The organism is Candidatus Hamiltonella defensa 5AT (Acyrthosiphon pisum) (assembly GCF_000021705.1).
Classification (GTDB): domain Bacteria; phylum Pseudomonadota; class Gammaproteobacteria; order Enterobacterales; family Enterobacteriaceae; genus Hamiltonella; species Hamiltonella defendens.
In genome coordinates this window covers 288,357-346,027 of record NC_012751.1, presented here as the reverse complement: position 1 = coordinate 346,027, position 57,671 = coordinate 288,357, and the positions used below count along the sequence as shown (strand labels likewise).

The 57,671-nt window shown below is 38.6% G+C and carries 50 protein-coding genes and 3 pseudogenes (2 of these 53 cut by a window edge); 38 read left to right on the top strand and 15 right to left on the bottom strand.

Annotated elements, in window-relative coordinates:
- The 12 genes from rimP to crr form a co-directional block, all read left to right on the top strand.
- Nucleotides 1-96, top strand: the final stretch of a protein-coding gene (gene rimP, locus HDEF_RS01720; protein ID WP_016856908.1) for a ribosome maturation factor RimP. It extends 357 nt beyond the left edge of the window; the window shows 96 of its 453 coding nt (coding positions 358-453); its start codon lies off the left edge, out of view; it ends in the stop codon at nt 94-96.
- Nucleotides 97-119: 23 nt separating this feature from the next.
- On the top strand, nt 120-1,604 hold the full coding sequence (nusA, locus tag HDEF_RS01715; RefSeq protein ID WP_012738055.1) for a transcription termination factor NusA: 1,485 nt from the start codon (nt 120-122) through the stop codon (nt 1,602-1,604).
- A gap of 109 nt (nt 1,605-1,713) precedes the next feature.
- Complete coding sequence (gene infB / locus HDEF_RS01710; RefSeq protein WP_012738054.1) at nt 1,714-4,362, top strand: translation initiation factor IF-2; 2,649 nt, start codon at nt 1,714-1,716, stop codon at nt 4,360-4,362.
- A gap of 67 nt (nt 4,363-4,429) precedes the next feature.
- Complete coding sequence (gene rbfA, locus HDEF_RS01705; protein ID WP_044612440.1) at nt 4,430-4,846, top strand: 30S ribosome-binding factor RbfA; 417 nt, start codon at nt 4,430-4,432, stop codon at nt 4,844-4,846.
- Nucleotides 4,836-5,777 carry a tRNA pseudouridine(55) synthase TruB gene (gene truB, locus HDEF_RS01700; RefSeq protein WP_012738052.1) on the top strand — a complete coding sequence of 314 codons (942 nt, stop codon included), beginning with the start codon at nt 4,836-4,838 and terminating at the stop codon, nt 5,775-5,777. The genes rbfA and truB overlap by 11 nt, the downstream gene beginning before the upstream one ends.
- Before the next feature lie 249 nt (nt 5,778-6,026).
- Nucleotides 6,027-6,296 carry a 30S ribosomal protein S15 gene (gene rpsO / locus HDEF_RS01695; RefSeq protein ID WP_012738051.1) on the top strand — a complete coding sequence of 90 codons (270 nt, stop codon included), beginning with the start codon at nt 6,027-6,029 and terminating at the stop codon, nt 6,294-6,296.
- Between the two features lie 157 nt (nt 6,297-6,453).
- Nucleotides 6,454-8,604, top strand: a complete 2,151-nt coding sequence (gene pnp, locus HDEF_RS01690) for a polyribonucleotide nucleotidyltransferase (protein WP_012738050.1) — start codon at nt 6,454-6,456, stop codon at nt 8,602-8,604.
- Nucleotides 8,605-9,037: 433 nt separating this feature from the next.
- A complete protein-coding gene (gene yrbN, locus HDEF_RS13690; RefSeq protein ID WP_100096765.1) occupies nt 9,038-9,118 on the top strand; it encodes a protein YrbN in 81 nt (26 codons plus the stop codon).
- On the top strand, nt 9,108-10,904 hold the full coding sequence (locus HDEF_RS01685; RefSeq protein WP_012738048.1) for a DEAD/DEAH family ATP-dependent RNA helicase: 1,797 nt from the start codon (nt 9,108-9,110) through the stop codon (nt 10,902-10,904). Before yrbN ends, HDEF_RS01685 begins: the two co-directional genes overlap by 11 nt.
- Before the next feature lie 171 nt (nt 10,905-11,075).
- Nucleotides 11,076-11,333, top strand: a complete 258-nt coding sequence (gene ptsH / locus HDEF_RS01680) for a phosphocarrier protein Hpr (protein WP_012738047.1) — start codon at nt 11,076-11,078, stop codon at nt 11,331-11,333.
- A 51-nt stretch (nt 11,334-11,384) separates the two neighbouring features.
- Complete coding sequence (gene ptsI / locus HDEF_RS01675; protein WP_012738046.1) at nt 11,385-13,109, top strand: phosphoenolpyruvate-protein phosphotransferase PtsI; 1,725 nt, start codon at nt 11,385-11,387, stop codon at nt 13,107-13,109.
- A 136-nt stretch (nt 13,110-13,245) separates the two neighbouring features.
- A complete protein-coding gene (crr, locus tag HDEF_RS01670; protein WP_012738045.1) occupies nt 13,246-13,758 on the top strand; it encodes a PTS glucose transporter subunit IIA in 513 nt (170 codons plus the stop codon).
- 116 nt (nt 13,759-13,874) lie between these two features.
- Here the strand turns inward: crr and tolC are convergent, their stop codons facing one another.
- Nucleotides 13,875-15,254 carry an outer membrane channel protein TolC gene (tolC, locus tag HDEF_RS01665; RefSeq protein ID WP_012738044.1) on the bottom strand — a complete coding sequence of 460 codons (1,380 nt, stop codon included), beginning with the start codon at nt 15,252-15,254 and terminating at the stop codon, nt 13,875-13,877.
- 486 nt (nt 15,255-15,740) lie between these two features.
- Between tolC and HDEF_RS01660 the strand changes: the two genes are divergently transcribed.
- From HDEF_RS01660 to tyrP, 16 genes and pseudogenes are all read left to right on the top strand, one after another.
- Entirely contained in the window at nt 15,741-15,980 is a 240-nt protein-coding gene (locus tag HDEF_RS01660; protein ID WP_044612241.1) for a Flp family type IVb pilin, read from the top strand.
- Nucleotides 15,981-16,363: 383 nt separating this feature from the next.
- The gene (locus HDEF_RS13960) at nt 16,364-16,588 is read left to right on the top strand and encodes a prepilin peptidase (RefSeq protein ID WP_487249504.1); all 225 of its coding nucleotides are present in this window, start codon (nt 16,364-16,366) and stop codon (nt 16,586-16,588) included.
- A 52-nt stretch (nt 16,589-16,640) separates the two neighbouring features.
- Entirely contained in the window at nt 16,641-17,468 is an 828-nt protein-coding gene (locus HDEF_RS01650; protein WP_012738041.1) for a hypothetical protein, read from the top strand.
- 113 nt (nt 17,469-17,581) lie between these two features.
- Nucleotides 17,582-18,853, top strand: coding sequence for a type II and III secretion system protein family protein (locus HDEF_RS01645; RefSeq protein ID WP_086935028.1), 1,272 nt, complete (start codon nt 17,582-17,584; stop codon nt 18,851-18,853).
- Entirely contained in the window at nt 18,850-19,302 is a 453-nt protein-coding gene (locus HDEF_RS01640; protein WP_012738039.1) for a hypothetical protein, read from the top strand. The genes HDEF_RS01645 and HDEF_RS01640 overlap by 4 nt, the downstream gene beginning before the upstream one ends.
- A 70-nt stretch (nt 19,303-19,372) precedes the next feature.
- Nucleotides 19,373-20,440 (top strand): CpaE/TadZ family protein, encoded by a 1,068-nt coding sequence (locus HDEF_RS01635; RefSeq protein WP_425475044.1) that lies wholly within the window; start codon nt 19,373-19,375, stop codon nt 20,438-20,440.
- A gap of 11 nt (nt 20,441-20,451) precedes the next feature.
- Nucleotides 20,452-21,745, top strand: a pseudogene (locus tag HDEF_RS01630) (TadA family conjugal transfer-associated ATPase).
- A gap of 268 nt (nt 21,746-22,013) precedes the next feature.
- Nucleotides 22,014-22,628 carry a type II secretion system F family protein gene (locus tag HDEF_RS01625; RefSeq protein WP_148206994.1) on the top strand — a complete coding sequence of 205 codons (615 nt, stop codon included), beginning with the start codon at nt 22,014-22,016 and terminating at the stop codon, nt 22,626-22,628.
- A gap of 1 nt (nt 22,629) precedes the next feature.
- Entirely contained in the window at nt 22,630-23,457 is an 828-nt protein-coding gene (locus HDEF_RS12925; protein ID WP_012738036.1) for a type II secretion system F family protein, read from the top strand.
- Nucleotides 23,454-24,218, top strand: coding sequence for a tetratricopeptide repeat protein (locus HDEF_RS01615; protein WP_012738035.1), 765 nt, complete (start codon nt 23,454-23,456; stop codon nt 24,216-24,218). The genes HDEF_RS12925 and HDEF_RS01615 overlap by 4 nt, the downstream gene beginning before the upstream one ends.
- On the top strand, nt 24,215-24,679 hold the full coding sequence (locus tag HDEF_RS01610; RefSeq protein ID WP_012738034.1) for a TadE/TadG family type IV pilus assembly protein: 465 nt from the start codon (nt 24,215-24,217) through the stop codon (nt 24,677-24,679). The genes HDEF_RS01615 and HDEF_RS01610 overlap by 4 nt, the downstream gene beginning before the upstream one ends.
- The gene (gene tadF / locus HDEF_RS01605; RefSeq protein WP_044612240.1) at nt 24,666-25,301 is read left to right on the top strand and encodes a tight adherence pilus pseudopilin TadF; all 636 of its coding nucleotides are present in this window, start codon (nt 24,666-24,668) and stop codon (nt 25,299-25,301) included. Before HDEF_RS01610 ends, tadF begins: the two co-directional genes overlap by 14 nt.
- 147 nt (nt 25,302-25,448) lie before the next feature.
- On the top strand, nt 25,449-26,687 hold the full coding sequence (locus HDEF_RS01600) for a tight adherance operon protein G (RefSeq protein WP_238526174.1): 1,239 nt from the start codon (nt 25,449-25,451) through the stop codon (nt 26,685-26,687).
- A 308-nt stretch (nt 26,688-26,995) separates the two neighbouring features.
- Nucleotides 26,996-29,284, top strand: coding sequence for a class 1a ribonucleoside-diphosphate reductase subunit alpha (gene nrdA, locus HDEF_RS01595; RefSeq protein ID WP_012738031.1), 2,289 nt, complete (start codon nt 26,996-26,998; stop codon nt 29,282-29,284).
- 35 nt (nt 29,285-29,319) lie between these two features.
- Nucleotides 29,320-30,450 (top strand): class Ia ribonucleoside-diphosphate reductase subunit beta, encoded by a 1,131-nt coding sequence (nrdB, locus tag HDEF_RS01590; protein ID WP_012738030.1) that lies wholly within the window; start codon nt 29,320-29,322, stop codon nt 30,448-30,450.
- Nucleotides 30,451-30,548: 98 nt separating this feature from the next.
- Nucleotides 30,549-31,679 (top strand): tyrosine transporter TyrP, encoded by a 1,131-nt coding sequence (tyrP, locus tag HDEF_RS01585; RefSeq protein WP_234809425.1) that lies wholly within the window; start codon nt 30,549-30,551, stop codon nt 31,677-31,679.
- Between the two features lie 167 nt (nt 31,680-31,846).
- Here the strand turns inward: tyrP and HDEF_RS01580 are convergent, their stop codons facing one another.
- The 3 genes and pseudogenes from HDEF_RS01580 to HDEF_RS01575 all read right to left on the bottom strand — a co-directional run bounded on the left by HDEF_RS01580 (nt 31,847) and on the right by HDEF_RS01575 (nt 34,978).
- Nucleotides 31,847-33,673: an ArnT family glycosyltransferase gene (locus HDEF_RS01580; RefSeq protein WP_234809424.1), complete on the bottom strand. Its 1,827-nt coding sequence runs from the start codon at nt 33,671-33,673 to the stop codon at nt 31,847-31,849.
- Between the two features lie 256 nt (nt 33,674-33,929).
- A pseudogene (locus HDEF_RS12920) lies at nt 33,930-34,034 on the bottom strand (ATP-dependent 6-phosphofructokinase); the annotation flags it as partial.
- 320 nt (nt 34,035-34,354) lie between these two features.
- The gene (locus HDEF_RS01575) at nt 34,355-34,978 is read right to left on the bottom strand and encodes a TIGR04211 family SH3 domain-containing protein (protein WP_012738027.1); all 624 of its coding nucleotides are present in this window, start codon (nt 34,976-34,978) and stop codon (nt 34,355-34,357) included.
- Nucleotides 34,979-35,235: 257 nt separating this feature from the next.
- Between HDEF_RS01575 and HDEF_RS01570 the strand changes: the two genes are divergently transcribed.
- The 4 genes from HDEF_RS01570 (at nt 35,236) to mepK (ending at nt 40,326) form a co-directional block, all read left to right on the top strand.
- The gene (locus tag HDEF_RS01570; protein ID WP_012738026.1) at nt 35,236-36,546 is read left to right on the top strand and encodes an adenylosuccinate synthase; all 1,311 of its coding nucleotides are present in this window, start codon (nt 35,236-35,238) and stop codon (nt 36,544-36,546) included.
- 77 nt (nt 36,547-36,623) lie between these two features.
- Nucleotides 36,624-38,972 carry a ribonuclease R gene (gene rnr, locus HDEF_RS01565; RefSeq protein WP_012738025.1) on the top strand — a complete coding sequence of 783 codons (2,349 nt, stop codon included), beginning with the start codon at nt 36,624-36,626 and terminating at the stop codon, nt 38,970-38,972.
- Nucleotides 38,965-39,708: a 23S rRNA (guanosine(2251)-2'-O)-methyltransferase RlmB gene (gene rlmB, locus HDEF_RS01560; protein WP_012738024.1), complete on the top strand. Its 744-nt coding sequence runs from the start codon at nt 38,965-38,967 to the stop codon at nt 39,706-39,708. Before rnr ends, rlmB begins: the two co-directional genes overlap by 8 nt.
- A 60-nt stretch (nt 39,709-39,768) precedes the next feature.
- The gene (mepK, locus tag HDEF_RS01555; RefSeq protein ID WP_012738023.1) at nt 39,769-40,326 is read left to right on the top strand and encodes a peptidoglycan L,D-endopeptidase MepK; all 558 of its coding nucleotides are present in this window, start codon (nt 39,769-39,771) and stop codon (nt 40,324-40,326) included.
- A gap of 234 nt (nt 40,327-40,560) precedes the next feature.
- Here the strand turns inward: mepK and HDEF_RS01550 are convergent, their stop codons facing one another.
- The 7 genes from HDEF_RS01550 to purE all read right to left on the bottom strand — a co-directional run bounded on the left by HDEF_RS01550 (nt 40,561) and on the right by purE (nt 46,754).
- Nucleotides 40,561-41,223, bottom strand: coding sequence for a hypothetical protein (locus HDEF_RS01550; protein ID WP_012738022.1), 663 nt, complete (start codon nt 41,221-41,223; stop codon nt 40,561-40,563).
- 42 nt (nt 41,224-41,265) lie between these two features.
- Nucleotides 41,266-41,601, bottom strand: coding sequence for a hypothetical protein (locus HDEF_RS01545; RefSeq protein ID WP_044612239.1), 336 nt, complete (start codon nt 41,599-41,601; stop codon nt 41,266-41,268).
- A gap of 216 nt (nt 41,602-41,817) precedes the next feature.
- Nucleotides 41,818-42,090 carry a type III secretion system chaperone gene (locus tag HDEF_RS13680; protein ID WP_234809507.1) on the bottom strand — a complete coding sequence of 91 codons (273 nt, stop codon included), beginning with the start codon at nt 42,088-42,090 and terminating at the stop codon, nt 41,818-41,820.
- Nucleotides 42,091-42,108: 18 nt separating this feature from the next.
- Nucleotides 42,109-43,791: a group II intron reverse transcriptase/maturase gene (gene ltrA, locus HDEF_RS01535; RefSeq protein ID WP_012738021.1), complete on the bottom strand. Its 1,683-nt coding sequence runs from the start codon at nt 43,789-43,791 to the stop codon at nt 42,109-42,111.
- A gap of 616 nt (nt 43,792-44,407) precedes the next feature.
- The gene (gene coaE, locus HDEF_RS01530) at nt 44,408-45,028 is read right to left on the bottom strand and encodes a dephospho-CoA kinase (RefSeq protein ID WP_012738020.1); all 621 of its coding nucleotides are present in this window, start codon (nt 45,026-45,028) and stop codon (nt 44,408-44,410) included.
- Nucleotides 45,029-45,132: 104 nt separating this feature from the next.
- Entirely contained in the window at nt 45,133-46,233 is a 1,101-nt protein-coding gene (gene purK, locus HDEF_RS01525; RefSeq protein WP_012738019.1) for a 5-(carboxyamino)imidazole ribonucleotide synthase, read from the bottom strand.
- Entirely contained in the window at nt 46,230-46,754 is a 525-nt protein-coding gene (gene purE, locus HDEF_RS01520) for a 5-(carboxyamino)imidazole ribonucleotide mutase (RefSeq protein WP_012738018.1), read from the bottom strand. Before purE ends, purK begins: the two co-directional genes overlap by 4 nt.
- 376 nt (nt 46,755-47,130) lie before the next feature.
- Between purE and HDEF_RS01515 the strand changes: the two genes are divergently transcribed.
- Nucleotides 47,131-47,829, top strand: coding sequence for a hypothetical protein (locus HDEF_RS01515; protein ID WP_044612236.1), 699 nt, complete (start codon nt 47,131-47,133; stop codon nt 47,827-47,829).
- Nucleotides 47,741-48,739 (top strand): hypothetical protein, encoded by a 999-nt coding sequence (locus tag HDEF_RS01510; RefSeq protein ID WP_012738017.1) that lies wholly within the window; start codon nt 47,741-47,743, stop codon nt 48,737-48,739. Before HDEF_RS01515 ends, HDEF_RS01510 begins: the two co-directional genes overlap by 89 nt.
- 85 nt (nt 48,740-48,824) lie before the next feature.
- Here the strand turns inward: HDEF_RS01510 and rhlE are convergent, their stop codons facing one another.
- From rhlE to HDEF_RS01490, 4 genes and pseudogenes are all read right to left on the bottom strand, one after another.
- Nucleotides 48,825-50,069, bottom strand: a complete 1,245-nt coding sequence (rhlE, locus tag HDEF_RS01505) for an ATP-dependent RNA helicase RhlE (protein WP_012738016.1) — start codon at nt 50,067-50,069, stop codon at nt 48,825-48,827.
- 99 nt (nt 50,070-50,168) lie between these two features.
- Nucleotides 50,169-51,485: pseudogene (gene gltP, locus HDEF_RS01500) on the bottom strand (glutamate/aspartate:proton symporter GltP).
- Between the two features lie 69 nt (nt 51,486-51,554).
- On the bottom strand, nt 51,555-52,661 hold the full coding sequence (serC, locus tag HDEF_RS01495) for a 3-phosphoserine/phosphohydroxythreonine transaminase (RefSeq protein WP_012738015.1): 1,107 nt from the start codon (nt 52,659-52,661) through the stop codon (nt 51,555-51,557).
- Between the two features lie 76 nt (nt 52,662-52,737).
- Nucleotides 52,738-53,625, bottom strand: coding sequence for a DMT family transporter (locus HDEF_RS01490; protein ID WP_012738014.1), 888 nt, complete (start codon nt 53,623-53,625; stop codon nt 52,738-52,740).
- A 260-nt stretch (nt 53,626-53,885) separates the two neighbouring features.
- Between HDEF_RS01490 and HDEF_RS01485 the strand changes: the two genes are divergently transcribed.
- The 4 genes from HDEF_RS01485 to HDEF_RS01475 form a co-directional block, all read left to right on the top strand.
- A complete protein-coding gene (locus tag HDEF_RS01485; RefSeq protein WP_100096298.1) occupies nt 53,886-54,644 on the top strand; it encodes a hypothetical protein in 759 nt (252 codons plus the stop codon).
- 96 nt (nt 54,645-54,740) lie between these two features.
- Complete coding sequence (locus tag HDEF_RS01480) at nt 54,741-55,259, top strand: CS1 type fimbrial major subunit (RefSeq protein ID WP_100103869.1); 519 nt, start codon at nt 54,741-54,743, stop codon at nt 55,257-55,259.
- 88 nt (nt 55,260-55,347) lie between these two features.
- The gene (locus HDEF_RS12915; protein WP_234809423.1) at nt 55,348-56,088 is read left to right on the top strand and encodes a hypothetical protein; all 741 of its coding nucleotides are present in this window, start codon (nt 55,348-55,350) and stop codon (nt 56,086-56,088) included.
- Nucleotides 56,089-56,103: 15 nt separating this feature from the next.
- Nucleotides 56,104-57,671, top strand: partial view of a TcfC E-set like domain-containing protein gene (locus HDEF_RS01475; RefSeq protein ID WP_234809422.1) — the 5' portion only. It continues 112 nt past the right edge of the window; only the first 1,568 of its 1,680 coding nucleotides appear in the window; its start codon is at nt 56,104-56,106; its stop codon lies off the right edge, out of view.

The following is a 57,671-nucleotide window of genomic DNA, read 5'->3' as shown; positions in this document are numbered from 1 at the left end:
GTTGATGGTGAATCAATCATTGTTGCTGTTAATCAAAAAGATGAAGTGTTCGCACTAAGCAACATTCAGAAAGCAAATTTGGTACCCCACTTCTAAGGGCTTGGATGAGGCAACTAGTTATGAATAAAGAAATTTTAGCTGTTGTAGAAGCCGTCTCAAACGAAAAATCTCTTCCTCGCGAAAAAATTTTTGAGGCATTAGAAAGCGCACTGGCGACAGCAACAAAAAAAAAATATGATCAAGACGTTGAAGTTCGTATCAAAATTAATCGTAAAACCGGTGATTTTGATACTTTTCGTCGTTGGCTCGCCGTTGATATTGTGACATCACCCACACGAGAAATCACTTTAGAAGCGGCTCAGTTTCAAGATTCTCAAATTCAGCTCGGTGATTATGTTGAAGATCAAATTGAATCTGTCATTTTTGATCGAATTACAACACAAACAGCCAAACAGGTCATAGTACAAAAAGTCAGGGAGGCTGAGAGAGCGATGCTCGTTGAGCAGTTTCGTCAACATCAGGGGAAAATTGTCACCGGCGTAGTAAAAAAAGCGACTCGTGAAAATATTTATCTTGATCTGGGCAATAATACCGAAGGCATTATTGGTCGTGAAGACATGTTGCCAAGAGAAAATATTCGTACAGGTGATCGTATTCGTGGTGTTTTGTATGATGTTCGTCCTGAGGCAAGAGGGGCTCAATTGTTTATCAGTCGTTCACGCCCAGAAATGCTGATAGAGTTATTTCGTATTGAAGTCCCTGAAATTGGCGAAGAATTGATTGAAATCAAAGCCGCTGCGAGAGATCCTGCTTCTAGAGCGAAAATTGCAGTAAAAAGTAATGATAAACGTATTGACCCTGTGGGCGCTTGTGTAGGAATGAGAGGGGCTCGTGTGCAAGCTGTTTCCACTGAATTGGGCGGTGAACGTATCGATATTATTTTATGGGATGATAATCCTGTTCAGTTTGTCATTAACGCAATGGCACCTGCAGAGGTGGTTAGTGTCACCATAGATGAAGATAAGCATACAATGGATATTGCTGTTGAAGCTACTCACTTGGCTCAAGCGATTGGACGTAATGGGCAAAATGTGCGTTTGGCTTCACGACTCAGTGGTTGGGAATTAAATGTGATGACGGCAGAAGAACTGCAGTCAAAAAATCAAGCTGAAGTCGACTCTATTGTACATACTTTTATTCAACACCTTAATATTGATAAAGAATTTGCTGAAGTTTTAATTGAAGAAGGTTTGTCTTCTTTAGAAGAATTGGTTTGTGTCCCTATTGAGGAGCTATTAGAGATAGAAGGGCTTGACGAAGAAACGGTTAATGCATTGCGTGATCGAGCCAAAAAAACATTAACCACCCTTGCCTTGGCAGAAAATTTTAGTGGTAACTCCCCCTCTGATGATTTATTAAATTTACCCAATATGGATTCTAAAATTGCCTTTAGATTATCTGCATCTGGCATATCCACACTGGAAGATCTGGCTGAGCAGTCTATTGACGATTTGGCTGATATTGAGGGTCTGAGTAATGATAAGGCCGGTGAGCTGATTATGGCTGCCCGTGGAATTTGTTGGTTTAGCGATGATAATACCTAAACATTTATCCAGAATTTTTAAATTTTCACGCAACATCAACGGAAATGACTTGATTTTAATGAGCTTAAAAAATAATACGCAATAAACTTGTAGTTTAGGAAGGAATAGCATGACAGATGTAACCGTAAAATCGCTGGCAGAAGAAATTAAAACTTCCGTTGATCGTTTAGTGCAACAATTTTTTGATGCAGGGATCAAAAAATCTCAAACGGATACTGTAACCCAGCAAGAAAAAGAAAAATTACTGGCGCACCTTAATCGTCAACAGGGCACCGTGGATAATCAGCTTACTTTGCAACGAAAAACCCGTAGTGTTTTAAATATTCAAGTCACTGGCGGAAAAAGTAAAACTGTGCATATTGAGGTACGTAAAAAACGTACTTATGTTAATCCATCTGTCACAAAGCCAGAAGCGCCGCTTCCAGAAGAGGAAAACGCTCAAATACCCAAAATAACAAAAAACACATTTTCTCAAGAATCACTCAATAAAACGTCTCCTCAAAAATCGCTTAAAACTAAAGCCATTGAAAAAGCAAAAATTGAATCCCCCAAAAAAGAACGCCATTCTCTTAAAGAAAAACAGAAAAAAGAAGCTCAATCTGAAAAAGCGCGGCGTGAAGCAGAAGCCTCATCGCTGAAGCGTTTTGCCGAAGAAGAAGTCAGGCGTAAAGTCGAAGAGGAAGCAAAGCGTGTTGCCGAACAAGCTCGAAAAATGGCCATTGAAAATGAAGCCAAGTGGTCAGAGCTGGTGGCAGATCAAATTGATTCGGTGGATTACCATGTAACAACTTCAGAACACGCTCGTGCTGCAGAAGACGAAAATGACGCTAAAGTTGAAGGGGATCGACGTAGTCGTCATCGTGGGACTAAAACAACAAAACAGAAAAAGACCAATAAACTCTCAGAGTCCAAAACGGATCGTGAAGAAGCCAGAGCAGTCGTTCGAAAAAGCAAACGTAAGCCAAGTGCCCTACAACAGAGCTTTAATAAGCCTGTGGTCGCTCTTAATCGTGATGTCGTGATTGGTGAAACCATCAGTGTTGCTGAATTAGCCAATAAAATGGCCGTTAAAGGTTCTCAAGTCATTAAGGCCATGATGAAATTGGGCGCTATGGCAACAATTAATCAAGTCATAGATCAAGAAACCGCACAATTGGTAGCAGAAGAAATGGGTCATAAAGTGATCCTGAGACGGGAAAATGAGCTAGAAGAAGCTTTAATGAGTGATAGAGATACCGGTGTTTTAACAGTACATCGTGCACCTGTTGTGACTATTATGGGTCATGTTGATCACGGGAAAACCTCATTACTCGATTATATTCGCTCAACGAAGGTAGCCACAGGAGAAGCGGGCGGAATTACGCAACATATTGGGGCTTATCACGTTGAAACAGAAAATGGCATGATCACTTTTTTAGATACTCCAGGACATGCTGCTTTTACGTCTATGAGAGCTCGAGGTGCCCAGGCAACGGATATCGTTGTATTAGTGGTCGCGGCCGATGATGGGGTTATGCCTCAAACTATTGAAGCGATTCAGCATGCTAAAGCTGCCAAAGTTCCGGTGGTAGTCGCGGTCAATAAAATAGATAAAGCAGAAGCGGACCCCGATCGTGTTAAAAAAGAGCTGATACAACATGGTATTCAGCCTGAAGAATGGGGTGGAGATTCTCAATTCATTCATGTATCTGCAAAAGTAGGAACAGGTATTGACGATCTTCTCAACGCTATCTTATTACAAGCAGAAGTCCTTGAGCTAAAAGCCGTAAAAAGCGGTATGGCCAATGGAGTGGTTATAGAGTCTTTCTTAGACAAAGGCCGTGGTCCAGTGGCAACAGTATTAGTACAAGAAGGTACTCTAAATAAGGGAGATATTGTTTTATGTGGCTTTCAATACGGCAGAGTGCGTGCAATGCGTAATGAATTAGGCCGTGAAGTGATTTCTGCTGGCCCCTCTATCCCAGTAGAAATTCTTGGGTTGTCCAGTGTTTCTTCTGCAGGAGATGCTGTGACTGTTGTTCGTGATGAGAAAAAAGCGCGTGAAGTTGCTTTGTATCGACAGGGTAAATTTCGTGAAATCAAGCTGGCTCGCCAACAGAAATCAAAACTTGAGAATATGTTTGATAGCCTGAGGGAAGGTGAAATTTCAGAATTAAATATTGTATTAAAGTCTGATGTACAGGGTTCTTGTGAAGCCATCAGAGAGGCATTACAAAAATTGTCGACAGATGAAGTGAAAATTAAAATCATTGGTTCAGGTGTGGGAGGTATTACAGAAACAGATGCGACTTTAGCAGCAGCATCCAACGCGATTATTCTGGGCTTTAATGTTCGCGCTGATGCGGCAACGCGTCGTTTAGTAGAAGCAGAAAACTTAAATTTACGTTACTACTCTGTCATTTATGATTTGCTTGATGAAGTTAAACAAGCCATGAGTGGCATGCTTTCACCCAAATATGAACAAAAAATTATTGGTCTTGCAGAGGTTCGTGACGTATTTAAATCTCCGAAATTTGGGGCCATTGCTGGTTGTATGGTTGTTGAAGGCCTGATTAAACGCAGCAGTCCTATTCGTGTACTCCGTAATAATGTGGTCATCTATGAGGGTGAACTAGAATCTTTACGTCGTTTCAAAGATGACGTGAACGAAGTACGTAATGGAATAGAATGTGGTATTGGAGTGAAAAATTATGATGTGCAAGTGAACGATACGATTGAAGTTTTTGAAATAATTGAAATTAAAAGAACTATTTCTTAAAAAAATACAACATGAGCAATATCTCTCTCAATGAGCTTGTTAAACCTCAATTTATTTGGAGACGAATATCATGAAAGAATTTAGTCGTGCTCAACGTGTTTCTCACGAGATACAAAAAGAAATTGCCCTCATCCTTCAACGTGAAATTAAAGATCCAAGAGTTGGAATGGTCACCGTTTCCAGCGTTAAAATGTCTCGTGACTTAGCCTATGCAAAAATTTTTGTGACGTTTCTCAATGATTTAACAGAAAATATGGCTCCTGATCATCATCATGCAGATGGGATTAAGGCTCTTCAGGAAGCTTCTGGCTATATCCGAGTATTATTGGGGAAAGCAATGTGCCTACGAATCGTGCCACACCTGACTTTTATTTATGATGACTCGTTAATCGAAGGCATACGTATGTATAACTTAGCCACTCATGCTACCAAGTCGGATCAAAAACATCAAAAAACTGACAGTAACATCAAAAATGAAATCTAAACGCCGACACTCCGGTCGTGATGTTAATGGGATTTTATTATTAGATAAGCCCAAAAATTTTTCCTCAAATCAAGTTTTACAAAAAGTGAAATCTCTCTTTGCTGCCCGTCGTGCAGGGCATACAGGTGCATTAGACCCTTTAGCAACAGGCATGTTGCCGATTTGCCTCGGTGAGGCCACTAAATTTTCGCCATTTTTGCTTAATGCGGATAAACGCTATCGAGTGACTGCTTATCTGGGTCATAAAACAGAAACCTCTGATGCTGAAGGCAGCGTTATTAACAAACGAGAAATCACATTTACGCAACCTCAGTTAGAAGAAGCCCTGGAAAAATTTAGGGGGCCTATTTTACAAATACCTTCTATGTATTCTGCATTAAAACATCAAGGAAGACCTCTATATGAATATGCACGTCAAGGAGTGACATTAGATCGTGAAGCTCGGCGCATTACCGTATTTGATTTACAATGTCTTCGTTGGGAGGGGCATGAACTAGAACTTGAAATTCACTGTTCCAAGGGCACCTATATTAGAACAATAGTAGATGATTTAGGCGAAGTATTGGGCTGCGGTGCTTATGTCAGCGATCTTCGTCGTTTACAGGTAGCAGATTACACGCATGACTCCATGGTGACATTAGAAAAACTCGAAGAACTGACATTGAAAAATAATACTTTAGGCTCTGCAATAGATTTATTGCTATTGCCGATTGAGAGCACTGCTTTACACCTTCCAGAAGTTAACTTAGAATCTGGCGCTGCTGCTTGTATTAAACAAGGTCAGCCTGTTTCATTTTTTGACAATCCTACCGACACCATGGTACGCCTCACTGAAGGTGGTGAGCGTCATTTTATTGGTATTGGTATTATTGATGCTCATGGCCGAATCGCGCCAAAACGTTTATTAAGAAATGTTTCAGATGCTTTATAACACGTCATAAAATCACGTTATTTTTGACATTCAATAACAAGATGCTCAATAAAAGCCACCATGGTTGTTCGTCTTACAATCAATGATTTTGATCAATCAAAATGCATTTGGCTATGATGTATCAGAAATGCCCTACTGCTTTAAGAAGGGAGAATATCAACACAAAATAGAATGGCACAAAGCTTGATGTAGTCAATTTCTGAATTAGAGATCGGGTCCATTCTATTACATTTTTTGAGGTTAAAAATTATGTCTCTAAATGCTGAACAAAAAGCCAAAGTAGTGCTTGAGCATGGTAGTTCTGCTCATGATACAGGTTCTACTGAAGTTCAAGTTGCTCTGTTGACACTAAGAATTAATGATTTGCAAAAACATTTTTTAGAACATAAAAAAGATCATCATAGCCGCAGGGGTCTCTTGCGCATGGTCTCTCAGCGTCGTAAGTTGCTTGATTATTTAAAAAAACGAAATATATCCAAATATACAGATCTGATACAATCCTTAGGTCTACGTAAATAATGCAGAAAATAATCACATTAAAGGGGGCCAATCGGCCCCTTTTTCTACAGTTTATTAATATATCAATTTTATCGTTTATCGCTTTCTGATACTGATTTAGAAATAAGCATCATAAAAAAATTTTACACCGCCTATTATATAAGAAAAGGATACTATTTTGTTCACTCCGACTATCTGTAGATTTGATTACGGGCAGCTCAAAGTCACCATAGAAACGGGCATGATGGCCCGCCAGGCTACGGCCGCTGTAATGGTAATCATTGAAGGTACTGCCGTTTTGGTTACTGTCGTCGCCCAAAAAGAGGCCAAACCTGGACAAACATTTTTCCCTTTAAGCGTACATTATCAAGAACGTAGCTATGCTGTTGGCCGTATTCCCAGTAATTTTTTTCGACGTGAAACTCGCCCAAACGAAGGGGAAACTTTAACTTCTCGTTTAATTGATCGCCCTATCAGACCTCTATTTCCTAAAGATTTTTTAAATGAAGTACAGGTCATAGCGACTGTCGTTTCTGTGAATCCGAAGGTGAATCCAGATATCGTTGCCATGATAGGCGCCTCTGCTGTATTAAGCTTATCCGGTATCCCATTTCATGAGCCTATAGGCGCTGCCCGGGTTGGATTTATCAATGGTGCTTATGTGCTTAATCCCACTCCTGAAGAGTTAAAACAAAGTGATTTAAATTTAGTGGTTGCCGGTACAAAAAACGCAGTCTTAATGGTTGAATCAGAAGCCAATATTTTAACTGAAGAGCAAATGTTAGGCGCTATTATTTTTGGTCATGAGCAGCAGCAGATCGTCATTGAAAGCATCAATGATCTGGTGAAAAAGGCAGGTAAATTAAAATGGCCTTTTACACCTAAAATTGTGGATGAAAAATTGAGATCCTGTATTACAGAAGAAGATAAAAAAGATTTAAGCAACGCTTATCTTATTACCGATAAACAAGAACGTTACGCTAAATTGAATGAGATAAAAACAAATATTATTGAAAGGATTTTAAAAGAAAACGAAACTGTAAATGCGGAGCAAATTCAAGATATTCTTTACAATTTTGAGAAAAATCTCGTGCGGCAACGTATCTTAAAAGACGAGCCTCGTATTGATGGTCGTGATAAGGATATGATTCGGGCTTTACACGCTTGTACAGGTATTTTACCCCGTACACACGGGTCGGCATTATTTACTCGTGGTGAAACTCAAGCATTGGTCACAACGACTTTGGGTACCTCGCGTGATCTTCAAACAATAGATGATCTGATGGGCGAACGCTCAGATTCTTTTCTATTTCATTATAATTTCCCGCCTTATTCTGTGGGAGAAACAGGCATGCTTGGCTCACCTAAACGACGTGAAATCGGTCATGCTCGTTTAGCAAAAAGAGCATTGATGGCTGTGATGCCGAATATAGAAGAGTTTCCTTACACTGTTCGGGTGGTTTCAGAAATTACAGAATCGAACGGTTCTTCTTCGATGGCCTCGGTCTGTGGTGCTTCTCTTGCCCTTATGGATGCAGGTGTGCCTATCAAATCTGCCGTTGCAGGTATAGCCATGGGGCTCGTCAAAGAAGAGGATAAATTTGTCGTGTTATCTGATATTTTAGGCGATGAAGATCATCTCGGTGATATGGATTTTAAAGTAGCAGGGACTTCTGAAGGCATTACTGCATTGCAAATGGATATGAAAATTCAAGGTATTACACCTGAAATTATGCAATCTGCTTTGCATCACGCAAAAGCGGCACGTTTACATATTTTGAGTGTGATGAATCAGGTCATTAGTTCAGCGAGTTCTACCATCTCTCAGTATGCCCCTCATATCTACAATATAAAAATCAATCCTGAAAAAATTAAAGATGTTATCGGTAAAGGGGGAGCGGTGATCCGTGCGCTATCTGATGAAACGGATACCAAGATTGACATTTCAGATGATGGCAATATTACTATTGCTGCGTTAAGTCAAAAAAGTGCTGCCTTTGCTCAACAACGCATCGAAGAAATTACAGCCAATATTGAAGTGGGGCGCATTTATCAAGGAACGGTAACCCGGATTGCAGATTATGGTGCTTTTGTTTCGATTGCCTCTGCTAAAGAAGGGTTGGTTCATATTTCGCAGATCGCTGAAGGTAGGGTAGAAAAAGTAACAGATCATTTAAAATTAAAGCAACAGGTATCAGTCAAAGTTTTAGAGATTGATCGCCAAGGCCGTATTCGTTTAAGCATCAAAGATGCTATAGCGGATACTTCTGAACATAAAATAGAAGATACTCCTGTTGATTCCTCTTTCGAAGAATCGCAGAAACAGTAAAAATTTTTTAAATTAATTTAGGGTAGGCGCATTCAATAAAAGCGCATAACAGGGCGCCAAATCAAGTGCAGCTTTTATATCAGAGAGGAGTGCTGTATAATACGGCCCCTTTGTTTCTGATTGTTTGAACGTAATTCTTTTTTAAGGATTGGAGATTTCCTGATAGATTTTAAAAATTTAACTATTTTAAGGATTTAGGAACTCATTTAACACAGACACAAATTTTGATACTGTCTATGAAGCCTTCGATGTGAATTGTCAGGATTGGCACTGATGGGTCAAAAACAGGCGCATTTATTAGAGGGTAAAGCATTAAAAACAAAACTAAATACGCCCCCAACTGATTTATTTTTGTTTTACCCCTAACTATATACCTAACTAGTAGATCATTGTTATTTTTTATAATTTAATTTGAGCCAGTTCACACTTTTCAATGAAAATCATTCCATTTTTTTTCGACAAGTTATGTAGACTGGCCGCCATTTTTAATGAGGCATTTTTACATGACGATTGAGTTACCTATCTCTTTTTCTAAATTGGGGCTGTCCCCATCTATTCTTTCTGCTCTTACTGATTTAGGATACGAAAAACCTTCTCCTATCCAATTGGAATGCATTCCGCATCTGCTAAACGGTTCTGATGTGCTCGGAATGGCACAAACCGGAAGCGGAAAAACAGCGGCTTTTGGTTTACCTCTTTTACAGAATATTAAACCTGATATCAAAGCCCCTCAAATTCTGGTGTTAGCACCCACCCGTGAACTCGCTGTTCAAGTTGCTCAAGCATTAACCAATTTTTCCAAGTATATGAAAGGCATTAACGTATTAGCACTTTATGGGGGGCAACCGTATCACGTTCAATTAAAAGCTTTACGTCAAGGACCACAGATTGTGGTGGGTACCCCAGGGCGTTTATTAGATCACCTAAAACGAGGCACTTTGAATTTATCTTCGTTGACAGGTCTGGTATTGGATGAAGCTGATGAAATGCTGCGTATGGGATTTATAGAAGATGTGGAAAACATCCTGGCTAAAATCCCCGCCGAACATCAAACAGCACTTTTCTCTGCGACTATGCCAGACGCCATTCGCCGCATTACTCGCCGTTTCATGAAAGAGCCAAAAGAAGTTCGCATTCATTCTAATGTCACCACTAAACCTGATATCAATCAAAGTTACTGGCCTGTGTTTGGTATGCGTAAAAATCAAGCTTTAGTTCGTTTTTTAGAAGTAGAAGATTTTGATGCTGCTATTATTTTTGTACGAACAAAAAACGCTACACTGGAAGTCGCAGAAGCATTGGAAGACAGTGGTTATAACAGTGCGGCGTTAAACGGTGATATGAACCAATCTTTACGTGAACAAACTTTAGAGCGATTAAAAGATGGTCGTTTAGATATTTTAATTGCTACTGATGTAGCCGCAAGAGGCTTGGACGTTGATCGTATTAGTCTTGTTGTTAATTATGATATTCCCATGGATTCTGAGTCTTATGTTCACCGTATTGGTCGTACAGGAAGAGCCGGTAGGGCGGGGCGGGCCTTGTTATTTGTTGAAAATCGCGAGCGCCGTTTATTAAAAAATATTGAACGTGTTATAAAACAGCCTATTCCGGAGATTCAGTTACCCAAGGCAGAATTACTCAGCCAACGTCGATTAGAAAAATTTGCCGCTACAGTCAGACAACACATTGAAAGCAGTGATTTGGAAATGTATAAAACTTTGCTGAAAAAATTACGGCCAGAAGAACCATTTGATTTAGAAATGATTGCAGCCGCTTTGCTAAAAATGGCCCAGAGTGAGCGTCCGTTAATTTTACCGCCAGATCCTGTTCGTTCAGCGCGTCGCGAATGTCATGAAAGAGAGGTCCGTTCAACTCATCGCCGGCGTGATTATCGTGACTCGTCTGAACGCCCTTCTTACCGAGAACGACGCGATATTGGAGAAATGCAACTGTATCGTATCGAAGTGGGTCGTAATGATGGTGTAGAGATTCGTCACATAGTGGGGGCCATTGCAAATGAAGGTGATATCAGCAGCCGTTATATTGGCAACATCAGCTTGTTTCCCTCCCATTCGACCATCGAGCTGCCAAAAGAAATGCACAAAAACATTGTGTCTCATTGCACTCGTACACATATTCTCAATAAGCCTATCAATATTAAACTTTTAGGTGATTGTCCGGAGGAGCGACGGGAACGTCGCCCATCATCAGAGAGGCGATCAACTCGTTCACTCAGCGATCAAAATCGTCCGTATGATGCTCAGCATCGTCGTTCATTCGCAGGAGTGGCTCGTTAAAAAACATGACCTCTGGGTCTGATTGATATCCATCCTAAAAAGAGGGATGGCAGCTTGTCAGCCAGGATATTAAGCAGGAGAAAATCCAGACATAATAATCGAAAACTGACAAGAGCCGAGAACTGATAACAAGTGTAATTTCATTATAATTTTGCAACTTAGGTAAACAGAATGTTTGAACAAGAAGTTACTATTGAAGCTCCGAATGGTTTACACACACGTCCAGCTGCCCAATTTGTTAAAGAAGCAAAACAATTTAAATGTGATATTAAAGTCATTTCAGACGGAAAAAGTGCCAGTGCCAAAAGCCTGTTTAAATTGCAAACTTTAGGTTTGGCTGAAGGTACTAGTATTGTTATATCAGCTGAGGGTGAAGACGAAAAAAAGGCGGTTGAATATTTAGTCAAATTACTGGCAGAACTTAAGTAAAGCCTCGACTGTTTTAACGTTAAAATTTTTTATAAAAAATAAGGAAATCTAATGATTTCAGGTATTTTAGTGTCCGAGGGGATAGCTTTTGCTAAAGCCTATTTGCTAGTAGAAAATGAAATCACCATCAATTCGAATCATATTTCTCCAGCGCTGATCGATTTTGAAATCGATCGTTTCATAAGCGCTCGTACGAAATCTTCTGAACAACTTGCAGCCATAAGAGCGAAAGCAAAGATGACATTAGGCGAAGAAAAAGCCGTCATTTTTGACGGCCACATCCTGCTATTAGAAGATGAAGAATTTGAAAAAGATGTCATCCATCGCATTAAAAATAAAAATGTGTCTGCTGATTCTGCTGTTCATTTTTTGATTGAAGCTCAAGCTAAAGAGTTGGAAGAACTGGATGATGAATATCTGAAAGAGCGGGCTGTTGATATACGTGATATTGGCAAACGTCTTCTTAAAAATATGCTTGGCTTGCCTGTCACTGATCTGGGTAGCATGACGGAAGAGGTCATTTTAGTGGCTGTAGATTTAACCCCTTCTGAAACCGCACAACTTGATCTTGAAAAAGTGTTGGGGTTTATCACTGATTTGGGTGGCCGTACTTCTCATACTTCTATTATGGCTCGTTCACTTGAATTACCCGCTATTGTTGGCACTAAAGATGCCACAAAACAAATCAAAAATGGGGATAATTTAATTCTTGATGGTATTAATAACAGAGTTTATGTCAATCCCACTCAAGATATTATCAATAAGTTAATGGAGCTTAAACATCAATACATGACTGAAAAAGAAGAACTCGTTCAGTTAAAAAATTTACCCGCCGTGACTCACGATGGGCATCAAGTTGAAATTTTTGCCAATATTGGTACTGAAAATGATATCCCTGGTGCTAAAAATAATGGCGCAGAAGGCATTGGGCTGTATCGTACGGAATTCCTTTTTATGAATCGGAATGATTTTCCGACAGAACAGGAGCAATTTGAAAACTATAAAGCTGTCGCTGAAACCATGTCTCCAAAGCCTGTGATCATTCGGACCATGGATATCGGAGGTGATAAAGATTTACCCTATATGAACCTTCCAAAAGAGCAGAATCCTTTTCTTGGGTGGCGGGCGATTCGGATTAGCCTAGATCGTAAAGATATATTACATACCCAATTACGAGCTATTTTACGGGCTTCTGCTTTTGGGAAACTCAAAATCATTTTTCCGATGATTATTTCTGTTGAAGAAATACGCATACTCAAATCAGAAATAGAATTATTGAAAGAACAATTACGCGGCAAAAAAATTAATTTTGATGAAAAAATTCAAATAGGCATTATGGTAGAAACACCCTCTGCAGCTATTAATGCTCATCACCTTGCAAAAGAAGTGGATTTCTTTAGTATCGGCACAAATGATTTGACGCAATATACTTTAGCAGTTGATCGTGGAAATGAACTCATTGCCCATATTTATAATCCCATGTCTCCTTCTGTACTCAACTTAATAAAAAGGGTCATTGATGCTTCTCATTCAGAAGGCAAATGGACGGGCATGTGTGGTGAATTTGCAGGTGATAAAAGTGCGGCCTGTTTGCTACTCGGCATGGGGCTGGATGAATTTAGTATGAGTGCGATTGCAATCCCCAAAATAAAGGGGATTATTCGTAAAACAAAATTTTCAGAAGCAAAAAAACTCGCCGAAGAAGTACTGAGTCAATCAACCACCGAAGATATTATGCATGTGCTTAGCCGTTTCTCTAAAACGGAATCGAAATAATACTGTAGACCGTTATTACACAAAGAAACCTGGAAACAATAAAAATACTTATTGTTCTAAAAACACACGCTTATTCATTTGTAGGATGCATCGCCTTAAAATACCGAACTAAAGATTAATATCTAGGAGAAAAATCATGGGGTTGATCGATAAATTAAAATCATGGCTTTCATCAGATGATAAACAATTAAATAGAATCATTGATATTTATTCTCCTATATCTGGGGAAATTATTCCAATTGAACAGGTCCCGGATGTTGTTTTTGCTGAAAAAATTGTAGGTGACGGTATTGCTATCAAACCTACAGGCAGCAAAATAAGAGCGCCGATTGACGGCACCATTGGAAAAATTTTTGAAACCAATCATGCTTTTTCTATGCAATCCGATAATGGTATTGAGCTTTTTGTTCATTTTGGTATTGATACTGTTGAGCTAAAAGGCGAAGGGTTTAAACGTATTGGAAAAGAAGGCCAGTATGTTCAAAAAGGAGAGGTGATTCTTGAATTTGATCTGCCGCTACTTTTAAATAAAGCGAAATCCTGTCTCACGCCTGTTGTAATTTCTAATATGGACGAAATGAAAGAGATGATAAAACTCACAGGTCAAGTCAAAGCAGGTGAAACGCCTATTCTTCGTATTAGAAAATAAGATGTTTTTTTATTTTCACATCAGAAAAAAACATCTTATAGACCCCGATTTTAGGCCCCGTCTCCAACTGACAAGAATTTCTCGTCTGCGGTTTTGTAGGCGCGCTATTCCCAGGCCTAAAATTTTCTTTTCTTCGTTAATGTTGAAACTTCAGGAGCCAATGTAGTCGCAGAGGTAGAAACAGATTTTTCTAACAGGTTATTAATTGAGGCTAAATCTGACTCGTTTAAAGTACCCAAACTATATTTTATGTTTAATGTATTAATCAAATAATCATAACGTGCATTAGAAAGCTTTTGCTTAGCGTCATAAAGCTCATAGGTCGATTTTAATACATCAAGAATAGTACGCGTCCCGACATTATAACCGGCTTCCATCGAATTTAATGAACTTTTTGCAGAAACAACAGCTTGTTGATAAGCATTAATACCACTGATGGCAGCCGAAATATTATTAAACGAAGAGCGAAGGTTTTTAAACACTTCTCGCTTTTTACTGACCAATTTTTCACTGAGTCTGACAAAATTATGTTGAGCTTGCTCAACTTTAGAATGGGTAAACCCTCCTTGATACAGTGGAATATCTAAATTAATACTCACGCTATTTTCCCCGTTATAACTCTTTTCACTCGAAGGCCCTTTCCTTTTATAGATGTTGCTGAATTCACTGGAAGCATTTAAATTCAGGGTTGGCATATGACCCGCTTGTGCCAATTTAATTTGATGACGCGCGAAATCTTGAGATAGACGGGCAACCAGTAATTCCAGGTTTTTTTGTTCTGCTTCTTTAACGAGCTGGTTAACGGGCTCGGGGCGAGAAACCTTAAGGCGATCTACATTAACAGTGCTCAAGGAAGCATAATCACCCCCACTGATTTCACGCAATGCTTCCAAAGCATTATCAAGCTCATTACGAGCTTTCACCTCATCAGCTAAAATCATGTCATAATCAGCACGGGCGTTTTGCACATCTGTGATTGCGACCAATCCAACGTTCAATCGTTGTGTTGTTTCATCTAATTTCCGATAAATCGCTGTTTTTCTTGACTCGGTAAAGGACAAGATATCAATAGTTCTCAATACGTTAAAATAAGCCGTTGCGGTGCTCAGCAATAATTTTTGCTCTTTGACCTGAAAATCAACCTCTTGGATACCCGCTGATTTTTGATTAGACGTCATTTCTCGCCATTTCGACATATTAAAAAGAGTTTGTCTTAATTGTAATGAAGCGGTCGCTTTGTTAGATTTCAAATTTGTGTTACTTCTCAAGCCTTCCTGATAACCATAAAGACCACTTAAACCTATCTGAGGCAACAGGGAACTACGTGATTCATTGATTTTTTCATATGCTATATCTCGTTCTGCTGCTGCACTACGTAAATCAGGATTACTGCTTTTTGCTTGCTGATAAACCTGTAGCAAATTTTCAGCTTCACTGAGTGAACTAAAGCACAGCAAATTTAATCCAATTAAAAAAAAATGACGCTTTTTTTTCATTATTTTGAATCCTTGTAACACATATATTAAGAATAATGCATGTCGTGAACGATTTGATTAAATACTCAACTGAAATAGATGCTGTGATAATAACATAATTCTTTAAATTCGATTCTAAAAAAATCTATTTTTACTGATATGGCAATCTAAAAAACCCAATCTTGAGATAAACTTTCTTTTTTTAGTCTGATACAAAGATAAAAGCAGAGACTATGCCAATATTAATTTTATTAACAGTGCTATCAAAATTCATTTCTATTGCCTGATGAATGATGTAGGATTTTTTAAAATTATTCTTGTTTATTTTTGTTGTTTTTTAAAATCAACATTACAAAAGATCAATAAATTTTTTTTGAGATTCATTCATTTTTTTAAATAAATTGAGTGTATTAAAAATAAATTTTATTTATAAAAAAGTATAATTTGTGAATATAACAACATAATATATAAACTCTTATTATCTTATATATAAAAGAGGGAAAAATCATGAGAAACATTTTTATTAAACCCTACGTTTTTTGTCAAACTTATTTCAGGCAATTTATAAAAGATACGCGTGGAGCAACGCTTGTTGAGTATGTCATACTTATTGGTGTTGTAGTCGGATTAGGAGCAGTTCTTAAGACACCGTTGGAAAAATTGATTAAAGATGGTGTGGAGAATATCCCAGCTATTACTACTTCTACTTCTAGTGCTGGTGCAGGTGCAGGTGGTGGTAGTAATTAGAGTAATCCATCATTCAGACATCTTAAAAAAATTTTTCAATGTGGGTTATCTTCTTAAAAATTTTAAGTGTATTATCACTCTATAAAATAGAATTGAGATTGTATTTAAAGTGAGAGTTTTGAGATTTTATATTTCAGTTTTGTAGATTTTAAGAAGGTATCTTATTTAATAAGAATATTTTTATATGGAAATATTACCGTTTTTTTTAATCAGTCTTTTTTTTTGAACTATCGATTGTTTGTTACACCGATATCAAATATCGCCTCATCAGTAATAAATTAGTCTTCATGATTGCGGTGACAAGCATTTTATATGGGTACTTTTTTAATGAAAATATCAATTTTTTTAAGTGCCTTTTATTTTTTTATTGATTAGGTTTTTTTATTTTTGTTCTTGGCCTGATGGGCGGTGGGGATATTAAATTAATAACCGCCTTAATATTGGGTTTAAATCATTTACAAATTTTAAATTTTATATTTTACACTTCAATCTGTGGTTTATTGGTTCTGCTTTTAGGAATGTTGATTTCTTTTTCTGACATAAAAAAAAGAGGGATCCCTTATGGGGTTGCCATTGCCTTAGGATTTTTATTAAGTATTACTTATTAAGTATTTTTAATTTTTTTAAATCATTTATTTAAAAAAAGGGAATAAAACCAAAATGAATTATAGAGTAGTGTTACTATTTTCTATATTAATTATTGTGATTGGTGTTTTTGGATTACTCACAAATAATAAAGACGATAAAAAAGATTTGATCACTAATGCCACCAATGTGATCAGCGAAAAGAAAGTGTATGTTTTATTGGCTAAAGCAAAAGAAAATCTGGCGATTGGGGCTTTATTAAACAATAAAGATTATATTTTGAGTCATCAAGAACTTCCTGAATCTAGCCCTTTAGTTAAAAATAACTTATCTCCTTTGTCTTCGATTGAAGGATTTTTGTTAAAAAATAATTTAGAAAAAAATGCTTATATTACAAGAACAATGATAGCGGAACCGGAAAGCCCGGATTTTATAAAATTTAATTTAGAATCAGGAAAAATGATCTATACTTTTAAGATAGGTAAAAAAAATCAGTATTTACTTAATTTATTTCATCCTGGAGATCATGTTTCTTTGCAACTCAGAACTGCAGAAAGTTCAAATTCAAACCAGATAAATAACCCTGACCATATTTCTATTAAATCAAATAATAGCTCTACTAACAATAATCAAGATTATGTCCTTACAAAGATTATTCCTGATATACAAATTGTGAGTATAAAAAAATATTCTGATGAAGAATCATCAAAAATAAATAAAAATAACAAAAATTATACGCTAGGTTATATTGATGTCAGTATTAAAGTTTCTGATTTAGAAACTATTTTCATGACGGAACAATCAGGGGATTTGATCCTGGTCCCTATGAAAGGTTCTAGTCAAGAAAATAAACTCTCTACAATTATGCCTAAATTAAAAGTCATCAAAGAATTAAGAGGGTAACTCAATTGAAAAGAATATTTTTTTATCAAAGATGTATAAAATTAATATTTTTTATTTTCGGATTTTTCACATTGCCCGGATCTGCGAACGCAGCAAACACAGGCGATCTTTTTATGTCTGAAGGAGAATCCCTTGTGATTAAAAAAAAACAAAACATCGATACTGTTTTTGTTTCTAACCCCGCTGTCGCAGATTATAAAATAGTGGACCATAATACAGTCATTATTTATGCGAAAGCAGAAGGAAAATCAGAGTTCACTTTTTTCGAGCCCAATCAAAATATTTCATATCATGCGACTGTGATGGTGGATAATATCATCAAAGTCGTCTCTGATAAAATTCGGATGCTATACCCTGAGAGTCAGGTTCAGATAGAAAAAATAGGGAAAAGTTATCTTTTAACAGGCATGGCACCCACAGAAGAAGTCAGAGACAATATTGTCAGAATGGTTGGGGAATCGATACAAAGTCCTAAATCCAATGATAAAGATACAGTTTCTGTTCGCTTAGACATTAGTGATAAGGGCGATGCCAGTGAAACTACAGAAAATGTCAACTCTTCTTTGACCAATAAGGTTTATGAACGCCTGATCAACCAAATTCAACTCCCTGTCTCTAATCAGGTGAACGTTAAACTCAGTATTGTCGAAGTCTCAAAAGAATTTAAAGACAATATTGGATTTGAATGGGCTAACCTGGGCACCTTTTCTTTTCATAAATTTAATTTTACCGCGGATAGAATCACTCACTTGGTCAATGCCCTTCAAGATGACAGCATTGCTCGGGTTCTTGCTGAACCTAATTTATCTGTTCTGTCTGGTGAAAGTGCTTCTTTTTTAGTTGGGGGAGAGATCCCTTACGTCAAGGACAGAGACGCATCGAATAGAGCCAGCATTGACTTTAAGGAGTTCGGCATTAAGTTAAGCGTGACAGCCAAAGTCAATGAAAACAAGCGTGTTAAAGTGATGTTAAGTGAAGAGATCAGTAGCGTTATTGGTAATACAAAAGCTGAAGAGTTTACTATGCCTTCCTTAAAAAAACGCAGAGCAAACACCACTGTTGAATTGGCTGATGGAGAAAGTTTTGTATTAGGTGGGTTAATGAATCAAGAGGAACAAGAGGCGCTTCAAAAGGTGCCCTTCATAGGTGATATCCCCATATTAGGCAGCTTCTTTCGTCATACCAAAACTAATAACAGAAGTATTGAATTAATTGTGGTGGCCACAGTGAATTTAGTGAAACCCATTCCTTCTAAAGAAATCACGCTCCCGGATTTTATGAAAACATCCTCTATTGCGCGTTTTTTAAATCTTTCTGTCATAAAAAACATATCTCAGAAAAAAGAAGCCGAGGCGTTTCTTGGCAAAGGAGGATTTATTCAATGAAATATATTTTCATCGGTATCAGCTTAATCTTTTTAACACTTTCACTGAAAGCAGGGCCCGTTCAACCTCCTAAGGGATCTTATTTTTATTTGCCTGAAAAAGAAATAAAAAGTTATGAAGTTCATCATTTAAATAAAAAAATGATTTTTGATGACATTATTAAAATTTATAAAAACACCCCTTCTCTTAATATAAAATTGCTGCTACCCATAAAATCTTCTCTTAAAAGTGGAATAATTTTAAAAAAAGAATTAATGACCATGAATATTCCTGCTGGGGTGATTTTGGTAGAAAGAGCAAATCCTTATTCTTTTGAAAAAAAGAATCAGCATATAATGATCTATCTTAAAGAACGAAATGAAGAAACCACCAATTGTGATGAAAAGCATTTAGGATGTGCTGTGAATGCAAATCGTCATAATTCTATTATTCATTTAAAGTCAGAATAAATTTATGTCGCTATTTTTAAGTAAAAATTCAATTCATTCTCAAAATAATCAACGCCCAAGTGAAAATTTGGTGGCTATTCTTTCAAAGAACACTGAATTGAGCGGCAAAATTTCAGAGCAGGTTTATTTATCTGGTATTCAAAATATAAAAGAAATGTCTTTAGATTTTTCTGAGTTGACCCATGTAGATTTTCCTGATGCTCTCTCAGGCGTGATATTAGATATAGGCAGCCATAAAGACGTTGATTTTATTTTGAATTTTGTTCAAAGACAGATTCCTTCCGGGGCTTGGTGCGTTTTAATAGGAAGCAATGATTCTATCCGTGTTGCACAACAATTTACTGAACAGGGTTTGTTATATTTACATGCTGATTCACAGATAACAGAGTTGACACAACATCTTATAAAAGGGATTTCAATTAAAAAACTGAGAAATTCATTTTTAATCAGCGTATTAGGCTGTAGGGGGGGCGTTGGCTCGTCTTTGCTCAGCTATCAGTTAGCACAATCCATCAACGAATTAAAAAATTCTTTAATATTATTATCACAGGGGAAACAGGGATCTCAGGATATTGATTTAATCACTGAGAGTAAAATCGGAAATACTGTTTTTAATTATCAAAAAAATTTAGATATTTTATTTTTAGGTGAAAAATCTATCTCTAATATTGAAGAAAATTTACAAAAAAAATATCACTTTATTATATTTGATCAACCTATTTATCTTTTTAAAAGAGAAGATTTAGAAAAATATATCAATCATTCTCATGTTGTTGTGTTAGTGCTCGATCATTCTATGACATCTGTCAGGGTGGCTAAAAACTTTATTAATATTTTTGAACGTTTTAAAAAAAACAATCAAAAATCAACTAGAATAATCACCTGTGTTAATGAAAATCGTCCAAAAACAAAAGATATGTTTGCCATACCAGATATTGAATCTTTACTGGAAAGATCGATTGATATCAAAATTCCTTATATTAAAAATGCGAAAAATTTTGTTCATTCTCCTTATTATTATGAAAAACACAAAAAAAATCTTTTGAAGTTATCGCAATCAATTCTGGGTTTAAAAGATATTCCTTTTTATTTACAAAAAGGCTGGCTAACGCCATTTTTAAAAATGATAAAAAAATAAAATGAGAAAATATGCTGATTAGTTTAGAAATTCAAGAAAAAATACGACTAGAGATGTTATCTAACCTTGATATTGAAAAGGTAGATCATTTGATCACAGATAGAAAAAAATTAATCTCTGCTTTAGTCGATATTTTTGACGAATATTTTAATAATAATCAATATCATTTAAATACTCAGGCTCAGTATTTTATGATTGATATGATAGTAGATGAAATCATGGGTTTTGGTCCGTTAACGCAATTAATGGAAGATGATTCTGTCAGTGATATTCTGGTGAATGGTCCAGAAAACATTTTTATTGAAAGAAAAGGCATACTTGAAAAAGCAAACTGTCGCTTTATTAACAATCAACAATCAACAATTAACGGACATTGCTAAACGTTTAATGCAAAAGGTCAATCGACGGATAGATGAATCACGGCCTTTAGGTGATGCTCGATTATTAGATGGTAGCCGATTAAATGTGGTGATTAATCCTATCACGCTCGACGGTACTGCGCTTTCGATTAGAAAATTTGCTAAAAATAATCGGCGCTTAAAAGATTTATTGGATATGAATGCATTGAGCAGTGAGATGGCTAATTTTTTAATTATTGCCAGCCGTTGCCGGGCCAATATTATTATTTCTGGGGGAACCGGCTCTGGTAAAACCACCTTGCTGAATGCCTTATCAAAATATATCTCTGATAATGAAAGAATTATTACGCTTGAAGATGCGGCTGAACTGAATTTAGAGCAATCCCATGTTGTCAGAATGGAAACCCGCCTCGCGGGTCTTGAAAATACAGGTCAAGTGAACATGCGTGATCTGGTGATTAACGCGCTCCGTATGCGACCCGATAGAATTATTATCGGTGAGTGTCGAGGAGAAGAGACCTTTGAAATGCTTCAGGCCATGAATACAGGTCATGACGGCTCTATGTCTACCATACATGCGAACACGCCTCGAGATGCGATCACGCGTTTAGAAAGCATGATTATGATGGGATCCACGAAAATACCGATTAATGTGATTCGTCGTAATATCACCTCGGCAGTGAATTTGATTGTTCAGGCTTCTCGCATGAATGATGGCTCTCGAAAAATCACCCATATAACAGAAATTATGGGAATGGAAGGAGACAATGTGCTTTTACAGGACATTTTTTCTTTTGTTCCTGCAGAAGAAAGAAATCACGCAGGCAAACTCAGTGGTGAATTTGTTAATCATGGATTATTTATTCGTTCTTCTGTTAGAAAGCGAGCCACTATTTTTAATATGAGTCAAGAATTAAATCAAATATTTGACGGAGCAAATAAATAATGTTTTATATGATTTTAGTCATTGGTTTATTTCTATTTTTTTTAATGTTATTAACTGGATAAAAATTAAAAAGAAGATTAATCAAAAACAAACCAGGAAATCAAGCTTATTTTTTGAAAAAAAATTTTTTAAAAAATTAACCTTAAATTGGTTTATTGATATTCAAGAAATTTTTCATGAAAAAAAGAAAGGTTATATTTTATTGCCTCTTTTCTGCTTTATTTTTGCTTTTTTTATCAATCATTTTTTGTTCAAATTAAGTTATTTGTTGTGTTTTGTTTTTGCGATTATTTTTATTGCCTTCATTATTTTTATTCAAATTTTATATTACAAAAAGCAAAAAAAAATATATTTTACAGAAACATTTCCAGAACTTTTATTAATATTTAATATGGGTTCTGTCAGCGGAATAAGTGTTAATGAAATACTTAAAAAAGCAGGCCAGGAAATTAAAGGCGGTTTAGGTAAAGAATGTGATTTAATTTTTCGTCGTTTATCTATTGGCGAAAACATTAACACCGTTTTCTATGATGCCTATCAGCGTTTTTCTTACCCTGAATTTTATATGTTCATTAATATTTTGATGCTTAATATAAATCAAGGTGGCCAATTAAGAGAATTAATGCATAGATTAAACCAGGTTGTTACAAATTATAATAAAATGGAAAAAAGAAAAATGGCGATGACAGGGGAGATCAGAATGTCTATATGGGTGGTCACATTGATACCTGTTATATTTTTTGCGTTCAGTTATTTTATGAATCCTTTATCTTTTCAAAAAATTTTTTCTTATGAAATAGGGAAAATAATTATTTATTATTGCCTGGCAAGTAATACTTTAGGCATTTTTATCATGAGATATATGTTCAGGAAAGCAATATAATATGATGTTCTTTATTTTTATTATTTTGTGTTTTTTAGGAATAACTTTATTGTTTTATTCTTTTGATAGAAAAAAAAGAATATCGGTTTATAAAAAAGTCAATGACAAGAAGGTTGAAACTGAAAAAAACAAACCTGCATTAAAAACAAAAATGACTTATTCTGTGATAAAAATCCCAGATTTTTTATTAGAAAAAAACAAGATCATATTTTGTATTGCTAGTCTATTTGCTTTAATTTTTGCAGCAGCTTTATTTTTTTGGAAAATTGAATACTCAAAAAATATATTAATTACGCTATTTTTGACGAGCAGTATTTTTTCTATTGGTTTTTATCAATTATTAATTAAAAGTATTATTTTTCGTAAAACTCGCTTGATGTTATCTTCTTTTCCTTTTTTTATTGATATGACAGCAGCTTGTATTCAAGCCGGAATGACGATAGAAAATGCATTAACTTATAGTGCTGAAAATTTTTATAAAATTAATGAGGATATCGCTTCATTAATCATTCAGGTGGTTCGTAAAGCAGAAGTCCACGGTCTTCAAAATGCGATGAAAACATTGTATCAGGATGTTTCTTTTTTAGAAATAAAAATGTTTTGTAATGCAGTACAAAATAGTGTTGATTTCGGTTCTTCTGTATATGAGCATTTAATGAAATTTTCAACCGATATTAGAGAAATCCAATTAATGGAATCTGAAGAAAAAATAAGTAAGTTATCCGTAAAATTAACCTTGATTTTATTTTTGTTTATCCTTATTCCTTTTATACTATTAATTATATCCACAACTGCTTTAGAGTTATTTTTAGGAGATCCATTTTTATGAGCCAAAAAATGAATAGAATTATTTTATCTACAATTTTAATATTACTTACCGGCTGTGCAGTTTCTCCTAAAAAAGATTATCAACCAGATGCAATAAAACAAGAAAGTGTTCTTATTAAATCAAAAAATTATCCTGGGTTAATTGCTTTATATCGCAATCTTTTACAAAAAAAAGAAGACAGCACAGTCAGATTAAAATTATCAGAGTTTTATTATTTATCTGGAGATAACGATTCTTCTTTATACTACCTGGAACCTCTTATTTCAAAATCTCATGATTTGAAAAAAGATGAAAAAATTCATTTATTACATGTAAAAAATTTAATCAAAAAAGATAGAAATGAAGAAGCTCAGATTATTATCGAAAATATATTGAAAAATAATATAAAAAGTGCGGAATGGTTTAATTTATATGGTATTTCATTAGCCAATACAGGGAGCTTTTTAAAAGCAGAAAACGCTTTTAAACAATCTCGAGATCTTTTTATTTCAGATTCCACTGTATTAAACAATTTTGCCGTGCTTGCTATTTTAAAGAACGATTATAAAAAAGCCATTTCTTTTCTTTTACCGGAATATCTAAACGGTAATAAAGATCCAAAATTAATACATAATTTGATTTTTTGCTTAGTTCAAATAAAAGATAATTCTTATGCAAAAAAGATAATTGAAATGGAAAAAATATCTGATTATCCAGATAAGCTGATTAAAGCACTAAGCCAAATCTCCCAACCAAACCTTTCAATTAAGGGTAAAAAATGAAAAAAACGTCTTTGTATCAATTTTTTCGTGCCCGTGAAGGAGTGGTTATGACAGAATTTTTATTGTGTCTGCCCATGTTGATTTTGCTTTTGTTTCTCTTGTTTGAATTAGCCCGTTTATTCATCACGAGCATCTCTCTTGATCTGGCGATTTTAAAATCGATTCAAAGAGCTAAAAATACTCCAAACGTCAATTACCAAGCAACACTTGCAACTGAATTAGCAAAACAAACGAATCAACTGAGTCCTTTTTTTGACGCGAGGGGGGCTAATTTAAGTCTGAAATTTTATTCAAATCTCGACGATTTTATCAGTAATCATCATTACTCCTATGCCAACAGTAAGCCATTGGGTCAATACAGAGTGGAATATAGATATCAGCCTTTTTTATTGCCAGGTTTTCTAATGAATTTTACTTTAATTCGTGAGGTGCTTTTTGTTCAAGAACATGAACGTTTTTAATTTTTTTCATGATAAACGAGGAAGCATCACAGTTGAATTGTGTCTGGTGACTTTATTTTTTGTGCTTTTATTTTTTATATTAAGCACCACGGCTCAATACATCAATACAAAAGGAAGATTCGATTCTATTGCTTACTCGCTTTCAAGCGTGTTAAGAGAAAGAACCGTATTATATGCTGGTCAGCCTCTTTTAACAGAGGCACAGGCGGATCAATTAGTACGTGTCGCAAGCGAATTATTTCGAGATAATCATATGGATTTTAACAAGCCTGGAGCTGCGCTGGTGTTAGAATCTCTTTATTTTGAAGATGATCCGCAGTCCCCAGGGACGAACCAAACTCAGATACAAAACGCACAAACATTCGTGAGGCCGCTGAGTAGTGCTCAGGGTACGCCATCTTGCTCGCCTGCAGAATCGTTGAGGGCGATCGTCGAAAGGATCGAAAGAACAGAAAAGAGGTCATTCTCCGTTAAAAAAAAGGGGAGAGGCATCAATCATGAATGGATCCCGTTTTATCGAGTGACCATTTGTATGCCCCCACCGGATTTTAATTTAAGCGTGTTCCCCAGCCATTTTTTACCAGAGATTAAATCCTCCTCGCCCATGATGCTGGCCCGCTGATTCTTTTTTAAATTTTAAGGAAAAACAATAACGATGTTGAGTATCATAAAAAAACTGAGATTATTTTATTTATTGAATAAGGGAGCTCAACCTGTAAAATATTTTTTCAAAAATCAAAAAGGCGCTATTTTTGTTTTTTTTCTCATTATGTTTTCTGTTTTTCTTATTTTAATTTATGCCACTTTTGAATACTGTCGTTTAATTAATGAAAAAATTAAAACAGAGCAAGTTTTAGAACAAACGAGTTTAATATTAACGGCGGAAGATAATGGCGATACCTCTGGAACGCCAGGAGATCGAAATCGTTTTTTAGCCCTCAGTCATATTGAGTCTTTTATTCCTTCAACAACAGCAACTAATGAAAGTATTGAGATTATTTCTCCCAATCAAAATGATTTAAAAAGAAAATATACCATTACATTAAGAAATGCTTATTCATCTATTTTTAATTTATTTTCAACAATGAGTGTTTCAGGTAAAGCGGCAGCTCAAAAAGCGTATCAGGAAGAGCCTATGGATGTTGTTTTTGTTTTTAGTTTTTATCGTCATACGATAGAAAATCCACTTCGAATGAGTTGGGAGACAAGACAAGAAATTAATGAGTTAAAAGAAGTGTTGATAGAAAAAATAAATACTATTTTAGAGATGAATCCCTTAAATAAAGTGGGTTTTGTGCCTTTTTCGTGGGGAGTGAAAGAAGGACGGTATTGTTTGCAACCTTTTGTTTTTCTTTTCAAACCTAATTATGACAACATGAATTTTGGTCCTGCTCAATTTAAAGCACCTCGACAAACAGAAGTTATTAGCAAAAGTATTGATTTTGTAAAAACAGTAAACAATATACCATTTGCCATGACGGATTCTAATGTCATTAGTCTTGCAAGCCTGGATAATCGTTTATGTGGCCTCTCTTTATACAGGGATCCTATTCCTCTGACTCGTGAAAAAAATGAAATTTTCATGATTATTAAGGATGAACTCATTCCCGGTTACAACTTAATAAGTTCAGGAATATTGTCTGGCGTTAAATTATTATCGAGGGGAACTAATAGTAAAAAATTATTAATTATCATATCTGATACAGAGGAAGCGCCCCCCATGGCGATTAATGATGACAATAAAAGAATGTTACGAATACGATTTAACAATAATACCTTAAACATATCTGAGAGCTTAATCAAAGCAGGCATGTGCGAGAAAATAAAAAATAGTGGCATTAAAATGTATTTCATCAGTACCGGCGGGTCAATTGAAAGCCACAATTATTGGAAAACACAGTGTATAGGAGAAAAAAATATGCATAATTTAAATAATGTGGACGACGAGCTTAAGCAAATTCTTCAAGCCAGTGGAGATGATCCTGTAGGGACTAATGTTGTCCATTAATTTAATGTCATTTTTTTGATGCAACACGCCCTTTTTCATCTCGAAGAGAGACATTTTTTATCAAAACTGTCTTTTTTTATTGACGCTAATCTCCTGTTTGTCATTGCGATCTCCTGTTATCCACACAATTATCCACTGGGTTATTCACAAATTCCTCAATTTTCTCACTTGCCAGATCGGCGATTTATCATTATCTTGTTATAAAAAAAATTTGTAGGCACTATATATTGTGTTTTGACTCAATTTTCCTTTTTTAATTTGAACTATTTTTATAAAACGTTTTTGACTTCTTTAAAGGTAAAAAGCAAATGAACCACAGCTTACTTGTGACTAAGCGTGATGGACGAAAAGAATCGATTGATCTGGATAAAATTCACCGGGTGATTAATTGGGCAGCAGAGGGGCTCAATCATGTTTCGGTTTCTCAGGTTGAATTACGTTCTCAAATTCAGTTTTATGACGGCATTAAAACTGAAGATATTCATGAAACCATGATTAAAGCGGCCGCTGATTTAATTTCTTGTGAAGCGCCCGATTATCAATATCTCGCTGCCCGCCTTGCTATTTTTCACCTCAGAAAAAAAGCCTATGGCCGTTTTGAGCCGCCCCCTTTATTTGAGCATGTTTCAAAAATGGTCAAAATGGGAAAATATGATCCCCATCTTTTGGAAGACTATAGTGAAGATGAATTTGCACAGATGGATGAATGTATTGATCACTGGCGAGATATGACGTTCTCTTACGCTGCAGTCAAGCAATTGGAAGGGAAATATCTGGTACAAAATCGCGTGAATCACCAAATTTATGAAAGTGCACAATTTTTATATATTTTGGTCGCTGCTTGTCTGTTTTCTCGTTATCCGGCTTCAACACGTTTGGATTACATCAAACGCTTTTATCATGCGATCTCCACCTTTAAAATTTCTTTACCTACGCCGATTATGGCGGGTGTCAGAACCCCCACTCGTCAATTTAGCTCGTGCGTTTTAATTGAATGTGGCGACAGTCTGGATTCGATTAATGCGACTGCCAGCGCGATTGTCAAATATGTGTCACAGCGTGCAGGGATCGGTGTGAATGCGGGCGCTATCCGTGCTCAGGGCAGCCCTATTCGCTCCGGTGAAGCCTTTCATACCGGTTGCATTCCTTTTTATAAACATTTTCAAACCGCGGTCAAATCCTGCTCTCAAGGAGGGGTACGGGGTGGCGCTGCCACTGTTTTTTATCCTTTATGGCATCTTGAAGTCGAAAGTTTGCTTGTGCTGAAAAATAACCGAGGCGTTGAAGGCAATCGAGTGCGTCATATGGATTATGGCGTGCAACTCAATAAATTGATGTATCAGAGGTTGTTAAAAGGAGAAGAGATCACGCTGTTTAGCCCTTCAGATGTGCCAGGCTTATATGCGGCTTTTTTCTCAGATCAAAGTGAATTTCAGCGGCTCTATGTGCAATATGAAGCCGACCCTGACATTCGTCATAAGAAGATCAAGGCGGTCGAGCTTTTTTCTCTGCTGATGCAAGAGAGGGCATCAACAGGCCGTATTTATGTCCAAAATGTGGATCACTGTAACACGCATAGCCCTTTTGATCCCAAAGTCGCGCCCGTTCGGCAATCTAATCTGTGCCTGGAGATTGCGTTACCGACCGCCCCGCTCAACAATATCAATGACGAAAAAGGGGAAATTGCCCTTTGCACGCTCTCGGCGTTTAATCTGGGTGCCATCAACAGCCTGGACGAACTCCAGGAATTAGCCACTCTTTCTGCGCGCGCCTTAGATGCCTTATTAGATTATCAGCATTACCCGATTCCGGCGGCACAGAGAAGCGCGGTTTCGCGCCGCACTCTGGGTATTGGTGTGATTAATTTTGCGTATTATTTAGCCAGGAATGGGGTTCGTTATTCTGATGGCAGTGCCAATAATTTGACCCATCGTACTTTTGAAGCCATTCAATACTATCTTCTTCGGGCTTCTAATGATTTGGCACGTGAACAAGGGGCTTGCCCCTGGTTTGATCAAACCCGTTACGCTAAAGGCATTTTGCCTATCGATACCTATAAAAAAGATCTTGATGATATCCACCAGGAGCCCCTGCATTATGATTGGGCATCTTTGCGTCAAGATATTCTTAAGTTTGGTTTACGTCATTCTACGCTGTCCTCTCTAATGCCTTCTGAGACCTCATCACAAATTTCTAATGCCACCAATGGCATTGAACCGCCGAGAGGTTATGTCAGCATTAAAGCCTCAAAAGACGGTATCTTGCGCCAGGTTGTTCCAGAATATGAATCTTTAAAGGAAGCGTACGAGCTGTTATGGAATATTCCTGATAATGATGGGTATCTTCAGCTGGTGGGGTTAATGCAAAAATTTGTGGACCAATCGATTTCTGCCAATACGAATTATGATCCACGGCGTTTTTCTAACGGTAAAGTACCGATGAAACAATTATTAACCGATCTTTTAAACGCTTATAAATGGGGGATCAAAACGCTGTATTATCACAATACACGTGATGGTGCAGATGATGTGCAGGCTGATGTCAAAGAAAATCTATCGATGGATGATGAGTGTTCCAGCGGTGGTTGTAAAATTTAACAGATCGGTTTTAAAACCTACAATGGAGTTATGGAATGGGCTATACCACTTTTTCTCAGAAAAAAAATAATCAATTACTTGAACCTATGTTTTTGGGTCAAACGGTGAACGTTGCTCGATATGATCAGCAAAAGTATCCCATTTTTGAGGAATTAATTGAAAAGCAATTGTCTTTTTTTTGGCGTCCAGAAGAGATTGATGTTTCCCGTGATCGTATTGACTATCAGTCTTTACCTGAACATGAAAAACATATTTTTATCAGTAATCTCAAATATCAAACTTTATTGGATTCCATCCAAGGCCGCAGCCCTAATGTCGCTTTACTCCCTCTCATCTCCATTCCAGAACTCGAAACCTGGATAGAAACCTGGGCATTCTCAGAAACCATTCACTCTCGTTCTTACACTCATATCATCCGAAATATTGTTAATGATCCCAGCTGTATTTTTGATGACATCGTGACCAACAACGAGATTTTAAAACGGGCAAAGGATATTTCTGCTTATTATGATGATTTGATCAAAATGACCAGCTATTACCATCTATTGGATGAGGGTACCCATCAAGTGAATGGCAAAACCACAGTGGTCAATTTATATGCGTTAAAAAAGCAGCTTTATTTATGTTTGATGAGTGTCAATGCACTTGAAGCCATTCGTTTTTACGTGAGCTTTGCTTGTTCTTTTGCTTTCGCTGAACGTAAATTGATGGAGGGCAATGCCAAAATTATTAAGCTGATTGCCAGAGATGAAGCGCTACATCTGATGGGTACTCAGCATATGCTGGATTTAATGCGATCAGGGAAAGATGATCCTGAAATGGCTGACATCGCTCAAGAATGCCAGCAGGAATGTAGTGATTTATTTTTGTTGGCGGCTCAGCAAGAAAAAGAATGGGCAGCGTATTTGTTTCGGGACGGCTCGATGATCGGTTTAAACCAGGATATTCTTTGCCAATATATAGAATATATGACCAACATCCGCATGCAAGCCGTGAAACTCGACGCACCGTTTAGCATTCGAACTAATCCTATTCCCTGGATTAACAGTTGGTTAGTCTCTGATAATGTACAGGTTGCCCCTCAAGAAGTTGAAGTCAGCTCCTATTTGGTGGGGCAAATTGATGCTGAGATAGATTCAAACGATCTGAAAGATTTTAAACTTTAAGAAAAATAAATATTAAAAAATTGGTTGAGGAAGTGAAAGTGAAAAATCGTACCCTAGGCAGTATTTTAATTGTTGCAGGAACGACTATCGGGGCGGGCATGCTGGCCATGCCCCTGGCCACCGCAGGCGTAGGTTTTGGAGCCACCTTGCTGATATTAATTTTAATATGGTTACTAATGTCTTACACCGCTTTACTGTTTCTGGAAGTCTACCAGCATCATCCCATCCAGACAGGATTAGCAGCACTTGCAAAATGTTATCTTGGGAAGATCGGCTATGGGATCACTGGGTTTAACATGCTCTTTTTAATGTATGCCTTAACCTCGGCCTATATTAGCGGCGCTGGGGAATTAATCGCTTCTACCATCAGCGCATGGACAGGCCAATCTTTTTCTAGCGTGGGCGGCGTTTTGATTTTCACCCTGATGGGTGGGGCAGTGGTTTGTGTAGGGACACATTCTGTCGATTTTTTTAACCGAATTTTATTCAGCGCAAAAATTATCTTTTTAATACTTATGCTGGCAGTGATGGCCCCCCATATTCGCATCCCCCATCTTTTAACGTTACCTTTACAGCAGGGTTTGGTCCTTTCAGCCATCCCGATTATTTTCACTTCATTTGGTTTTCACGGGAGCATCCCCAGCATTGTGCATTATATGGGGGGGCATGTTCGTAAACTGCGATGTGTTTTTATTGTGGGAAGTGCCATCCCGTTAATCGCCTACATTTTTTGGCAACTCGTGACCTTAGGCAGCATTTCTTCTGAAACTTTTATCGGTATTTTAGCTCAAAAAACGGGTTTAAACGCGCTGTTAGAAGCTGCACGTACTGTTTTGAATTTTTCTCATGTTGAAGTGACGTTACATTTATTTTCCGATTTCGCCTTGGTGACGTCTTTTCTCGGTGTTGCATTAGGGCTATTTGATTATTTGGCCGATCTTTTTAAAAGAAGCGATACCGCCAAAGGGCGTTTTCAAACAGGCGTGATGACTTTTTTGCCCCCACTGATATTCGCCCTTTTTTATCCGAATGGTTTTATCATGGCATTAGGTTTTGCCGCTATTGCATTGGCTGTGTTGGCCCTCATATTACCCGCGCTGATGGTATGGAAAGTACGAAAAATACATCAAGGAAATTATCAGGTATGGGGCGGTAAACCCGGGCTGCTCCTAGTGTTGGGTTGTGGTTTTGCCGTGATGGGTTTTCAGATAGATTCTGTCGTATTATGAATGACAAAATGGGATTGTTTTTATCCTGGCCTTTTTCGAAAGGCCTTTTGCCCCTAGGGTAAACCAGTTGTAAACCTCGATAAAAGCGGTGCTAACACGACCACCTTGACGCAAATCAACCAGAGGAAAAGTGAGGATGGGCCATTACATCCATTACATTAGGGTTTTCACAGGCCTTTATAGTACAAAGTAAAGCCTTTTTCATCAGTAAGGCGACCTCCACTCCAAATAGGTGTCCAGATGGGTGAAATATTTTTTTGAGGAAATTTAATTTCATCTAGCACCAGAAGAAATGCGCAACGCGGTAACAGGGCCGATGTTAAAAAATCGGCAGAGGGTTGCAGGTTCTCCTTTACCTTTCCTAATAAACGGGTGTGCTTGCCATCTCGATCTGCTTTAGTACACCATCCCGGTGGCCGCGTTGCGGCTTCAGGTGAGTCCAATTCACAGCTTTCGCTGCGGTTTTCAAAAAGGTCTAATGTAGAATTTTCAGTGATATTTGAGTACTTTTTTTCAAAAAATGTCATTGAAATACCCGCTTTGCTTGTTACATAGTGAAGCATCCCGATTTCTGATTCACCTAATCCCTCTGTTATCAGGCATCCGTTACGATTAGCCATGACGGAGTTCATAGATAAAAAAGTCTGTTCGTAGCTTCGAGATGCATCAATCCAGGGTATCAAGAGTAAAGCCGTCGTAGACCACAGTATGGCAAGGCCACAACCCCAGGAACGAATAATATTTTTATCGTTTTGTCGAACGACACGGCACCAGCAGATGATCAAAAAGCATACTAACGCCACCAGCATGCCATTTGTATGCAACACGAAAGGAAGAGGCAAAACATCGCTTACATTATGCCATATTAGACCTAGTAACGTGGCTTCACCGTTATAACCAAGATTGATCCAAGTCATCAATATGATTAATAACATCATAAAAAAGAAAATATTTAATCCTTTTTGCCATTTTAAATTTATTGATTCCATTAAATGTAAAAAAGGCAGTGCGACTAAAATCATGGCAGGCAAGATTGGGAGCAAATAAAGATCACGCATAGAGGCTGAGACGAACAAAGTGCATAAACCGGTGATCAAAAAAACAATAGCGACATAATAGCCTCGTGTTTTTATTGCCGGATATATCGAATTTTTTTCTTGAGTTGTTTTAAGTTTACAAGACCAAGAACGTAATAAGCGAAATAATAAAAGCGCTAACCCTGCCAATAAAAAAAGAGAGGTCGGGGCTCCGTTAAACAATATGGAGACGAATTTGTCAACATAAGTCACATCATTGCCACCTAACCTTGCTGATCCTGAAAAACGCCCGATGTTATTGAGCCAAAACCATTCATTAAATAAATTTGGGTGAGTTCGATAAATCAACCAAGGCCAAATGAGCAGGAAAGGAGAGGCGGTTAAGGTAGCAAAAAAGGAAAATTTCAACGAAAGCCTGTGCCGAAAATCAGAAAAAACAACCAGAAAAATGCAAACACTTAAACCAAGAATACAAAGAATAAATAATCCTTTTGATAAAAAAGCGATGCCAATACCCGAGCCAAATAAACTGCCATAGTAGCTTGGACGTTTTTCTGAAGTAGGCGATGCAACAAGAATCAGTGCACTCAAAGCCATCATTGCCCCAGCCAATTGACCAAGATCTGCTGTGAATTTATGAATGTGTTCAACAAAACCTAATGTGCCGACTAATAAACACAGAGCATTCATTTGCCAGTTCGCCAAAATGGGCATTGTGGTCAAATTTGGCCCACATTTTTTGCAACTAATTTCTTCATGCAAACAACGAGATGCCAATAAAAAAGCCCATACTGTAATGCAAATACAGAGTACTACCGCGAATCGCGATGATTCATGAGCAGGTAAAAATGGCAGAATTTTTATGAAAAAGGCACCTATCCAAGCCATGAATGGAGGTTTTTCCATAAACGGAAAATCACCCACATGAGGCACAAGCCATGCGTTGTGAATAACCATATTCCAAGAGATATCAAAAAAATAAGGTTCATCTGCTTTCCAGGGAAAGCGTCCAAAAATACCTAAAAGGACATAGAAAAAAAACAGAATATACATGCATCTATGAACAGAAAATGCCTTATTTATTTTTGCGGATACAGAAAAAAAAGCGCTTTAAATAAACGAGGCCGCATGAAAGATCCTTTTTAATGAATTAATTGATTTTGAGTAAAGTGTATGATTAAAAGGAGATTTAAAAGAATGTATTGGCGGTATCTCACCAATTATGTTTGAATTTTTTACGTTTATTATCTAGAGTAATACATTCAGAAATAGACTCATGCACCATTTTATCATCCCGCACTCCTACACAGCAACTCACCTCTTGGCTCAATCATTGAGGTCGATTTCTTCCCCTTCACTGTGAAAGGTGTAATGGCTGTGTAATGGTATGGTACTGTTAACAAAGTAAATGTTTAAAATAATCTCTGTTTTTGAGGATGATAAAAGATGAAAAACAGACAGTATCCCATTAAAGAGGGGGGGATTTTATAAAATAATCGAACCTCATAATTATCTTCACATAAGCCACTTACTCCGATTCTTATCAAAGAATGATCACCTGATTTATATCAATTTATTATCCAAAACTCAGATTTCCCGATCAATGAGACAAACCCGATCAAATATCAAATACATGACCTAATCCATCCAACGGTGATTTCTTTTACGACGCGGAATCAAAAAAGGAAGCAGCAAACCCAAAATAAAGCCTGTGCCAGCCACCATTCCTCCGTAAGTAAACCATTTCATCATGATGTTGTTTTTCTCGGCATTTGTTTTATTTTCAATTTCGTTGATCTGTTGATTGCGGATAGTAAGCTGCTCTTTTAATCCTTTATTTTCACTTTTTAAACCCTCAATCAATTTTTCACTGAGCGCAATTTTTTCTTGTATTTCTTGGCTACGCTCTTTCAAACGATGGTGAGTGTCATTTAATTGATCCGTTAAATTTTTAATTTTCTGCTCCAAGTCGGGTAAACGTGAAAGTTGGCTTGGTACTTGGCTGAGCTGCTTCGCAGGGAGCCAAACAACACGTCCTTTTTTATCGCGGATTTGAGCATACTGAGTGGTGGTGTGGACGTCCAGCAAAGTGACGGGTTCACCTGCTTTTAATACACCGAGGATACGATACTCATCCCCAGGGCCGCTATGAACATAGGTCGTTAGGTTATCTGAAATATAACGTTCTTCTTCTGCTGCTTGTGCACTTAAAGAGATAGGTAAACTCAATATCGCAAGATAGATGCAATGTCGTTTTTGCATGATGTCATCGTTTTCATTAATAAGGTAACTGGAAATGAGCTAAATAGTAGATGTTTAATGGCGCAGATGCAACGCGCTTATCATTTTAACCTCATTTGAATTGACTGCCCTCAATACGGCGTTGCAAAAGATTTCATCAAACCGCCCATCATTAAATCCATCGAATTTTTCAATTTTTTTAAAAAAACAAATAAAGTGCTGTCAGCATAAAAATCAAATGTTAGAATCTTTTTTTAAGCAATTAGGTGATTTTTGACATGGGTAAAAATATAGTCGTGCTTGGAGCACAATGGGGTGACGAAGGTAAAGGCAAAATTGTTGATTTGCTGACTGAACGGGCAAAATATGTTGTGCGTTATCAAGGCGGGCATAATGCCGGCCACACCTTAATCAGCAAGGGTAAAAAAACGGTTTTACATCTAATCCCTTCTGGCATTTTGCGCAATAATACCATCAATATTATTGGTAACGGCGTGGTCTTGGAGCCTCATGCTTTAATCAAAGAGATCAAAGAACTTGAGATGCAAGGTGTGCCTGTTCGTAACAGGTTATTGCTGTCTGCCGCTTGTCCACTGATCCTTCCTTATCATGTCGCTTTGGATAATGAAAGGGAAAAAGCGCGAGGGAGCAAAGCCATTGGTACCACCGGCCGTGGAATAGGGCCTGCTTATGAAGATAAAGTCGCCCGCAGGGCATTACGTTTAGGTGATCTTTTCAATCAAATAACTTTTGAATCACAGCTTAAAGAGGTCATTGAATACCATAATTTTCAATTGGTCCATTATTATAAAGCAGAGCCGGTTCACTACCAGCGTGTTGTTGAGAGTATATGGGGCATTGCCGATATATTAAAAAATATGGTGATTGACGTCACGCAAGTATTAAGCCAAGCCAGAGAAAAGGCTGAAAATTTACTATTTGAAGGCGCACAAGGCACTTTTTTAGATATCGATCATGGTACTTATCCTTATGTGACCTCTTCTAATACCACTGCGGGGAGTGTCGCAACAGGTGCTGGTTTTGGTCCTTTGTACATTGACTATATTTTGGGGATCGTCAAAGCCTATTCGACTCGTGTGGGGGCAGGCCCTTTCCCTACCGAACTCAATGACGAGACAGGGAATTTTCTTCGTGATAAAGGCCATGAATACGGCGCCACGACAGGCCGAAGCCGCCGTACAGGGTGGCTTGATGCCGTCAGCTTGCGGCAGGCGATTCAAATGAATTCCTTATCTGGTTTGTGTATGACCAAATTGGACGTATTGGATGGGCTAAAAACCGTTAAAATTTGCGTGCGTTATAAGAGAACTGATGGCACGGAAACCATGAGTACCCCTATTACATCGGCTGAGTGGGCAGAAGTTGAACCTATATATGAAGCCTTACCGGGATGGAAAGAAAGCACATTTGGCATTAAAGAGAAAAGCCAGTTGCCTCAAACGGCGTTAAATTACATCAAACGTGTTGAAGAACTGACTGGTGTCCCGGTAGATATCATTTCTACCGGACCCGATCGCGAAGAAACCATTATTTTGCGACACCCATTTGATGAAATGATAAAAAAATAGAAAAAGATCGACTAAAATTTTTTACAAAATGCGCTTTTGGCATTGTAATGACAATAGACAACGAAGGAGAAATTTTGATGTCGCAAGATCCTTTCTTTGAACGTGAAGCAAAGAAATACGAATCTCCTATTCCTAGTCGAGAATTTATTTTAGCGCACCTTGCTCAACGTGAAACGCCTGTTAGCCGTATAGAGTTGGCTAATGATCTGAATTTATCAGGTGAAGCGTCTCTGGAAGCCCTGAGGCGTCGTTTAAAAGCTATGGAACGTGATGGACAACTGGTTTTTACTCGCCGTCAATGTTACGCGTTGCCAGAACGCTTAGATTTATTAAAAGGCACGGTGATAGGCCACCGTGATGGTTTTGGTTTTTTACGTGTTGAAGGGAGTAAAGACGATTTATATCTTTCTGCGGAACAGATGAAAAAAGCCATTCATGGTGATGTCGTTCTGGTGCAACCCTTGAGCCCTGATCGCAAAGGGCGAAGGGAAGCACGGATTGTGCGAGTCTTGGTACCCAAAAAAAGCCAGATTGTCGGTCGTTATTTTGTCGATGCCGGTGTCGGTTTTGTTGTGCCCGATGACGCCCGATTGAGCTTTGATATTTTGATTCCATCGGAACATGCTCAAAGCGCCCGTATGGGATTTCTGGTGGTGGTAGAGCTCACTCAGCGCGCGACCTATTGCAGTAAAGCTGTAGGTAAAATTATTGAAATATTAGGGGAGAATATGGGTACAGGCATTGCCGTTGATATGGCGCTACGTACCCATGAAATTCCTTACCTCTGGTCAGATGAAATAAAAAAAGAAATAGGCCAATTAAAGGAAGAGGTTCCCGAAGAGGCTAAACAAGGACGAGTTGATTTACGAGCATTGCCTTTAATGACCATTGATGGTGAAGATGCCCGTGATTTTGACGATGCGGTGTATTGCGAAAAAAAACGAGGAGGGGGTTGGCGTTTATGGGTGGCGATTGCAGATGTGAGCTATTACGTTCGCCCTAATACCGCACTGGACGATGAAGCAAAAAATCGAAGTAATTCAGTCTATTTCCCTTCTCAAGTCATTCCGATGCTGCCTGAAATTTTGTCAAATGGACTCTGTTCCCTCAATCCATCAGTGGATCGTTTATCCATGGTCTGTGAAATGACGCTTTCTGCGCAAGGCAAACTCTCATCTTATCGATTTTATGAAGCCACCATAAAATCACACGCACGTTTAACTTACACAAAAGTATGGCGCATCCTTGATGGTGAACAAAGCTTACGTGATCAATATCAACCTTTGATCCCTCATCTTGAAGAGCTTTATGCGATGTATAAAATGCTTGATCGTGCAAGAGAACAACGCGGAGGGATTGCATTTGAAACAGAAGAAGCCAAATTCATTTTTAATGAGCAAATGCGGATAGAACGCATTGAGCCTTTATTACGAAATGACGCACATAAATTGATCGAAGAATGCATGATTCTAGCCAATATTGCCGCTGCCCGTTTCGTTGAAAAACAGAAAGAGCCAGTGCTTTTTCGCGTCCATGATCGCCCTTCAGACGATGCTATGACAGGATTACGCAGCGTTTTGGGTGAACTCAGTTTGGCATTAGGAGGCGATCTCAAACCACAACCCAAAGATTATGCAGAACTGATGTGTAAAATAGCGGATCGCCCAGATCAACAAATGTTGCAAACCATGCTACTGCGATCTATGAAGCAGGCGGTTTACGATCCCGAGAACAGAGGGCACTTTGGTTTGGCATTAAGCTCTTATGGGCATTTTACTTCCCCTATTCGCCGTTATCCTGATCTCGTGATGCATAGAGCGATTAAATATCTCCTTTGGAAGACATCGAACGAACAAAATACGAAGCAACAAGATCCTCTCAAAACACGCTCAACACCGACTGGAGGTTGGCACAGCACCTATGAAGAAATGCTTGAACTGGGCCAACATGCTTCCATGGCAGAACGTCGTGCTGATGAAGCGACCAGAAATGTGGCTGATTGGTTAAAATGCGATTTTATGCGTGATCAGGTTGGGAATGTCTTTATAGGGATCATCACCACCGTGACTGGTTTTGGATTTTTTGTTCGTCTTGATGATTTTTTAATTGATGGTTTGGTGCATGTTTCTAGTCTGGATAACGACTATTATCGGTATGACAGTATTGGGCAACGTATGATAGGGGAATCTTCAGGGATCCTTTATCGTTTAGGGGATACGGTGAAAGTTAGGGTAGAGGCGGTGAATATGGATCAACGTAAAATTGATTTTTCTTTAGTTTCCAGTGACAGAAAACCTCAAGTCAAAGGGAAAACCGCCCGAGAAAACGCAAAAAAAACCAAAATGAAAAATACGAAAACGCCCCCTCAAAAAAAGCGGGCGAGAACCAATCCAAAAAAAACCACTATTAAGAAAGATGATGAGTGACATTATTTACGGTTTCCACAGTATTAAAGCATTTTTAGAGCATCACCCAGAGCGTTTTTTGGAAATTTTTATTTTACAGAATAATGACAGTTATCGTCTTCAATCCTTGGTAAAAGAGCTCAAATCGGCTGGTCTGAGTATTCTTTTCACTTCTCGCCAATATTTAGACGCTCAAACTGGCGGCGGAGTCCACCAAGGCATCATGGCGAAAGTGTGTTCTGCGCATCAGTATCAAGAAAATGAGTTACCAGCCTTACTCAATAGCTTGGATACCCCTTTTGTTTTGGTATTAGACGGCATCACTGATCCTCATAATTTAGGGGCCTGTTTACGTAGTGCCGAGGCCAGCGGCGTACAGATCGTCATATTGCCACGTGATCGGAGTGCTCCTTTGAACGCCACTGTAAAAAAAGCGGCCAGTGGCGCTGCCGAAAATATTCCCGTGATCAGGGTTACCAATCTGGCTCGTACTCTCAGAGTATTGAAGGAATATCATCTTTTGATTATAGGTACGGCAGGCGAAGCAAAAAAAACGGTGTATGAAGCGAGGATGACAGGCTCTATGGCTTTAGTGATGGGATCCGAAGAAAAAGGGCTACGTCGTTTAACTCGAGAGCATTGTGATCATTTAATACGAATTCCCATGCTGGGCAGGGTCTCTTCTTTAAACGTATCGGTTGCCACTGGTGTTTGTCTGTTTGAAGCAGTACGTCAACGCAATATGAAAAAGATATGAATTCCATTTTTTATAGGTCGTTAAGGTTATTTAATATTGATATTATTCACAGAGACAGCTATGGATAAAATAGATATGCATCGACGGAAGTGGTTTATTTTAGGAGGCGCTTTTTTGGGATCGGTTCTGTTATCTCCTTTGGGTTTGGCGGCATCCCGTCCGAAGCCGAGAATACTAGAAATTAATCACACTCCTACAGGAGAATTTATTAAAACAGAGTTTTTCGATGGAAGAAAATATAATAAAAAAGGGCTGTCTCGTTTAAATTACATATTTCGAGATTTTAGAGCCAATAAATTAAAATCTATTGACTCTCAATTATTTAATCAACTGTATCGTTTACAAAATTTATTGGGTACCAATAAACCTATACAGCTTATTTCAGGTTATCGAACAAAAAAAACCAATAATTTGTTAAGAAAGAGCAGCTCTGCTGTAGCTATAAACAGCTTTCATACTTTAGGTCGTGCTGTGGATTTTTACATTGAAGGCATACCACTGAACAAAATTTATAAAGCGGCATTAAGAATGAGAGCCGGGGGAGTAGGTTATTATCCTAAAAGTCATTTTATTCATATTGATACTGGTCCGGTACGCAACTGGTCATCATATCAATAGAGCTCTGATGCAATCTAAAAGTATTTTCACTAAAAGTTGTGTCACGGATGAAAACATACAGATCTCCATTTTCTCTTTATCCAAAGCCCCTTAAAAGCTTTCATATCCAGGCGCTGTCCTTTTTTATCACCCTCAAAAAAACAAAGCCTATCTTAATATTAACTTTGTTAACAGTGCCATATCACGCTGAGTAACCCAACAACGCCCTGCACTCGCGGGCTGGGTCAATTTTATCTAAACATTTTCAGAATTCTCGCTGTTGATAGCGGATAGCATTTTTAAAAGCTGAGGTTTTAAAAGATATAGGTTATGAAGCTCAAATTTGGCATCCTTTTTATTTCGTTCTATGAATATTTTACTGCTTATTTTTTTACCATCTTCTGGTATTGAATAATATTTCTTAGAAAACAACCGTAATTCTTGATTGAGATTTTGTTTAACAACTTCTAAAGTTTTACCACTTAAAATAGAACTCAAGTCTATGCCATCTTCCTGGATTATTTTTTTCATATTTGCTATCTGCTCTTTTGTTAAAGAAGTCTTGTTTTTTGTAAAAAAGTTTTGTTTAGAATTATTTTTGGTTTTATTATTTTCCATTTTTTCTAGCTTGGCTAAAACAGCGTTTTTTACTACTTGAATGTTATACTTCAAAGTAGGGTCTGAATTGTCTAATATTTCAGTACCATATTTGAGAGTGTTTTTATTTTTTATGATTTTATATAGCATTGAGTATAACTTCGAGTACTGAAGGTGTTCATGATGGCCCTTTATTTCTTTGTCGATTTCGTTCTCAAGCTCTTCTTGAATGTTCTTTAAAGAAACGCTGTTGTTATCGAGCTCACTGTGTTCTAGAATCTTCTGAAGCATTTCGTTCCTATATGCAAAAAATAACTTCATTGTAGATTTAGATCCTTCGAGCGTGAATAAAAAATCGTTTTCTTAATAATCTGTCAAGGTAGTCAGCACTCGTTCAACGAAAGAATCTTGCAAAACAGTAGCCCCAAAATTTTTATTTATAATCAGTTTTGCAATACATTGCATCGGTTTAGAAAAATTCATCGATTCAAGTATCGAATTGAGCCATCCTTGAACCAAATGAGCGTTATTCGCTTGATTTATGGAATGATGGAAGAGAATCGACCTACCAGTACGAACTATCTCTCTGGTGTGTTCGCCAAAAAATCCAGTGTCTATAGCATAATCCTGAGCGATTGGTAGACTGCGATACAAAATGCGTTTAGCTAAATTGTTGCGGGTAATGAAACCGCCAGTCATACGTTTAGGCTAATCCATTCAATTTACTACTATTATCCAGTGCTTTATAAAATAGGATATTTCCTAAGAGCTTCACGTTCGAAATCGTTAGGTATCTCATATGTTTAAGCTACTTTTTTTAAAAACGCCCGCCTACAGTAGTGTTTATCATTAAAGACGCTTGTGTAGCCTGACCTATTTTTGGTAAATTTTCCTGCCAGTATTGGACTTGATCTATCAGTGTTTCAATGCCGCATCAGGGGTCAGGATATCGAGAGCGATTAAACAAAATAATATCACGTGCTGACTGGTAGTATCATAGCCAAACCAGCAATGATTTTTGGCTATGCCGAATAAGTGAATCTGCAATAGAGAGGAAAAAAAACTACCTGAAAGAGGTTTTGTAATCTGCATCACAGGTGAGAAAAAATAGACATGGTGATTATGATTAGGTAAGCAGGCCGCAAGTGCCCACTCCCTCAAGAACCGTACGTGCGAGTTACCCCGCATACGGCTCACGCAACTTACTCACTTCAACATTTTTCCTTTTTTGCTATGTAATTGTCTGTGGCAATTAGCATGTAACAATCTTAGATTAGCCAGCTTGTTGTCACCCCCTTCAGCTTTAGGCTGAATATGATGAACATGCAATTGTTCACCATTGTCCAACTCTTGATCACAGAGAGGACAATAACCTTTCTGTCGCTTATAGAGGTTAACTTTGACACCGTAAATAAAAGGCTGTTTACGTGCCTGCCTATTACGCCAATAGTCACGCAATTCCGGATTGTCGGGGGAAGCATTTTTTGGAACTAGCCAATGACGCTGTATTTTTGTCCATGCATGCTTCCAAAGAAATCCACCGGTTGATTTATCCATAAATACTGAATAGTCTTCTCTACCTGGTATCTTGCCTAAGTAGTGTTTTCTTCGCCACCACCAGTGTTTATTGGGATGACGTCGATACAAATATCTACGTTGGCGGATCCACATCCATTGGTCTAATGCACTGAATGTTCTTTTTGAAGCACCAATACGATAGTAATTACACCATCCTATTATCTTGGCATTCAGTTGTCTTATTCCTTCTTGTGTCGGCATACCGATAATACCTTTCCAGGTCATTCTCATTTGCTGTTTGTACCTTTTCATCGACTCCTTTGAGGGCTTCGTTAACAATATATATCCCCGTTTTCTGTGGCGATTGTCATAATGTCGTATATTAAATCCCAGGAAGTCGAATCCTTCCTTCAAGTGTTTGATACTGGTTTTTTCTTCAGAAAGAGCTAACCCTCTCTGAGCTAACCAAATTTGCAACTTTATTTTGGCAGTTTCGCACTCTTCACGGGATTTACCGAATACGACAAAATCATCCGCATAACGAACTACTGCATAAGGTTGCCCTTGTTTTGGCGTGCCGTTTTTCCAGTATTGAATACCCAGTAAGGTCTCCATTCCGTGGAGTGCAATATTGGCCAGTAGTGGACTGATAATCCCGCCTTGCGGAGTACCTGCAACATTGGGTATATAGTTGCCATGTTCCAGCACACCGGCTTGTAACCATTGTTTAATCATGTTTCTTTCGGGGAATCCCCCGATTTTTTTTATGAGAAAATTATGGTCAATGTTGTCAAATGCGCCTTTAATATCTGCATCTAGTACCCAGTGCCGTGTCCCTCGTGCTCTGGCAATACAGAAAATTTTTTGTATTGCGTCATGGGCACTTCGCCCCGGTCTAAATCCGTAGCTGACTGGTTCAAATTTTGCTTCCCAATAAGGTTCCAGCGCCGATTTAACTATCGCTTGTCTACAGCGGTCGAGAATGGTTGGGATCCCAAGAGGGCGTTTTTTTCCATTCTTTTTTGCTATGTAAACTCGTTTTACTGGATAAACCTTTTCTGAAGTTGTTTGGCTTAATAACTTATAAAGATGTTCTCGTCCTTTATGGTCATTAATTACCTGATTATCTACTCCAGCCGTGTGTTTTCCCCGATTGACCTGAGTGACTTTCCTGATAGCCAGAAGATGGTTAGCTCTTGATTTCATCATGAGTTTTTGCAGATTTCTGACTTTCTTTAAGTCACCTGTTGCTGAAGCCCTATATATTCTTTGCCTTAGATTATTAATCATGGCTGTCACAACACGCCAGTTAATAGCATGCCATTCCAGTTGTTGTTCATAGTTTTGATTTATTACGTTTGCCATAGGCATCTAACTCTTCTAAATCAATTCATAACCTTGGTAAAGGATTATATGGGTAAGTCACCCGTTCCACGTCAGCCTCTTTTCAGAGTAAAGTAATTACCTCTATCAATCCTGTTATGATTTCCAGTTGCCTTTCGGCTGATTGCCTTCGCTTTTTGGAACGTCTTATGCCCACTGTCTCTTAGTATTTACATCAACACTAAAAGATTAATGGGGTTACCGTGTTTCACACCATGAAGATACATTGAGTGGGCTGCCTCCTCTATGCCGGGGAACGGGATCCGTCGTAAAGAACGAACACTCTTCTTTACCCGTTTCTAACTGTCGTTAAACTTCCCCATAACACGTCACATCTGATTTCGTGTTTTACTTGCTTACGACATTTTAATAACGGAGATTCACTTTATTCAACCCATTTCAGTTTTGCCTTGCCCCTATTTCTTATTCAGCTTAATACTTTAGTTAGGCTTTCATTCTCGCTTAGCACAAGAGAATTACTCCTCTTGCACCGAGTAAGTGGCAATAAGGTTTCGGATCAACCTTACCCTTTTTCAAGGGACTTCTGTGGTGCAACTTTCACGTCGCACATGTTCAACAAGTATCATTGTGTTGATATCACTCATCAATGTAAATCCTCTGATGAAAAACAGGCCGCCAGTTTTAAGTATTGATGGTGAAGTGATCGTACTACCGCAGGCAATTTTTCAATAGCCCCATTGTTGCTAATCACATCGTCAGCCAACGCGAGGCGCTGCTTTTGAGAAAGCTGTGACGCTAAAATTTTTTTAACTTCTTCTTGAGTGACATTGTCTCTTTTCATGGTACGTAGTAATTGTGTTTTAGCACTGACATCCACGACCAAAATTCGATTAGCCCTGTGATGTAAATGATTTTCAAACAATAAAGGCACGATCCAGATCAGATAGGGTTGAGAAGACTGATGCATTTGATGCAGAGATTCTTTTTCAATGAGTGGGTGTAATAATCGATTTAGCCATTCTTTTTCTTTTTGGTCATTAAATATTTTTTGACGTAATGCCGCTCTATTAAGGGTGTCACCATCCAAAAGAATATGATGGCCGTATCGTTTTATGATTTCATTCCATGCCAAACACCCTGGTTCAACCAATTGACGAGCAATAATATCGGTATCTATCAAGGAAACATTCAAGCTTGCAAAAATATCCGAAACAGTACTTTTCCCACTCCCCACACCACCTGTCAGAGCAACGATGTAGCTCATTATTATTCTCAATATTAAATGGCGATTTAAATAAAAATTGAATATATCGTATTTTAGAAAAAAAAGAGAATAAATTAAAAACAAAAAATGCGCGCGCCTCTTTTTTAAAGATCTGTAAAATTTTTTGGCGTATTTTCCAATTTTTCTTTTGCTTTAAGTAATCCCACTTGATCACTTTGAGGCAGCAAAGGCGCTAATGCATCCAGGGTTTCGATTAATCGATTGATACTAGGATCGTTTAAATTCAGGTGCCCTAATTTTCGACCCGCTCTGACTTCTTTGCCATACCAATGAACATGTATTAAAGGTAGTGATAGCCAAGATGGGTTAAGGTGAATACCAATCAAGTTCAACATGACCGAGGGGCTACTGACCACAGGTAAAGGTAGAGGCAAGTCTAAAATAGCTCTTAAATGTAGCTCGAATTGACTGATAGAAGCCCCATTTTGGGTCCAATGCCCGCTGTTATGTACCCGAGGAGCAAGTTCGTTAATCAATAAATCATTCCCTACAACAAAACATTCCATCGCCATAACACCGATATAATCGAGTTTATTCATAATACGAGATAACATCGATTCTGCCGGAGCTTGCAATCTTTGCTGCTTTGTCGGGAAAGCAACACTGGCACGTAAAATACCCGCTTCATGCCAATTATAGGTAATAGGATAAAAGACCGATTGCCCTCTATGATTGCGTGCCCCTATTAATGATATTTCGTACGAAAAGGGAATCCCTTTCTCAACAATACAGGCAGCATCATAAAGATCAGAAGGAAGCGAATGTTCTTCTCCAGGGCGCAAACACCATTGCCCTTTTCCATCGTAGCCTCCCTTTCGACGTTTCACTACGGCTAAGGAGTCAAAAGAAGAAAACACTTTTGGCCAAAGCTCTGCTTTTGTTAATAATTGCCAAGGTGCCGTTGGGAGTGAGAGTTCGTCTAATAATTGCTTTTGGGTGAATCGATCGGCTAAAAGCGGAAAGGTATCACGGTTAATCAATAAGGGATGCTGAGCCCATTGACGAACAAAGAGGTTGTCAGGCCAATGTTCAATTTCAGCTGTAATAATGTCCGGTGGCGCTCTCTTTTCTCTTGATTCGTCGATTTCAAGACAAAGCGGATACACTTTAATTCCTAAGGGTTCCCCTGCCTGTCTTAACATTTGCCCTAACTGACCCTGACCTAAGATGTAAACTGTTTTCATTTTTTCTCACGTGGATCCCGATGATTGAGAACCTCCTGTGTTTGTTGTTTACGCCATTCTGTCAAACGGTATGCCAATGTGGGATCTTGTAAGCCCAAAATTTGCGCTGAGAGTAAGGCGGCATTTGCTGCGCCTGCCTTTCCAATGGCCAGTGTCCCAACAGGAATACCACGTGGCATCTGCACTATCGAATAAAGGCTGTCTATTCCATTTAGTGAAGTGCTTGCTACGGGGACACCTAATACAGGTAATAAAGTTTTAGCTGCGATCATGCCAGGCAAATGCGCCGCTCCACCAGCGCCTGCGATAATAACACTGAAGCCACGAGTTTCTGCCTGTTCAGCAAATTTGAATAAATTATCGGGGGTGCGATGAGCTGAAATAATTTCCGCATCATAAGCAATTTTTAACTCGCTCAATATATCTGCTGCTGGTTTCATGGTATCCCAATCACTTTGTGAGCCCATGATAATCGCAATTTTCGCTCTGATTTTTTCGGAAGAAAATACATGTATGGTCATAAAAATTTTACTCCAACTTTACGCTTTTTAATCAAAAAAAGAGCTAGATTATAACATGAGGCCAATATGAAGAAAAATGAGAAAAATATTTTCTGATTGAATGGGCCGCCGATTTTTTTATTTGGTCCAATTTTTGCTTTTTTTTTTAAATGCACTACTCTTTTTACTCAAAGTAAATTTACTTTATATAAAAATAAACCTAACTATTTATATTAAATTAATTATTTAATATCACTTTGCATTAAATAAAAAAATAAAATTAATAATTTGTTTTTATATTCAAAGCAATTTCATTTTTATGGAATGATTTTATAAAAAGTAAACACTTAATGTTTCTTCACAACTGAAAACTTCAATCAAAATAAGGATCGAGACTATGCTTAAAAAAGTAAAACTCATTAATGACGAGGTATCTTTTCAGAATGAATATCCGGAATTTAATTCAAAGTGGAGTGAAAATTTTGCCAGGAAGGCAGTAGTGAGCAGTTTAGATCCTGTTACAAATCTTCTGATGAAAGAAGAAGAAAAATTTTTTAATGATAATAATGATCAACCACAACGTAAAATAACAGAGTGGTTTTACAGAAAAAATTCCAAAGGAAATGAGCGTCTTTATCAAAAAAAAATCACTCTTTTAAAAGAAAATGGAGAAATAAAGGATTCCGCGATTTTTGATAAAAACGGCAATAAAATAACCACTTTTATCGAACCCTCTTTGAATCCTGATAAATCTTCTGCACATCACCTACTGGATAATCAAGGTGTTGCCGTCAGTAATGCAAATGCAAATACAGTTATTGAAGATTTGATTGCGCCTCTGAGTTTGCGCCATAAGAATATGACCTTAATTTTATTTGATTTACTCAAAGCCTTAATGCAGGAGCAACCAGATGATATAAAGGTCTCTTTTGGGAAGTATCTGATGAAATTATTGGAACCATCGGCTAATAAAGCCCCTGTAGTAAAAAAAGAACCTCATCAAGACAATGCTCAGGCTGGGTCTGAGGCAGGAGCAGCCGAGGAAACCTTCTACAAAAGCCAATACAGAACCCCATCAAGACAATGCTCAGGTTGAGCCTGAAGCAGAAGCCACCGAGGAAACCTCTGCAAAAGCCAATACAGAACCCCATCAAGACAATGCTCAGGTTGAGCCTGAAGTAGAAGCCGCCGAGGAAACCTCTGCAAAAGCCAATACAGAACCCCATCAAGACAATGCTCAGGTTGGGTCTGAGGCAGGAGCAGCCGAGGAAACCTCTGCAAAAGCCAACACAGAACCCCATCAAGACAATGCTCAGGTTGAGCCTGAAGCAGAAGCCGCCGAGGAAACCTCTGCAAAAGCCAATACAGAACCCGATCAAGACAATGCTCAGGCTGGGTCTGAGGCAGGAGCAGCCGAGGAAACCTCTGCAAAAGCCAACACAGAACCCCATCAAGACAATGCTCAGGTTGAGCCTGAAGCAGGAGCAGCCGAGGAAACCTCTGCAAAAGCCAACACAGAACCCCATCAAGACAATGCTCAGGTTGAGCCTGAAGCAGAAGCCGCCGAGGAAACCTCTGCAAAAGCCAATACAGAACCCCATCAAGACAATGCTCAGGCTGGGTCTGAGGCAGAAGCCGCCGCCAATGTAGCAGCCAAAGAATCTCAAGTCCCATCTTCAGTAACAGAAAGCATCAATCAACAGAGAGATCATACGCGACCAGTTCGATCAGTTTCAGGACAGGTAATTCAAGCCCTTCAAAAAAATTTATTGATTCAGTCATCTCCATTATTTCAATTGATGACCTCAAACATTGAAATAATGAGCGAGATTATTGAACCGTTACTAAATAGAAATAGCGCCGGTGCCAATCAGAGTTTAGAAGAGGCAATGTCATCTTTCTCTGGCAATTGTTCAGTAAAGGCAATATCAATCCCTATCAACCATACCAAGCAGATTGAAGAGACAAATATTGTCAAATTACCTGCAGTCACTGCCACGATGTAGGTTTTTTCTGTCATAAAATAGCTCATAGATTTATCTATGAGCTATAAGGCTTACTATTACATATCAAAATCATTGAAATTTTATTTCAATGATTTTTTTCTTTTGTATTGCCAATTCTGTTGACGCTCTGCCTACCCTCCCTCTTTCCTCTATTTTGACGACGCTGTTGAATAGGCTCTGCTTTGATACGCAGATCAGGTTCATAGCCAGAAACAGCCATACGAGGTATCTCACGTTTCAAGAGCCGCTCAATGTCTTTGAGTAATTTATCTTCATCAACACAAACCAGTGAAATGGCCTCTCCAGCGTGCTGAGCTCTTCCAGTTCGACCAATACGGTGCACATAATCTTCTGGAATATGGGGAAGATCATAATTAACGACATAAGGGAGTTGATCGATATCTAAACCACGAGCGGCGATGTCGGTCGCGACCAATACTGTGATTTTACCTTCCTTAAAATCGGCTAATGCACGGGTACGGGCCCCTTGACTTTTATTGCCATGAATCGCGGCAGCGGTAATACCATCTTTGTTAAGCTGTTCAGAAAGATGATTAGCCCCATGTTTTGTTCGATTAAAGACCAATACCTGTTGCCAATTTCCACGGCCTATCATATGAGATAACAGCGCTCTTTTACGATTTTTATCCACAAAATGCACATATTGAGAAATTTGCTGAGCAGTAGTATTACAAGGGGCCACTTCTACAAAAGCGGGATGAGTTAATAATTTCGTTGATAATGATTTTATTTCATTAGAAAAAGTGGCAGAGAAAAGTAAACTTTGCCGTTTCTTTGGCAGTTTTGCCAAAATTCGGCGGATATCATGAATAAAGCCCATATCTAACATGCGGTCTGCTTCATCTAATACCAAAATTTCAATTTGAGAAAGAGCCAGTGCATTTTGGTGTTCCAAGTCGAGTAACCGCCCTGGTGTCGCGATTAAAATATCAACTCCGCCTCGTAATTTCATCGTCTGAGGATTAATACTCACCCCGCCAAAAACGGCCAGTGAACGTAATTGAAGGTATTGACTGTAATCAGATACATTTTGAGCAATCTGAGCGGCCAGTTCACGGGTGGGCGTTAAAATCAGAGCACGTATCTGGCGGCGGCCTTTCACGAGAGCGGTGTTCTGACTTAATAACTGTAATAAAGGCAAAGTAAAAGCGGCCGTTTTTCCTGTGCCTGTCTGTGCGCTTGCCATTAAATCACGTTTAGCCAAAATCAGGGGTATGGCCTGGCGTTGTATTGGCGTGGGGGCAGAGTAATTGTGCTCTGACACGGCTCGCAGGATATCAGCATTTAAGCCGAGAGAATGGAATGACATATAAAAAAAGCTCCAGATTTTTGACGGGATCTCTAGTATCAGTTGGGAAGCACTCTAATAGCATTTCATCCCCGGGAAGAATAGTTAACATCGCTATGTTTACTTTTTTTGACAATGAGAAGACGTTTTAATGAAAAAAGTACGTTCGTATTCTAATGCTTTATTGTGATCAAATTGCCCTTCCCATTTGGCGATCACCAAAACCGCTAAAGCATTCCCCACGACGTTCAACGCGGTACGAGCCATATCCAGAATGCGATCTACTCCAGCAATAAAAGCCAAACCTTCGAGCGGGATACCCACACTCCCTAAAGTGGCTAATAACACCACAAAAGAAACTCCAGGCACGCCTGCAATTCCTTTCGACGTCACCATCATGGTTAACACCAGAATAATTTCCTGATTCAAAGAAAGCTCAATACCGTACAACTGGGCAATAAAGATGGCCGCGATACTTTGATACAAAGTAGAGCCGTCCAGATTAAACGAATATCCTGTTGGCACAACAAAACTACTGATCGCTTTAGGTGCACCATAGGCCTCCATTTTTTCCATTATTTTAACCAGTACTGTTTCTGAGCTGGAAGTCGAATAAGCCAGTATCAGCTCGTCTTTTAAAATACGGATTAAAGTCTAGATCCGCAAATGACACAATCTTGCAACGATGCCAAACACCACCAAACCAAAGAAAAGGAGGGCACCATAAACTAAAATGATTAATTTACTTAATGGGATTAAAGAGGTAAACCCGAAGTGAATGACCGTCACCGAAATAAGACAAAACACACCTATAGGGGCATAACGCATAATCATGTAAGTGACTTTAAACATGGTATCTGAAATAGATTGAAACACTTGAAGCAACGGCTTTTGAGTTTTTTCGGGTAAGGATGACAGACCCAAACCAAATAAAACTGAAAAAAAGATAACGGGCAACATATCCCCATTTGCCATGGAAGCAAATATATTCGATGGAATTAAAGATAAAATGGTGTTCGCTAAACTGTGAGAGGAATGTTGTACGTTCGCCATGGTTTTTTTGTATTGAGAGATATCGATCACAGCCAGTGATGACATGTCAATGCCATCACCTGGATGAAAAATATTCGTCAAAGTAATACCGAGAAAAATGGCTAAGGTGGTGATGATTTCAAAATAAATAATGGTTTTGAGACCAATGCGGCCTAATTTTTTTGCATCACCCACCCCTGCAATGCCGACAACTAAAGTTGAAACCACGATAGGCAAAACTATCATTTTAATCAAACGGATAAAAATCTCTCCTGCTGGGCTGAGGATATTTTTAATTATCCAATCCTTTGCTTCTATATTTTGGTGAAGCACCGCCCCTACGACTATTCCCAAAACTAATGCAATCAAAATTTGCCATGCCAGACTGATGTTGATATTTTTTATCATGAATATGCCCCTCAAAAATGATTTGATAGAAAACATATAAAATTGACTTTAGCCAATCGAAAAAAATTAACCATAACGCCGGGCAAACTCAACCATAAACTCCGTTAACTTTTGGACGCCCTCTACAGGCATGGCATTGTAAATAGAAGCTCGCATTCCTGTTGCTGCTCTGTGGCCTTTTAAACCTTCTAATCCTCTTTTTTTAGCTTCGCTTAAAAACAACTCATCTAATCTTGGGGTAGATGTCGATAATGAAAAAGGGACATTCATCAATGAACGGTGAGTAGGCGCAACCTGATTGAGGTAAAATTCATTCTCATCGATGGTGGAATAGAGCAATTGGGCCTTCTCGCGATTACGTTTTTGTATTTCAATCAGCCCGCCCTGATCTTTGAGCCACTTAAATACCAAGCCAGAGAGGTACCAAGCAAAAGTCGGCGGGGTGTTAAACATAGACTGAGTGTCTGCAAGAACCTGATAATTGAGAATGGAGGGAGTGTGTTGGTGGGCTTTTCCTAAAAGATCGTCACGAACAATCACCACGGTCAAGCCAGCGGGCCCGATATTTTTTTGAGCTCCGGCATAAATCACCCCATAACGGTCCACATCAATAGGGCAAGATAAAATAGAAGAAGAAAAATCAGCCACCACATCTTTATGATGAGAGAAAATCGGGGGGGCATGAATGGCAATACCTTCTATGGTTTCATTAGGGCAGTAATGAACATAAGCGGCATCCTCACTTAATTGCCACTCACTTATGGGTTTGATGGATTGAAAAAAAACGCCACTGATTGGCTTACGAACACTGGCATCAATGATATTCGGGACGCCATATTTTTTTGCTTCCAGAATGGCACTTTTTGACCAATATCCTCCAGTGATATAGTCCGCGGTTTTTTTTTCACCTAATAAATTCATAGGAACCGCTGCAAATTGACCTCTGGCACCTCCCTGGCAAAAAAGCACTTTATAATTTGAGGGGATATTCAACAGATCTTTGAGATCCTGCTCTGATTCTTTTGCTATTTTTTGAAAAAATTCACTTCGATGACTGATTTCCATCACCGATATTCCTTTCTTTTTTCTTTCAGCCAGCTCCTGTTCTGCTTGAAATACGACTTCTGCGGGCAGCATGGCAGGACCCGCACTAAAATTATAAATCAGAGGCATTAATGTTTCCCTTTTTATTTTTGATTCATTGATTTCTTTTGATTAAGAATGGATTCTGTCTCGCCCTTTACTGATCTCAATGTATTTTTAAGTGTTTTTTAGGAATCAACGTTAACAAAATACCGAAAATCAATGGGACCACAGAAATCATGGAGCGATTAGAAAGTGTATGCCCATACACCAGATTTTCAAAACTGAGCGCAATTAAAGGAAAGATCAAAAAGGCAATAGAGGCTTGAAAGACACCGGCTTTTTGTTGAAGCGCAAAGTAACACAAAATACCAAAAATACCCGCAAAAGGCCCCAAATAAATCACCGCCCATAGAGAAGCCATAGAGAAATATTGAACATGCGGTTTCTCAGCGTACCATCCCAAAATAGATAAAATCACACCTGCTCCTAAACAAGGGAGGGCATTGAAAGTCACGACTGCAACCTGACAGGCGCGTTTTTTACACTGTGCATACATGCAAGCATGCATAATAACGGCTAAAACAAGGCTTAAAATACCGAATAAATTGCTTTGAGCCTCTGTTTGAGATTCTTGAAATAAGATATATGACAAGGCGGTCACTGAGAGGGTTAATCCCACTATTTGTAAAAAATGCGCTTTTTCTTTCAAAAAAAACAGGGAAGCCACTAAAACGGCCACAGGCATATTTGCAAACATAATCGAAGCCAGGCCTGAGCCCACGAATTGTTCACCATAGATGGTTAATGTGAAGGGAATAGCGAAATAAAACAGACACACAATGACTTGAAACCCTCTTTGGCCCGAAGGAAATAAAAGCGGTGTTTTTGTGGCCCAGGCAATATAAAGCAAAACAGGGGCCGCGCATAAAAACCGCAGCCCTGTTGCAAATATAGGAGGGATGGTATCAACAGCTATTTTCATTGCCATCCAAGTGGTTCCCCAAGTGAAGGTCACCAACGTAAATAGCATGAACACAATCAATTTGCGCATAATCATATTCCACAAAAATGAAAACAGGTTCACCATCGCCGACGATAGATAAACCGTACACCCCCCAAAATCAATATTTTTTAATCATTAATAAATATTAATCATAAAAAAGATATCAATGAATAATTTTAATAAATGATATTAAAAATTAAAGCGTAGTCACAACAAGTCATTTTTAAATCCATTACGATCCCTTTCTGGTTATCTAGTATTCATTTTACCTTTTCCCTGAAAAAAAGGGTCAGATATATGAGGATATGATGGGCCGTTTTAAACAGGTTTTAATGATGACCCTTTCTGGATTTTGCTTTTTCGGTCAAACCCTATTTGTGTCCGCTACCGCGGGGATCTCGATTGGCGCTATGTACGATGTGCTCAATTCAGAAACACAAAGCATGAGCAAGCGAATTTATAATAGCGGAGATTCAACCGCATTTGTCCGTGTTGAACTGCTCGAAATTCACCCCGGCGACAAAAATACCTCTCAAGAAATACCACTCAAAGAAGTCACGGGAAACGTCCTCGAAAAAAACAGACTGATTGTCACGCCTTTACGCCTCATTATTCCGCCTGGCGGGTTTCAGGCCGTGCGTATTTTGTGGCCAGGCGATAGAACAACCGAAAGATATTTTCGTATCAGGTTTATCCCCGTTGCACCTAAGGCTGACGACGATTTTGGACTCGATAAAAAAGCGCTGGAAAAACACAGTCAAGAGATGAAGGCGGGGGTCAATATTTTAGCCGGATATGGCAGCATTCTCATTGTTCAGCCTGATAAGCCTGTTTTTAACTCTGTGATCAATGCGGACTCCCCTAAGGTGATCACCATCCAGAATAACGGAAATACTACCATTTCTCTCAATAAAATTCGTGAATGCAAAAATGCAAATACAGGCTGTGGTCCTTATAGCCGTCGGTTTGTTTTGCCAGGCAGAACATACTCTATGAATAAAAAATCGGGATATCAAACGAATTTCACTCTCATTGAGGGGAATAACCAGCGGAAATTCAGTGATTAACGCGGGTCAGTAGCGGCTGTGTTATCAACAAAAACGCAGCCATATTTATGTCACATCATCGCTATTAAGCGATTGAATTAAGGAAATATGCATTTTATGCAACCGTTAAAAAAAACCCATTTGTGTGTTTTAAAAAAATATTTGGCCGTGGCGGCGTTATCCTGCGCAGCGAGTGTGATCTCAGTGAAATCTATAGCGGCCAAACAAGATCTGGATATTAAGTTAACTGCAGAAGTTCCAGAGAAAGAGTTCAAACTTGAGAACAAAGAGATTCCGCTAACAATGAGGGCAGATAAAACGAATGAAGTATTTAAAGGAGAAGCTTCTATCAAATATTTAAACGCTGAGAAGGTTCAGAGTTTAAAAGTGGCAATTGTTAATAATCCACAATTGAGTCTTGGTCAGACTGAAAGTATTGGTATAAAAAGTGTTTTGATTGATGATAAAGAATTAGTGAATAGTTTGGAGGGAGTCGAGTTCACTCGAGATAATCTGACTAATTTTCATGAAAAACGGATTCCTTTAAAAATTACCTCTGAATCTTATAAAGAAGTACCAGAAGGTAAGTATGAAGGAACTGTGACTTTGCAATTTGATGCAACTATCTCATCATAAAACCCGCGAAGCAAACTGAAGTTCAGGATACTGAATTCGTCATCATTCGCTCCCACGGAGGCCGCCAAGATCTTTTGGCGGCTGATTCATGAAAAAATATTTATCTGTTCTATTGACCATCACCCCTCTTTTCGCCCCTGCACAAGAAATGACACTGGCCTCTCATATGCGCGGGTTGCCTGACGATTTCAAGCGGTATTTTTATGACTCCGAGCTGATTGTGCAGGTTTATCTCAATGATACGGCGCTTTTTGATGCGGCGATTTCGTTGAAAGAAAATGGTGAAATTCGACTCATTCGTATTGTTGATACATCTTATCAGGCTGATGACGTTGATCCCGAGATTAAGGCGCGCTGGGCTGACGTTCTAAAGCAGGGGGTGTCTGTGGGTCAATGCACCCAAAATTGCCCTTCTGGGTTGATGGCGGTGGAATACCGCCTGGATAATTCTGTGCTGAAACTGTACACCTCGCAGTATGAAAAAGGCCAGGTCAACACTGATTTTATCTCTCTGCCCAAAGACATGCCTGGCGGGGTGATGATGTATAACACGGTGTCTGCTAGGGGCACATCCCATAAAGAACGCAGCTGGGGGATCAACTCCACCCTAAAATCCTCGTTTGCCGGCTGGAGCCAGAACGCTTCCTTTTATTCTTCCGGTACGGGAGAGGGTCATCATCGAAAAAGCAGCTCAAGCCTGTATCAACTTTTCTCTCAAAAAGAGCTTCAAGGCAGTTTTGTTCGTTTAGGATTATTCACACCCAGCTCAGATACCAGTAACGTCCAGACATCAGGTTTTGGCGATCACTCGGTGGTCGGTGCCATGTGAGGCACCTCCGATACATTGCTCATCCGCCAGGACAGTGTCAGTGCATTTCCGGTTTATATCACCGGGCGCAATCAATCCATTGCCGAAGTCTGGCAAAACGAGAGACTCATCTATACCCAACAGCTTCAATCTGGCATACAAGCACTGGACACCCGTCAGCTGCCCAATGGTATCTACGATATCACGATCAAAATTATTGAAAATGGCCAAACGGTGGACACTCAAAAAGCGCAGATTTACAAGCCCCAGGGCTGGAATGATCCAGACAAACGCTGGCGTCTCAACTTCTGGGGAGGACAACGAAGAACATTCGGCACCAGCTGGCATCACAAACAAAACAATAATCCTTTTACGGTGGGTGGTGAAGTCGATATCCTGGCACATCCCCGGGCGATTGTCGGTTTAAGCGGGGCTCTGGCAGAAAAGGAGACCCAGGTCGGCACGCGGGCGAACATCACGATCTCTGAGAATGACCGGTTATTTACCCAGTACACGCTGAGCAATACTCAGGAACACTTAAGCAAAAATACCACTATTCATTATTACCGCAAAATTCCCATCGGCTCAGCGGGCCTATACTGGCGATCAACGAACAAAAAATATCATGATCAGAAAACACGATCTCGCGAGCGTCAACATACCTGGGGGACGAATTTGTCTCTGAGACTGCCCTGGTCAACGTCACTCATGCTCAGCGCGGAATATGTAGATAGAATTCAAAATAAGGGATTCGGTGCTGATATCTCTCTCAGCAAATCGACCCAGATATCAGGCCATAATACGAATTTCAGACTCAGTGGGTATCACAGACCGGGCTTTGACAAAAAAGAGCGTGACCAAGGCGTTTCATTTGGCGTCAGTGTTGCGCTTGCGCCGGCTAACCGTCACAGAATTTCAGCCGAGACAGGTTTAAATCAACATCAGAATTACTCCAGCCTGAAATATCAATGGGAACCGGGTGATGATGATAATCCCATTCGCACACTGGGCGCCGGTGTTTCACAGAGCTCGAGAAATACCATCATCAGCACAAATGGGGCAATCGAAGCACGTTACCTGAGCGGAAATGTCTATACGCAACATCATATACAAGGCAGTTCCCATACTGTGGGCGGTAATTTGAGCCAGTTATTCGTGCTGGGCGGCGGCAAGGTAGGCGCTGCTAACGGCAATAACAGAATCGAGTCAGCGCTTATTGTAGATGTCGATGCAGATGATGACAGTACCAGCATTCTAGCTTCTGGAAATATGGGCGAAAAACGTTTGTTCAAGGGCAAAAATATTGTGCCAATCCAGTTATGGGAAAAGAACAACATCCAGTTTACGGCCAGAGGGGGCGAAGGTGTGCAGGTTTTCCCTGAGCATCATAGCGTGCAAATGAATCGCGGAAGCGTGAAGTACCTTAAAGTAAAAGCCATGAAAACCTTCACGTTGGTCGGCATGTTGAAAGACGAGCAAGGAAACTTGCTCAAGAATCGATACGTGAGCAGCGATGTGGCCGGTGCGATGATCAATGCCGACGGCGTATTGACCCTTGATTCTGGGGTATCGAATCGCTTACTGACCGTTACAGAAAAAGAAGG

Coding starts and splice junctions, on each gene's coding strand:
- HDEF_RS01685 (WP_012738048.1), top strand. CDS start 9,108: ATGACGATTGAGTTACCTATCTCTTTTTCTAAATTGGGGCTGTCCCCA.
- tolC (WP_012738044.1), bottom strand. CDS start 15,254: ATGAAAAAAAAGCGTCATTTTTTTTTAATTGGATTAAATTTGCTGTGC.
- serC (WP_012738015.1), bottom strand. CDS start 52,661: ATGCCTCTGATTTATAATTTTAGTGCGGGTCCTGCCATGCTGCCCGCA.
- HDEF_RS01650 (WP_012738041.1), top strand. CDS start 16,641: ATGAATTATAGAGTAGTGTTACTATTTTCTATATTAATTATTGTGATT.
- HDEF_RS01610 (WP_012738034.1), top strand. CDS start 24,215: ATGAAAAAAACGTCTTTGTATCAATTTTTTCGTGCCCGTGAAGGAGTG.
- purK (WP_012738019.1), bottom strand. CDS start 46,233: ATGAAAACAGTTTACATCTTAGGTCAGGGTCAGTTAGGGCAAATGTTA.
- HDEF_RS01515 (WP_044612236.1), top strand. CDS start 47,131: ATGCTTAAAAAAGTAAAACTCATTAATGACGAGGTATCTTTTCAGAAT.
- mepK (WP_012738023.1), top strand. CDS start 39,769: ATGGATAAAATAGATATGCATCGACGGAAGTGGTTTATTTTAGGAGGC.
- HDEF_RS01580 (WP_234809424.1), bottom strand. CDS start 33,673: ATGGTTATTCACAACGCATGGCTTGTGCCTCATGTGGGTGATTTTCCG.
- nrdA (WP_012738031.1), top strand. CDS start 26,996: ATGAACCACAGCTTACTTGTGACTAAGCGTGATGGACGAAAAGAATCG.
- HDEF_RS01660 (WP_044612241.1), top strand. CDS start 15,741: ATGAGAAACATTTTTATTAAACCCTACGTTTTTTGTCAAACTTATTTC.
- nusA (WP_012738055.1), top strand. CDS start 120: ATGAATAAAGAAATTTTAGCTGTTGTAGAAGCCGTCTCAAACGAAAAA.
- HDEF_RS01615 (WP_012738035.1), top strand. CDS start 23,454: ATGAGCCAAAAAATGAATAGAATTATTTTATCTACAATTTTAATATTA.
- HDEF_RS01640 (WP_012738039.1), top strand. CDS start 18,850: ATGAAATATATTTTCATCGGTATCAGCTTAATCTTTTTAACACTTTCA.
- rlmB (WP_012738024.1), top strand. CDS start 38,965: ATGAGTGACATTATTTACGGTTTCCACAGTATTAAAGCATTTTTAGAG.
- tyrP (WP_234809425.1), top strand. CDS start 30,549: ATGCTGGCCATGCCCCTGGCCACCGCAGGCGTAGGTTTTGGAGCCACC.
- HDEF_RS01545 (WP_044612239.1), bottom strand. CDS start 41,601: ATGACTGGCGGTTTCATTACCCGCAACAATTTAGCTAAACGCATTTTG.
- HDEF_RS01550 (WP_012738022.1), bottom strand. CDS start 41,223: ATGAAGTTATTTTTTGCATATAGGAACGAAATGCTTCAGAAGATTCTA.
- rnr (WP_012738025.1), top strand. CDS start 36,624: ATGTCGCAAGATCCTTTCTTTGAACGTGAAGCAAAGAAATACGAATCT.
- HDEF_RS12925 (WP_012738036.1), top strand. CDS start 22,630: ATGATGTTCTTTATTTTTATTATTTTGTGTTTTTTAGGAATAACTTTA.
- purE (WP_012738018.1), bottom strand. CDS start 46,754: ATGACCATACATGTATTTTCTTCCGAAAAAATCAGAGCGAAAATTGCG.
- HDEF_RS01490 (WP_012738014.1), bottom strand. CDS start 53,625: ATGCGCAAATTGATTGTGTTCATGCTATTTACGTTGGTGACCTTCACT.
- nrdB (WP_012738030.1), top strand. CDS start 29,320: ATGGGCTATACCACTTTTTCTCAGAAAAAAAATAATCAATTACTTGAA.
- ptsH (WP_012738047.1), top strand. CDS start 11,076: ATGTTTGAACAAGAAGTTACTATTGAAGCTCCGAATGGTTTACACACA.
- HDEF_RS01510 (WP_012738017.1), top strand. CDS start 47,741: ATGCTCAGGCTGGGTCTGAGGCAGGAGCAGCCGAGGAAACCTTCTACA.
- rpsO (WP_012738051.1), top strand. CDS start 6,027: ATGTCTCTAAATGCTGAACAAAAAGCCAAAGTAGTGCTTGAGCATGGT.
- tadF (WP_044612240.1), top strand. CDS start 24,666: ATGAACGTTTTTAATTTTTTTCATGATAAACGAGGAAGCATCACAGTT.
- HDEF_RS01645 (WP_086935028.1), top strand. CDS start 17,582: ATGTCTGAAGGAGAATCCCTTGTGATTAAAAAAAAACAAAACATCGAT.
- infB (WP_012738054.1), top strand. CDS start 1,714: ATGACAGATGTAACCGTAAAATCGCTGGCAGAAGAAATTAAAACTTCC.
- HDEF_RS12915 (WP_234809423.1), top strand. CDS start 55,348: ATGAAAAAATATTTATCTGTTCTATTGACCATCACCCCTCTTTTCGCC.
- HDEF_RS01485 (WP_100096298.1), top strand. CDS start 53,886: ATGGGCCGTTTTAAACAGGTTTTAATGATGACCCTTTCTGGATTTTGC.
- HDEF_RS13680 (WP_234809507.1), bottom strand. CDS start 42,090: ATGCGGGGTAACTCGCACGTACGGTTCTTGAGGGAGTGGGCACTTGCG.
- HDEF_RS01575 (WP_012738027.1), bottom strand. CDS start 34,978: ATGCAAAAACGACATTGCATCTATCTTGCGATATTGAGTTTACCTATC.
- truB (WP_012738052.1), top strand. CDS start 4,836: ATGAAATCTAAACGCCGACACTCCGGTCGTGATGTTAATGGGATTTTA.
- HDEF_RS01570 (WP_012738026.1), top strand. CDS start 35,236: ATGGGTAAAAATATAGTCGTGCTTGGAGCACAATGGGGTGACGAAGGT.
- ltrA (WP_012738021.1), bottom strand. CDS start 43,791: ATGCCTATGGCAAACGTAATAAATCAAAACTATGAACAACAACTGGAA.
- coaE (WP_012738020.1), bottom strand. CDS start 45,028: ATGAGCTACATCGTTGCTCTGACAGGTGGTGTGGGGAGTGGGAAAAGT.
- yrbN (WP_100096765.1), top strand. CDS start 9,038: ATGAAAATCATTCCATTTTTTTTCGACAAGTTATGTAGACTGGCCGCC.
- HDEF_RS01480 (WP_100103869.1), top strand. CDS start 54,741: ATGCAACCGTTAAAAAAAACCCATTTGTGTGTTTTAAAAAAATATTTG.
- HDEF_RS01600 (WP_238526174.1), top strand. CDS start 25,449: ATGTTTTCTGTTTTTCTTATTTTAATTTATGCCACTTTTGAATACTGT.
- ptsI (WP_012738046.1), top strand. CDS start 11,385: ATGATTTCAGGTATTTTAGTGTCCGAGGGGATAGCTTTTGCTAAAGCC.
- rhlE (WP_012738016.1), bottom strand. CDS start 50,069: ATGTCATTCCATTCTCTCGGCTTAAATGCTGATATCCTGCGAGCCGTG.
- crr (WP_012738045.1), top strand. CDS start 13,246: ATGGGGTTGATCGATAAATTAAAATCATGGCTTTCATCAGATGATAAA.